Raw genomic sequence first — 57,671 nt, 5'->3', positions numbered from 1 at the left:
TTCTGTTGGCCTGTTCGAAGATCCGATCACCGGCAAACTGACCGTAGCTGACAAAGCTGATGGCCAAATTGCTCGTGGCTCCATCGTTAACGCCACCGCTAACGACAAACACCGCCTGGAAGTTGGCTACAACGCCAACAATCTGCTGGTTGCTTTCGGCTACCAACAGCAGAAAGGTGGCTTGGACATCCTGGGTACCACTTGGGCTAACCAAATCATCAACGGTGCAAGTTATTCCGGCGCTATTGATGTAAACGGTAAAGTAAAAACTCGCGAGTATGCTCTGACTGCCGCCTACACCATCGGTGCATTCACTCCGAAGTTCACCTACGCTCGCGGCGACAAAGTTGAAATCAGCAGCGTAAAACTGAACGACTCGCAGTACAGCCAGTACGTGCTGGGCGTTGACTACGCGATCTCCAAGCGCACCACCTTCGGCGCGCAATTCGGCCAGATCGATGTTAAAGGTGGCCTGGATAACGCCAACAAGGATCTGAAGGCCTTCGGCCTGAACATGATCCACGCATTCTAATTTGTCGGTTCGACGCAAGAACCCACGAACATGAATGAGAAAAAGGCCCGCGCAAGCGGGCCTTTTTCATTGCGGCAAGCTGCGACCAACATCAGGCTTTTCAATCCCACCCTACTCCTTAGATCTCCCGACAATAGCGCATCTAATGGCAGACCAGACCGTGGCTAGCGCGCCCCACCCTTCCCACTAGACATCGACGCCCCATTCACCCATCGTCATTAACACCTGCTCCGCCGCACGCGGCCATAAAAAAAGAGCAAGCCTCGCGCTTGCCCTTTGCCGATACCCTTAGAACCTGTTCAAAGTCTGCTGCGCTTCGGCGATACGGCGTTGAAACCAAGCTCAAAATGCTCATGTACCACTTGTACATTCCGCTTTTTCACTCGTTTTCGCCTTGTCTCGCCCTTGCTCGCGAGACTTTGAACAGGCTCTTACAGAGTCAATCAGGCTGGAACCGCCTCGAACGCCCAGGTGTCCTCCTGCCGGAACTCCGCCCAGCATTCACCATTTGGCCTGGCCTGCTGGCCAAAGGCGCGCAAGCGCAGCTCACCGTGCTGCAACAGGTATTCCCAGCGGTCGCCCAGATACATCGACGCGATCAAGCGCGCCGGCAGGCTGTTGCCGCCGGGCTCGTCCTGCACCCGTAGCCGCTCCAGCCGGATCACCGCCTGCGCCGTTTGTCCCACTTGCAGCGCCTGGCGCGCAGTGGCGCGCAACTGCCAGCCCTCGCCTTGCAAGGTGACGCTATCGCCATCCCGGGCAGCCACCTTGGCTTGCAGCGTATTATTGGCGCCCATGAATTGCGCGGTATAAAGGGAGGCCGGCGCCGAATACAGCTCGGTCGGGCTGCCGGCCTGCTCGATGCGGCCGTTCTTCAGCAGCAGTATCTGGTCCGACATCGCCATCGCCTCGCCCTGGTCGTGGGTGACGCACAGCGCCGACAAGTTCAACGACACGATCAGTTCGCGCAGCCAGGCACGCGCCTCTTCGCGCAGCTTGGCGTCCAGATTGGACAGCGGCTCATCCAGCAGAATCACCGGCGGGTTGTACACCAGCGCGCGGGCAATCGCCACGCGCTGCTGCTGGCCGCCCGACAGCTGATGCGGATAGCGCTCGGCCAGATGGCCGAGCCCGAGCTTGTCCAGGATCTGCCGCACCCGCGCCGCGATGTCTGCCGCAGGGGTTTTACGCAGTTTCAAGCCATAGCCGACATTCTGCGCCACGGTGCGATGCGGCCATAGCGCATAGGACTGGAACACCAGGCCCAAGGAGCGCTGCTCCACCGCCAGATTGCAGCCGGCCGCGCCGTCGTACAGCGGGCGGCCATCCAACAGGATGCGCCCCGCGGATGGCTGCTCCAGCCCGGCGATGGCGCGCAGCAAGGTGGTTTTGCCGCTGCCGGAAGCGCCGAGCAGGGATACCACCTGGCCGGCGGCCAGGTCGAAGGACACCCCTTGCAGGATGGGGTTGTGGTCGTAATTCAGATGCAGATCGCGCACGCTCAGCTTAGTCATGCAGTTTCACTCCCAGACGCAAGGCCAGCGCCAAGCCGGCGCCCACCATCAGAATATTGATCACAGACAGGGCCGCCACCTGGTCCACCGCGCCGGTGGCCCACAGGGATACCAACAAGGAACCGATCACCTCGGTGCCGGGCGACAGCAAATACACCGCGGTCGAATACTCCCGCTCGAAAATCATGAAGATCAGCAGCCAACTGGACAGCAGGCCGAAACGGATCAAGGGCAGGGTCACGTCCAGGCTGGCGCGGCGCTGCGATGCGCCGGCGCTGCGCGCCGCTTCCTCCAGCTCCGGTCCCACTTGCAGCAAGGCGCTCTGCACCAGCCGCATGCCATAGGCCAGCCAGACCACGGTGTAGGCCAGCCAGATCGACAGCATGCTGTTCTTGGCGCCCTGCAAGCCGGGCACGAACAGAAACACCCACAGGAAGGCCAGGCCGGCCAGGATGCCAGGCACCGCGCGCGGCAGCAGCACCAGGTAATCCAGCACGCGCCCCCCCCAGTCATTGCGACGATGGCCGGCGAAACCGACCAGGGTGTAAAAACCGACCGCCAGCGCGCCGCCGATGATGCCGACGCCCAGGGTGTTGACGATGGCGCGGACGATATTGTCCTCCTCGAACACCAGCGCGTAGTGATCCAGCGTCAGCGTCTCCAGCAAGGACACGCCCTCGCCCCAATGGCTGACCACCGAGCGCAGCGCGATGCCGGTAATCGGCACCACCACGGTGAGGAACAGCCACAGCAGCACGATGGCCAGCGCCACATAGCGCCACGGCCCCAGCGACAGCGGATGCTGACGTCCGGCCTTGCCCTTGAGGGCAACGAAACGCTGGGCGCTGCGCAACAGCCGGCGCTGCAGCAGGACCAGCGGGAAGGTGATGGCGATCAGGCAGACCGCCACCGCCGCCATCAGGTGATAGGACGGAATCCCCAGCTTATTGGTCAGCTTGTACAGATAGGTGGCCAGCACCAGATGCCCTTCCGGGTCGCCCAGCACCAGCGGCAGGCCGAACACCTCGAAACCGAGAAACACCACCAGCACGCCGGAGAACAGCATCGCCGGCATCACCATCGGCAGGCTGACGTCGCGCGCCACGCGGAAGGGGCTGGCGCCGGCCACGCGCGCAGCTTCCTCCACGTCCGAGCCCAGATTGCGCAGCGCCGCCGACGCATATAAATAGACATGCGGCACATGGGTCAGCCCCGCCACCACCGCGATACTGGCCAAGGAATAGATATTCCACGGTAGCTCTTCCACGCCGAACCACTGTTTGAACCACAGCGAATAAAAGCCCACTGGTCCCGCCGCCACCACATAGCCGAAGGCCAGCACCATAGGCGACACGAATACCGGCGTCAGCAGCAAGGGCTCCAGCCAGCGCCGCCCCGGCAGATCGGTGCGCGCCATCAAGAAGGCCAGCACTCCGCCCAGCGGAATCGCGATCAAGGCCATGCCGGCGGCGATCACCAGCGAATTGCCGAGCGCGGACCAAAAATCGGAGTCGGTGAACACGAAACGGTAGGCGGCCAATCCCATGCTCTTGTCCGCCATGAAGAATGGCTGATCCAGCAGGCTCTGATACACCACCAAAGACAGCGGCGCCAACACCAGCGTCGCCAATACGCCCATGACCAGCCAGCGGCTGATCGCGCTCCAGCGCGGCGCCCCGCCACGCGCGGCGGCGGGGCTCGCGGCGGTCGCCGTGAGCTTTACGGAAGAATCCATGCTTGCTCCCAGGCCTGACGCACAGGCCTTTGCGCCGTCCGCGCCGGGCGGACGGCTGATGAAGGAATAGGGAAGGCCGGCTCAGAACCTGTTTACGATCTGCTGCGCGTCGTGGACGCGTTACACGATGAGTACCGCTTCGAAATGCTCATGTAGCGCTTGTACATTCCGCTTTCTCAGCCACAACGCCTTGTCTCGCTCTTGCTCGCGAGACTTTGAACAGGCTCTCAGGAAACGGTTGACGCTCCGCCGCGCGCGGGAAAAAGTCCGCACAGGGATGCATCGTCAACCGCGTCAAACGGCCGGCTAGACCATGCGGCGGCGCGCTATTTCTTCAGCGCCTGCTGCCACTGACGCATGAAGTCCAGGCGCTTGGCCTGGTCCAGATAGACCAACAGGCCGGTGCCCACCTGGATAGGCTTGGCGCTGCCGCCCAATTGCTGATTCAAGGCGGTAATCGACGCCGCGCCGCTGACATCGCTGCGCAGGGAGAACAGCTCGGACTGGTTGGCCAGCACGGTCTGGCCGCGCTTGGACAATAGATAGTCCAACCACAGCCGCGCCGCGCTGGGATTGCGCGCTTTCTTGGACACGATGGCCAGACGGCTGACCACCTGGGTGTAGTCCTTGGGATAGACATAGCCGATGGCCGGATCCTTCTTGGCCTTGGCGTAGGCATAGGAGCCGAGGATGTTGTAGCCGATCAGGTTCTCGCCCGAGGAAATCCGTTCCATCATCGCGCCGGTGGAGGTTTGCAGCTTGACGCCGCTGGCGCCCAGCGCGCGCGCCAGTTCCCAGGTACCGGCGCTATTGTGGCGAGCGTCCTGGGTCAGAAAATTGAAACCGACACCGGATTTCTCGATATCGTAACTGGTGACCTTGCCCTTGAAGCGGGCCGGATTGGCCTTGAGGATGCGCACTAGGTCGGCGCGCGTCTGCGGAATCTCCGCCGGCTTCAACAAGCGCTTGTTGTAGACGATGGCCACCGGTTCGTAAGTGGTGCCATAGGCCTGCTGCTGATAATGCGCCCAGGACGGCAGATTCGGCGTCTCCGGCGAGGCGTAACTGGCGGCATAGCCGTCATTGACGAACTTCACCTGCAAATCCATCGCCGAGCTCCATACCACATCGGCGCTGGCGCTGTTGGCGGCGTTCTCGCTGATGAAGCGGTTATAGATCTCGGTGCTGTTCATATCGTGGTATTCCACCTTGACGCCGGGATACAAAGCCTGAAAATCCTTGATCAGCGGCCGCGCGGCGGCGCTGTCGGTGGCCGAATACACCACCACCTTGCCCTCCTTGGCCGCGGCGTCCACCAATTGCTGATAACTGGCCGGATACCCGGCGGGCACGGCCGCCCAGGCGGCGGCGGAACCCAGCGCGCAGCACAGCGCGGACAAGCTTCTGACTCTATTCATGGTGTTGCTCCTTGGTAGCTGAAGATGTTGAGCACATCTTTCGACGGCGACGCTCTATTGGCTTCGCTTGCCCAGCCATGATATTAGAGTGAAGCTTTCAATCCGCTTTCAATGAGCCAACCATGCGCCTGCTTTTGGTGGAAGACAATCCGGCCTTGTCGGAATCGCTGGCCCAGGCCCTGCGCCAGGCCGGCTTCGCCGTGGACTGCATGCTCAACGGCAGCGACGCCGACCATGTGCTGCGCACCCAGGATTACGCGCTGGCCATCCTGGACCTGGACCTGCCCAAGCTGGACGGCTGGGAGGTGCTGCGCCGGCTGCGCGGCCGCAAGCAGGCGCTGCCGGTGCTGATCCTGACCGCGCACGGCTCGGTGGAAGAAAGGGTTCGCGGCCTGGATCTGGGCGCCGACGATTACCTGGCCAAGCCTTTCGATCTCAATGAGCTGGAAGCGCGGGTGCGCGCGCTGATCCGCCGCAGCCATGGCCGCGAAAGCCCGTTGCTGCAACTGGGCCCGCTCAGCTACGACAGCATCGGCCGCCAGTTCCAATTGCATGGCGACACGCTGCGGCTGACGCCGCGCGAGCACGCGGTGCTGGAGGTGCTGATGCTGCAGGGCGGCAAGGCGATAGGCAAGACCCAGCTATCGGAAAAGATCTTCGGCCTGGATGAGTCCGGCAGCGCCGAGGCCATTGAAATCTACGTGCACCGCTTGCGCAAGAAACTGGCGGAGCAGCCGGTCTCCATCGTCACCTTGCGCGGGCTGGGCTATCTATTGACCACGCCGTAAATGCGCAAACTTCTTTCCCGCCTCAAGCCCGCCAGCCTGCGCAAGCAGCTATTGCTGGGGCTGTCGATACCGCTGCTGCTGATGCTGGCGCTGGACGGCTGGATGACTTATGACCGTGCCTTGCAGGCGGCCAATACCGCCTTCGACCGCATGCTGCTCAGCTCCGGCCGCGCCATTGCCGACGGCGTCGCCGCCCATGGCGGCGCCATCAGCGTGGACATCCCCTATTTCGCCTTGCAGATGTTCGAATCCAACGCCTCCGGCAAGGTGTTCTACCGGGTCAGCCGCGACGATGGCGCGGTGCTGACCGGCTATGAGGACCTGCCCCTGCCGCCGCCGCGCCGCCGCGCCGAAATCCGCTACCAGCCGGACTACTCGGACATCGGCTATCACGGCGACACGCTGCGGCTGCTGACCCTGCGCCAATCGGTGCGCGACATGGCCACGCTGCAAAGCCGCGACGTCTGGATCCAGGTGGCGGAAACGCCGGAATCGCGCCAGCAACTGGCGCGCACCCTGTTGCTGGGGGCATTGGCGCAGGAAGCGCTGCTCGGCGCCATCATGCTGGTCATCGTGCTGCTGGCGGTCGGCCACAGCCTGCGGCCGCTGCGCCGCTTGTCGCGCAAGGTGGGCGCGCGCAAGGACACCGACCTCAGCCCGCTGCCCAGCAGCGAACTGCCCACCGAACTGACTCCGCTGGTGGACGCGCTGAATCAGCAAGGCGTGCGCTGGCACAAGCTGCAGGCGGCACGGCGCCGTTTCATCGACGATGCCGCCCATCAATTGAAAACGCCGCTGGCGGTGATGCGGACCCAGGCGGAATTGGCCCAGCGTCAAGCATCCGAAGCCGCCTTGCGGCAGCAATTGGACAAACTGCTGGCCTCGCTGGACAGTGCCAGCCATGGCGTGCAGCAATTGCTGCAACTGGCGCGGGTGGAGCCCGACAACGGCCAGGCGATCGCCTTGACCGAAATGGATCTGGCCGCGTGGCTACGGGAATGGGCGCTGGAACAAGCCGCTTGGGCTCATGGCCAAGGCGCGGATCTGGGCTACGAAGGCGAGGAAACGGTGGAAATACGCGGACATGCCGGCTTGCTGCGGGAGGCGCTGGGCAATTTGCTGGACAATGCCATCCGCTACCACCCGGTCGCCGGCGCCGCCCGCATCACCCTGGCCGCCGGCGCGCTGCCGGCGCCGTGGCTGCGCATAGACGACAACGGCCCCGGCATTGCCGATGCGGAACGGGACAAGGTATGGCAGCGCTTTTATCGCATCGCCGGCGCCGCCAGCAACGGCAGCGGGCTTGGATTGGCCATCGTCAGGGAAATCGCCCACCGCCACGGAGCGACGGTGGAGTTGAGCCGCAACGCCGGTGGTGGCCTCAGCGTCAAGCTGCAATTTCCGCCAGCAGGCATGGGATAGACTTCGAGCCCGTGTTACGGGCTCGCGAGCGAAGACGAAAACCGCCGAGAAAGCGCGATGCCCATATGGCGCATCTGTGTTTCGAAGCGGTTTTTAACGCCGAACCACCGTCTTAGAACGGCAATTGGTATAAGGGATTGCGGCTGTCGGCGCCTTCGGCGCGGATGCGTTCCAGCTCGCTGCGCAAGGCGGTCTGCAGCCACTGCTCGCGCATCTTGTCGCCTTCGGGATGCTCGTTCAGCATCCGGTACAGCGCCATGCCATGGAAGGTGGTCATCATGGTCAGCAAGGTGGCGAAGAAGCCGGTGGAGATCGCGTAGCGCGGAAACAGCGATGCCATCAGGGCGACGAAGCGATCGCGGAAGTAGTTGCTGGAACTGGCCAGGAAGATTTCCCGCAGATCGGCGGTGGTGCGGGCCGCCATCAGCAGCTCCATCAACACAATGTGGCGCGGTGACAGCACCAGGGCCTTCATCAGCGCGACGATCCGTTCCTCTTCCGGCATCGTGCTGGGCATTTCCGCCGCCAGCTTGAGCCCGGCTTCGAAAATATCGTCGACCACCTTGCGCCCCACCGGCAGCATCAGTTCGTTCTTGGTGGCGAAATGGCGGAACAATGCCCCCTGGGAGACGCCGGCCCGGCTGCAGATCAGTTGCACGCTGGTGCCGTGATAACCAAACTCCAGCAGACACTCGATGGCCGCCTCCACCAGTTTTCCGATGGTGGACTCCCTACGACTTTGTTGTGTTCGTCTAGTTTGCATTATATTCTTATGTCATGTTTATCCCAACCAAGCTTTGATGATACGCGAAACTGTAGTCATAAGCGAGGGTGAGCACACGCTAAATAGGCCAGTGAGTAGTTTCAACTAGGGATAAGCCGGACAAGCTTGATCTTTTTAAGAATATTTCCTAATTACCCTTAAGAAGAGATCATTAATATTAAAATATCCATTATTAAATTGCGCATTTTCAGCGCTTTGGAACATTTTAGCTGGAGGGCTGTCATGCTCGCCGTGGCGCGCGGACGCCAGCCAAGCCGCGTGGCGTTCGCGCAACGCTGGCCCGGCAAGGCGGAGAGCCCGCCATAATCAAGCAGGGAAAGGATTGTCGCAACCCGGACCATGGCCGGATGACCGTGAAAAAGCCCGTTTCAAGTCAGGCCCGCACAGGCTGCGCCGCTGGCGCAAACGACAAGACATGCATGAACAAGATAACAAGCAACTACTAAAGTAATACCACCCTTAGCTAGCAGCTAGTCTCTAAACGAAAAAACAAATAAGCGAAAACAACATTTCAAGAAAAATAAGCTGGCGGCTTTGCGAAATCGTTAAAATAATCACGATTAAGTTCACATACGAACATTAACCCAAAACAAACGCGCCTAAGCTGACAAAAACTGACGGCCCGCCGCCATGACGGGCCCGCCGCTTATCAGTTCAAATGCGCGCGACCAAAATCCACCCGGCCAAACGGGCTGACCGCGTAACCGCTCAAACTCTTGCTCGCCAGCGCATAAGCGGTGGGATGCGCCAGCGGCAACCACAGCGCCTGCTCTTGAATCAGCTTCTGCGCCGCCAGATACAATTTGGCGCGTTGCGCGAAATCGCTGCTTTTCTTGCCGTCGCTGATCAGCTTGTCCAGCTTGGCATCGCAATAACGCGCGAAATTGGTACCGGACTGCACCGCGGAGCAGGAAAACTGCGGGGTCAGGAAATTGTCCGGATCGCCGTTGTCGCCGGCCCAGCCCATGAACAATAGCTCATGTTCGCCGGCCTTCGCGCGCTTGATCAGTTCGCCCCACTCAATCACCTTGATCTGCACCTTGACGCCGATCTTGGCCAGATCGGACTGCAACAATTCGGCGCCGGCCTTGGGATTGGGGTTCAGCGTGCTGCCGCTGGGGCGCACCCATACCGTGGTTTCGAAGCCATCGGGGTAGCCTGCCTGGGCCAGCAGCTTCTTGGCGCGCGCCGGGTCGTAGGCATAAGGCTTCTCGCCCTTGTTATAGCTCCAGGTATTGGGCGGATACGGCAAGTCCGCCGCGATGGCGGTGTTGTCGAACACCGTTTTCAGATAGCTGCTCTTGTCGAAGGCCAGATTGAACGCCTGGCGCACCAGCGGGCTGTTCAACGGTTTTTTCTGGCTATTGAAGGCGACGAAGGCGGTCATGAAGGCCGGGGTCTGCAATACCTGTAATTTGGAATCCGCCTTGGCCGCCAGCACGTCCTGCGGCTTGGGCGACAAGGCCAGCTGGCATTCGCCAGCTCTCAGCTTCTGCGCCCGCACCGCGGCGTCCGGCGTGATCGCGTAGATCAGCCCGCCAATCTTGGGCTTGGCGCCCCAATAGCCGGCATTCGGCGCATAGCGCACCACCGCGTCCTTCTGGAAGCTGCGGAACACGAAGGGGCCGGTGCCTATCGGCTTGCTGTTCAAATCCGCCTGGCGGCCGGCCGCCAGCAGCTGGCCGGCGTACTCCGCCGAATAGATGGACGCGAAGCCCATGGTCAGACTGGACAGAAAGGTGGCTTCCGGGTAGTTGAGCTCGAAGCGCACGGTACTGGCGTCAACCTTCTGCACCGCCTTGATCAATTTGGGAAACTGCATGGCCTGCGCGTGCGGGTAGCCATTCGGCGCGGTCTTGTACCAGGCATGGCCGGGATTCAGCATGCGCTCGAAGGTGAATACCACATCGTCGGCGTTCAGCTTGCGGCCGGGCTTGAAATAATCGGTGGCGTGAAATGCCACGTTCGGACGCAGTTTGAACGTGTAACTGAGGCCGTCGTCGCTGACTTGCCAGCTTGCGGCCAATCCCGGCACCACTTTACGGCCGATGGCATCGTATTCCACCAGCCGGTTCATCAACACGTCCGCCGAGGCGTTGGTGGTGACCAGGGAATTGTATTGCACCACGTCGAAGCCTTCCGGATTGGCGTCGGTGCATACCGTCAATGGGCGGGCGGCCAGCGCCAGGGTAGGCGCCAAGCACAGCGCCAGCAGCATCATTTGCTTGTTCATCACTATTTCCTTATCTAACAACCATTGCCTCTGCGGAATCTGCAAGGAAGGTTAAGCGAATAAGCGAAAAAAACAAACCATCGATTATGCATATTCATATTCACGGCGCGGCCAAGGAAGGAATTTGAGCCCGGCGCAAATTGCCGCTACAGTCAAAGCGGACAGCCAGAACACGAAGCGCACCGCCATGACACGTCGCCACTGCCTGCTAAACCTGTTTATCGCCTGCCTCGTCGCCATGCCATTGCGGGCGGCGCCTGGCCCTATGCTGGAAATCCTGACCGAGAACGACCCGCCGCTGACCTTCGAGCAGGACGGCAAGCCGGGCGGCCTGGTGGTCGAAGTGGTGCAAGGCATACAGCGCCGCGTCGGCAACCACGACCCCATCGCGGTGGTGCCATGGGCGCGCGGCTACCGCCAGGCGCAGCAGCAGCCGAATACCGTGCTGTTCAACACCAATCGCACACCGGAGCGAGAGCGCCTGTTCAAATGGGTGGGTCCGGTGACCGAAACCCTGGGTTGTCTGTTTGTGCGGCGCGACAGCAATATCAAGCTGCAAACGCTGGACGACGCCCGCAAGCTGCCGCAGATCATGGTGGTGCGCGACTGGTATCTGCAACAGCTGCTGGCCGCGCAGAATTTTGCCAATCTGAGCACCGTGGCCACGCCGGACCAATTGCTGACCATGCTGATGCGCAAGCGCGCTGATGTCATCGTCAGCGAGAACACCACCCTGCCCCACCAACTCAGACAACAGGGTTTCGATCCCGCCCAGGTGCGCAAGGCGCTGACCTTTTCCCATACTTACGGCTATATCGCTTTTTCGCGCCAGACGCCGGACGCGGTGGTCAAGACCTGGCAGCAGGCGCTGGACGAGATGAAGCGAGACGGCAGCTTCGCCGCGCTGTACCGGCGCTGGCTGCCGGGCGAGCCGGTGCCCGGCCTCAGTCCGGCAGCGCCCTGATCACTCGAAACGGCCGCGCCACCACGCCACCAGTTGCGCCGGCGGCAGCGACGGCGAGTACAGATAGCCTTGGCCGCTATGGCAGCCGCGCGCCAGCAGCAGTTCATGCTGGGATTCGGTCTCCACTCCCTCGGCCAGCACTTGCAGGCCCAGGCTTTCCGCCATCGACACGATGGCGGCCACCATGGCCAGATCGCGCTCGTCGCTATCCAGCCGCATGATGAAGCTGCGGTCTATCTTCAACTCATCGATGGGCAAGCGCTTCAGATAGGACAGCGAAGAGAAGCCGGTGCCAAAGTCGTCGACACTGACATGAAAGCCCATGCGCTTGAGCGCCGGCAGCGTCTTCATCGCGCTGTCCACATCCATCAGCGTGCCCTCGGTGATTTCCAGGCATAGCTGTTCCGGTCCCGCGCCGCACTCCGCGATGATGGCGCTAAGCCGCGCCACCGAGTCCGGCAGACAGAAAAAACGCGCCGACAGATTGACGCTGATGCGCCAGGGCGGCAAGCCGCTGTTGCGCCAGGCCACGACTTGGCGGCAGACGCTGCGGAATACGTATTCGTCGATATCGATGATCAGGCCGGTTTTCTCGGCAATGCCGATGAAATGGGCTGGCGACTGCTTGCGGCCCTCGAACTCCCAGCGCAGCAATGCCTCCACCCCCAGCATGTCCTGACCGCGCAAGGTCAGCTGCGGCTGGTACTCCAGCCGCAGTTCGCCACGCTGCAGCGCCTGCCGCAGCCCGGTTTCGGTCTGCAACCGCTGCCGCACTCCGTCCGCCATATCGGCTGCGAAGAAACAAAAGCCGTTCTTGCCGCCATACTTGGCCCGGTACATCGCCATATCGGCGTAGCGCATCAAGCCTTCCGGGGAGTCCGCGTCGGCCGGATAGCTGCTGATGCCGATGCTGGCGGACAGGAAGTAGCGATGGTCGCCTTCCTGATACGGCGCCGACAAGGCTTCCAGCACCCGCTCGGCCAGGCCGGCGGCGGTGGCGTCGTCGGCCTCTTCGGCCAGCACCACGAACTCGTCGCCACCGATGCGGAACAGCGGATCGCCGCCGCGCATGCAGGCGCGCAAGCGCTCGGCGACGATGCGCAGCAATTGGTCGCCGACCTCGTGCCCCAGGTTGTCGTTGATGAAACGGAAATCGTCCAGATCCACCAGCAACAGGTAGAGTCGGCGCTGCAAGCGCTGATGGCGCGCCAGGCTCAGATGCAGGCGCTCATTCAATTGCACCCGGTTCGGCAACTGGGTCAGGCTGTCGTGCTTGGCCAGAAACTCGATATTGAGCTGCGTGCGTTTGAGCGCGGAAATGTCACGGGCAAAACCCATCGCGCGCCGCGGGCTGCCGTCGGCGTCCCGCCACAGGCTGGCGCTGACCTGTACCCAGGCATGACCGCCGTCCGGCAAGGACACCCGAAACTGACATTCGTGATGGTTCTCGCCCTGGCGCGCCGGCAACACCAGCCAGCGCTGGCGCAACTCCTCCAGATCTTCGGGATGGATCTGCCGCAGCAAATTGTCCAGGCAGCCATGACGGTAGTCGTCCGCCTCCCCGAACATCCGCCCCACCGGCCCTTCCTCCTGCAGCGCGCCATCGTCCAGGTCCAGCTCCCAGGCGATCTGCTCCGCCGCGTACAACGCCTGCTTCAAGCGCAGCGCCGAACGGCGGCGCTCGCCAATCAACCGCCCCACCCGCGCCAGCAGTTCGCCCACCGAGAACGGCTTGTACAAGAACTCCTGCACGCTGCTTTGCAGCATCTGCAGCCGCAAGGCATCGTCAGCGCGCGCCGACAACATCACCACCGGAATATCCTCGGTCTGCCAGTTGCCGCGCAGCGCGGCCACCAGCGCTTCGCCGCCCATGCCCGGCATCATCAGATCGCTGATGATCAAGTCCGGCTGCTCGCTCAGCGCCAGTTGCATCCCCCTTCTTCCTTCCGGCGCGGTCAGCACCCGGTAATGCCGACCCAAGGCGCTGGCGATGAAGGCGCTCATATCGACATTGTCCTCCACCAGCAATACCAGCGGCTGCGCGCCGTTGTCCGGCAGCGGCAGCACCGCGCTTTGCGGCGTGCCGCTCAGGGGCAGCACGCCGCCGGCCAGCAGATCGTCCAGCTTCAGATCCTCCGGCGCCACCTCCACCCCCGCCGGCGCCGTCAAGGGCAGTTCCAGGCGGAACAAGGCGCCACCGCCCTCCGCGGCGTTCAAGCGCACTTCGCCGTGATGCAGCTCGACAAACTCCTTGACGATGGCGAGGCCAAGACCGGTGCCGCCATGGCGGCTGTAATCGCCGTCCTCCACTTGCACGAAACGCTCGAACACCTTGTCGCGCATCTCGGCCGGCACGCCGGGGCCGGTATCCTGCACCGTGATCCACGCTTGCTGCCGCCTCGGTTCTAGCGCAATGCGGATTCGGCCGCCGTCCGGCGTGAATTTGAACGCATTGGACAGCAGGTTCAGCAGCACGCGCTGCAGCTTGATCGCGTCCGCCTGCGCCGGCAGCACCGCCGGCGCCTCTACTTGGTAAACGATGTCGCGATCGCTGGCCAGGGAGTCGAAATAAGAAGCGACATGGCGCACCAGTTCGGCCAGGTTCAGTTGCACATAGCGCAGCCGCAGCTCCCCGGCATCCAGCTTGGCCACGTCGAGCAAGTCGTTGACCTGCTGCAGCAGCAAGCGCGCCTGACGCTGGATCAGCGATAGATTGGGAGTGTCGCCCGGTTCCGCCTGCCCGGACAGAAAGCGTTCGACCTGGCCCAGGATCAGCGTCAGCGGCGTGCGCAATTCGTGGCTGACATTGGCGAAAAAGCGGGTTTTCATCTGGTCCAGCTCACGCATCTGCTGATTCAGCCGGGCCAGCTCGCTGTTGGACTCCTTCAGATTGGTGTTGGCTCGGGCGATCAGCGCATGCTGATTCACCATTTCAGCCTCCAGCGCCGCAGCATTGTTCTGCAGCTCTTCTCCCGCCAGCTCCGCCTGCGCTTGCAGGCCGCGCAGCCGCACAAACTCGCTGACATCCTGCACGCTGTGCATGATGCAGGCCACGCTGCCGTCGGCACGCTTCACCGGCCAGTTCGTCGGGCTCCAATAACGCTCTTCAAAACTGCCGTCCTCCCTGGGAATATCGTATTTCTGCATTGCCATGCTGTCTTCCTGCCCGGTCGCCAACACGCGTTGCAGGGAAATGCGCAGATTGCGCGAGCCTTCGCCTTCCGGTTCGTCGGGGTTGACCGGGAAGATATCGAACAGATTGCGCCCAAGAATGGACTCGCGCCGGGTCAACGTCGTCTGCAGATAGACGTCGCTGGCGGCTAGCACGTTGAAATCGACGTCCAGCACCAAATACAGGCTGGGCGCCTGTTCGAACAGCATCTGAAAATCCGGGGCGGCAATCGCAGCCTGCGCATTCAACGCCAACGCAGCCTCCTTTTGATCGGTTTCGCGGAGCACGGGCAGCGACGCTGCCATCATATCGCTCCATTAAATATGATAGCCGTATATCCGCTCAACTCCAGCGCTGGCTCCATACCGCAACGCGCAAAAAAACCCCGGCCATGGCCGGGGTTGCGCGTAAGGGCTGTGCTGATCAGGCGTAGCTGTCAGTCGACGGGCAGCTGCACACCAGATTACGGTCGCCATAAACGTCATCGATGCGATTGACGCTGGGCCAGAACTTGTTTTCCAGCACATAGGGCAGCGGGAACAGGCCGGTTTCACGGCTATACGGACGCTCCCAGTCGCCGGCGATATCGGCCTTGCTGTGCGGCGCATTGCACAGCGGATTATTGTCCGCCGGCCACGCGCCATTCTGCACTTGCTCGATTTCCTGACGGATGGCCGCCATCGCCGCGATGAAGCGGTCCAGCTCCGCCTTGGGCTCGGACTCGGTCGGCTCTATCATCAGCGTGCCCGGTACCGGGAAGCTCATCGTCGGCGCGTGGAAGCCGTAGTCCATCAACCGCTTGGCCACGTCCACCTCGGTCACGCCGCTGGCGGCCTTGAGCGGGCGCAGATCGATGATGCATTCGTGAGCGACGCGGCCATTGGCGCCGGTGTACAGCACCGGGAAATGCTCGGACAGCCTGGTCGCCACGTAGTTGGCGGACAGCAAGGCATTCTCGGTGGCCTGCTTCATGCCTTCCGCGCCCATCATCGCGATGTACATATAGGAGATCGGCAGGATGGAAGCGGAGCCGAACGGCGCGGCCGATACCGCGGTCTGGCCCGGCTGGGCGGTGGGCACCGACGCCACCACGTGGTTGGCGATGAACGGAGCCAGGTGCGCTTTCAGACCGATGGGCCCCATGCCCGGACCGCCGCCGCCATGCGGGATGCAGAAGGTCTTGTGCAGGTTCATGTGCGACACGTCGGCGCCGATGTCGGCCGGACGGCACAGGCCCACCTGGGCGTTGAGGTTGGCGCCGTCCATATACACCTGGCCGCCGTGCTGATGGATGATCTCGCAGATTTCACGGATAGGCTGCTCGAACACGCCATGGGTGGACGGGTAGGTGATCATCAGCGCCGCCAGCTGTGCCGAATGCTGCTCGGCCTTGGCCTTCAGGTCGGCGACATCAACGTTGCCGGCCTCGTCGCAATCCACCACCACCACCTGCATATTCATCATCTGCGCGGTGGCCGGATTGGTGCCGTGGGCTGAGCGCGGAATCAGGCAGATATTGCGCTGGCTGTCGCCGCGCGACTCATGATAACGGCTGATCGCCAGCAGGCCGGCGTATTCGCCCTGGGCGCCGGAGTTGGGCTGCATCGAAATGATGTCGAAACCGGTGATCGCGCGCAGCTGCGTTTCCAGGCCGGCGATCATTTCCAGATAACCCACCGTCTGTTCGCGCGGCGCGAACGGATGCATATTGGCGAACTCCGGCCAGGTGATCGGGATCATCTCGCTGGTGGCGTTCAGCTTCATGGTGCAGCTGCCCAGCGAGATCATCGAGTGATTCATCGCCAGGTCGCGGCTTTCCAGCTTCTTCATATAGCGCAGCATCTCGTGCTCGCTATGGTGGGTGTTGAACACCGGGTGGCTCATGAAGGCGGATTCGCGCTTCAGCCCGGCCGGAATCGCATCGGCCGCGGCGGCGTCGAGCGCGGCGATATCGGCGCTCTTGCCGGTGAACAGCTCGATCAGGCGAACCAGGTCGGCCTCGCTGGCCGCCTCGTGGAAGGCGACGCCCAGCACATTGCCGCCGGCGCGGCGCAGATTGTAGCCGGCGGCCAGCGCCGCCTGATACACGGCATCGGCCTTGGGCAGTTCAACCTGCACCGTGTCGAAGAAGCGGTCGAACACCAGCTTGCCGCCGGCGGTCTTGACCGCGTGCGCGAAGATGGCTGCCAAGCGGTGGATGCGGGCGGAGATGCGCTTGACGCCCTCCGGACCGTGGTACACCGCGTACATGCCGGCGATATTGGCCAGCAGCACCTGGCTGGTGCAGATATTGGAGTTGGCCTTCTCGCGGCGGATATGCTGCTCTCGAGTCTGCAGCGCCATGCGCAGCGCGGTCTTGCCCTTGGCGTCCACCGACACGCCGATGATGCGGCCCGGCGCCGAGCGCTTCATCTCGTCCTTGAACGCGAAGTAGGCGGCGTGCGGGCCGCCGAAGCCCATGGGCACGCCAAAGCGCTGGGTATTGCCGATGGCCACGTCCGCCCCCATCTCGCCCGGCGATTTCAACGCCACCAGCGCCATGATGTCGGCTGCCACCACCGCCACCGCGCCCTTGGCCTTGACCGCGGCGATATGCGGGGTCAGATCGATAAGATCGCCGGCTTCGCCCGGATATTGGAACAGCGCGCCGAAGTATTCACCGTTGCCGGCCTCCTCCGGATGGCCAAGCACCAGCTCGAAACCGAAGTACTTGGCGCGAGTCCGCATCACATCCAGGGTTTGCGGCAGCACCCGGCTGTCGACGAAGAACTGGCCGGACTTGGCCTTGGACACGCGGCGCGCCATCGCCATCGCCTCGGCGGCGGCGGTGGCCTCGTCCAGCAAGGAGGCGTTGGCCAGCTCCAGGCCGGTCAGGTCTATCACCATTTGCTGGAAGTTCAGCAGCGCTTCCAGGCGCCCCTGGGCGATCTCGGCCTGGTACGGGGTGTAAGCGGTGTACCAGCCCGGGTTTTCCAGCAGATTGCGCAGGATCACCGTCGGGGTCAGCACCGGGTAATAGCCCTGGCCGATGAAGGATTTGTTGACCACGTTCTTGGCGGCGACAACCTTCAACGCGGCCAGCGCCTCGGCTTCCGGCATCGGATCCGGCAGCTCCAGCTTGCGGTTCAGACGAATGTCGGCCGGCAGCGTCTGCGCCACCAGTTCGTCGATGGACGCGACGCCGACCACGGCCATCATCTCGCTGCGTTCGGCGTCGGACGGACCGATGTGGCGGGCGATGAATTCCTTGCGATTGAAAAGTTCGGAGAGCGACATAAATCAAGCCTTTTGTCTTGGCCGCGCGCACCGCGCCTGAATGGCGCGGCGGCAACGGGACACAAGCGGTGAAACCATGAAAAAACCCCGCGTCGCGCGGCGACTGCGGGGCTTGCTGCGGCTATCAGGCGCCGATTTCCTTGGAGTAGGCCGCTGCATCCATCAGCGCGTCCAGATCCGCCGGATTGGCCGGCTTGATCTTGAAGAACCAGCCGGCGCCGTAGGGCTCGCTATTGGCCAGTTCCGGTTCGGCCTCCAGCTCTTCGTTGATGGCCAGCACCTCGCCGGCAACCGGACAGTAGATATCGGAAGCGGCCTTCACCGATTCCACCACGCCGGCCTGCTCTTCCTTGGCGAGCTTGGCGCCCACTTTCGGCAGTTCGACGAAAACGATGTCGCCCAGCAGTTCTTGCGCGTGCTCGGTAATGCCCACGGTCACGGAGCCGTCGGCTTCCAGACGCAGCCATTCGTGGCTTTCAACATATTTGAGTTCGGCGGGGATGTTGCTCATGAGTGTCTCCAATCAAATCCGTGTCAACGATATTCGTCGGCCGCTGCGCGGCCAGCCCGGCCTGTCGGCTCAGGCGAAAACTTTCTTGCCATTGCGCACGAACGGCATTTTGACGACGCGCACCTCGGTCAGCGTGCCGCGCAGGTCCACCAGCGCCTTGTCGCCGATGCCGGCCGGCACCCGCGCGATGGCGATCGAATGCTTGAGGGTGGGCGAGAAAGTGCCGCTGGTGATCACGCCTTCACCGACGCCTTCCACCACCACTTTCAGGCCTTCGCGCAACACGCCGCGCCCTTCCAGCACCAGGCCGACCTGCTTGCTCTGCACGCCGGCCGCCTTCTGCGCTTCCAGCGCCTTGCGGCCGATGAAGTCGCGCTCGGCCGGCTCCCAGGCGATGGTCCAAGCCATGCCGGCTTCCAGCGGGGAAACGGTTTCATCCATATCGTGGCCGTAGAGATTCATGCCGGCCTCCAGGCGCAGGGTGTCGCGCGCGCCCAGGCCTATCGGCGCCACGCCGGCGGCTTGCAGTTGCTGGAAGAAGGCCGCGGCTTCGTCACCTGGCAGCATCACTTCCAGGCCGTCTTCGCCGGTGTAGCCAGTGCGGGCATAGAACCAGTCGCCGACGGGCTGACCCTGGAACGGTTTCAAAGCTTGGATGACGGCGGCCAGCTCGGGCTTGACCGCGCAGACCTTGGCGATCGCCTGCGGGCCTTGCACCGCCAAGATGGCCAGGTCGCGACGCGGCTTGATCTCTACATTGAAGTCGCCCTTGTGGCGCGCCATCCAGGCCAGGTCCTTGTCGGTGGTGCCGGCGTTGATCACCATGCGGTAACCATAGGAGGTCAGGTAGACGATCAGGTCGTCGACCACGGTGCCTTCGGGTGTGAGCATGCCGGAATACAGAGCCTTGCCCTCGAAGCCGAGCTTGGCCACGTCGTTGGCGATCAAGCGCTGCAGCCAGGCCTTGGCGTCCGGGCCGCTGATGTCCAGCACCGTCATGTGGGACACGTCGAACATGCCGGCGTCGCTGCGCACGATCTCGTGCTCTTTGAGCTGGGAGCCGTAGTGAATGGGCATTTCCCAGCCGGCGAAGTCGACGATCTTGGCGCCAGCGGCGACATGGGCATCAAATAGGGGGGTGCGTTTCAGGGCCGTCATCGGTGCATCCTTAGCAAAAGCGTGTAGTGTTGCTCTATTCCCTACACCCCTCTGTCCCTGCACCTGAGATTTTCCGGCCTTGCGGCCGTTAGCCCCTTCGGTGGGCATCCGTTGGATGCCGCTCTCCAGATTCGGCAAGCTGGCTGCGGCCAGCTCGATGATGCAGTCCTTTTGCCTGAGCGATTGCGGGTGCGCTTGCGCCTTCGGCGGTGGCGCGGCGGCCACTCTCTCCTGCATGACGTGCCAGATTATGGTTGCTGTGCCAGGGCTTGGCAAGCCGTGTTTATCTTCAGCTTAAACAAGGACTTGAAATGTTCTTAATCGCAAAACACTGAACATCAATAGCTTCGTTTAATACCGATTTCGAACATAATATTTTCATTATTGATCACAAAATCGACAGCGCCACCATGAAACTCGCGCAGGACGTAAGATGACATCCATCTTATCGAACCAACACCGCTACCCGGAATGGAAAGGAAACCACGATGCGAAAACTGATCAACGACCCACGTCAGGTGGCGCGGGAAATGCTGGAAGGCCTGGCCGATACTCTGCCCGGCCTGGCGCTGCTGGAGGAAGAAAACGTGCTGCTGCGGGCGGACTTCCCGATCGGCGGCCTGCGCGACAAGGTGGCGCTCATTTCCGGCGGCGGCAGCGGCCATGAGCCGGCTCACGCCGGCTATATCGGCCACGGCATGCTGGACGCCGCCGCGGTGGGCGATGTGTTCACCTCGCCCAGCGTCGACACCGTGCTGGCGGCGATCCGCGCCGTCGCCGGCCCCAAGGGCGTGCTGCTGATCATCAAGAACTACACCGGCGATCGGCTCAACTTCGGCCTGGCGGCGGAGCTGGCCCGCGCCGAGGGCATAGCGGTGGACAGCGTGGTGGTGGCCGATGACGTGGCGCTGCGCGACACGGTGGAACCGGCGCGCCGACGCGGCATCGCCGGCACGGTGCTGGTGCACAAGATCGCCGGCGCGGCGGCCGCCTCCGGCGCCGATCTGGCCGAGGTCGCCGCCGCCGCGCGGCAGGCGGCGGAACAGGTGGCCACCATGGGCGTGGGCCTGGGCGCCTGCACCGTGCCGGCCACCGGCCGCCCCAGCTTTCAACTGGACAGCGGAGAGGCGGAACTGGGCCTGGGCATACACGGCGAGGCCGGCGTGCGCCGCGTGGCGACGCCATCGGCCGCCGATTTGTGCGCGACCTTGCTGGACGCCATCCTGCAAGACCGCGGCTGGCTCCCGGGACAGCGGGTGGCGCTGCTGGTCAACGGCCTGGGCGGCACGCCGCCGATGGAGCTCGCCATCGTCGCCCGCGCGGCGCTGGCTCATCTGCGTCTGCGCGGCCTCCTGGTGGAGCGCGCTTGGAGCGGCAACTTCATGACCGCGCTGGAAATGCCTGGCTGCTCGCTATCGCTGCTGGCGCTGGATGATCAGCGTTTGAGCTGGCTGGACCAAGCCACCCTGGCGCCGGCCTGGCCCGGCGCCGGCCGCATCCCTGCGCAACGCCAGCTGCGCGCGACGGCAGCCAGCGCCGCCGAAGCACCGCCGCAAGGGCCAGCCCTGCCCGGCTTGCGCCGCGCCGCCTTGGCCGCCGCCGCCGCGCTGGATGCCGCCGAACCCCTGCTCACCGAACTGGACGCGGCCTGCGGCGATGGCGACCTGGGCATCAGCATGCAACGCGGCGCCGCGGCGATCCGCGCCTTGCCCGACGCGGCCTGGAGCGCGCCCGACATCGCCTTGCGCGCGGTGGGCCAGGCCTTGCGCCAGGCGATAGCCGGTAGTTCCGGTCCGTTCTACTCCACCGCCTTGCTGCGCGCGGCGCGACGACTGGAAACGGTGCCGGCGCCCGGAGCACGCGACTGGGCCGCGGCCTTCAAGGACGGCGTTGCCGCCATCGCGGAACTGGGCGGCGCGCAAGTGGGCGACCGCACCATGCTGGACGCCTTGTCGCCAGCCGCCGATGCGTTCAGCACCGCTCTGGAGGCCGGCCATCCCCCCGCCGCGGCCTGGCGCGCGGCGCTGGAGGCGGCTGAGCATGGCTGCGCCGCCACCGCCGCGATGCGGCCGCGCCTGGGCCGCGCCAGTTACCTGGGCGAGCGGACGCTGGGCGTGCCCGATGCCGGCGCCAGCGCCGCGCTGGTCTGGCTGAAAGTCTTGGCCGGCTAAGATGCCGGTTCAAAGTCTCGCGAGCAAAAGCGAGACAAGGCGAAAACGAGCGACAAAGCGGAACGTACAAACGGTAATGAGTGTTTTCAACGCCGTATCGCCGACGCGCAGCAGATCCTAAGTCCGATGCGGGCCGCCGCGCTCTCCAGGGCACGGCGGCCGCGTCAATCAAGCGTGCTCGAGCAGCGCCGCCGCTTCCGCTTCCATCGACGGATAGATCCAGGCCCTGCCCATCGCCTGCGCCCACAAACAGTCGCCCAGATCGTAGTGCCACCATTCCTCGTGGTAATTGCTGAAGCCGGCCTGCTTCATCAAATTGAACAACACGCGGCGGTTGTGGCGCACCCTCAGCCAGCGCTCAGACGAGAAACCATGCGTCGGGTCCGGCTCCGCCTCGAAGAAATCGCTGCGCGACGCCGGCTCCGCCGCGTCGAAACCGGTGCCGAAATCGCACATCTCACCCGTGTCCAGCCGGCAGATGGCCAGATCAATCGCGCCTCCAGAGTTATGCGGCAGCACCGCGAAGCGGGCGGTGTCATCGGGGTGGGCGGCGAACATGCGCGCCTGACGCTCCACCGCCTCCGCGTCCCAGTCCGGATGCGCGGCGGCCACATCGGCCAGCACCATCTGGAACAGATCGGCCTGGGTTTCGCGGCTGCGATAAGCATCGAACAGCTGCAGTCCGTAGCCCGGCGCCAAGCGCGCCGCGGCCTCGCGCAAGCGGCGCGCGACGAACTCCCGCGCCAGCATCGGCTCGGCGCAACCCTTGCGGCCGGCGCGGTGATAACTGTTTTCCGGCAGCAGCCCATCTGCGCGCAACAGCGCGCAAGGCGCGCTTTGCTCGCGCATCCGCGCCAGGGTCGCGGCATCCGGCGCGGCATAGTTGAAGTCGATGGCGGTGAGCAGATCGGCGGCGGCGCTAATCTTCATGGTATGGATTCCTCCCGGAGCAAAGCGTCTTAGTAAGCCATTTGCGGTCGGCATAGGCAAGCATCCGGCCTCATGACGAAAAACCGACGGACATGAAAAACGCGGCGCCAGGCCGCGTGGTTCAAATCAACGCCCATGCGCTCAAGACGGATCGGCGTAGCGCTCCTTCACCTGCCAGACATAGACCGGCAGGCCCAGCAGCAGCAGAATCATGCCCCACATCACGATGTCGGCGCCGGAGCCGTACAAGGCCCACACCGAATAGGCGAAACCGACGCCGGCGAAGCACAGCGGCGCCAGGAAGTCCTTGCGCTGGAATTGCTGCGGTCGCATCAGCATGATGGCGAGCAAGGCCATCGAACAGAAGGCGTAAGGCAGCAAGGTGGTGGCGGTGGCCAGCAGGATGATGAATTCGAAAATCTTGACGCCACCGTCGCCGCCCGCGTACTTCATCGCCATCAGCACCGTCACCAGCCCGCTGGACAGCAGCAGGCCGAAGATGGGCACGCCCTCGCGATTCATCTTCGCGAAACGGCGCGGGAACAGTCCGTCGTGCGCGGCGGCGGCCGGCACATGGGCCTGCATCAGGCTCCAGCCATTGAGCGCGCCGAAGCAGGACACGATGGCGCCGAAGCCGACCAGGTAATAACCCCAATCGCCCCACATCAACCGCGCGGCGTCGGCGAACGGCGCTTGCGAGGCGGCCAGCAGCGCCGGCGGCATCAGGCCCATCAGCGATACCGTGGACAGGATGTACAACACGGTGGCGATCAGGGTGCCCAGCACCGTCGCGCGCGGGATGTTCTTCTCCGGCTCGATCACGTCACCGGCCGGCACCGACGCCGACTCCAGCCCCAGGAAGGCCCACAAGGTCAGCGCCATGGTGGCGGACACCGAGCTGAGCAAAGGCTTGCCGTGCGGATTGAACACGATGTTATCGGCTTGCAGATGGAAAAAGCCGATAAAGGTCACCGCCGCCAAAGGCAATAGCTTCAACAGCGTGGTCACCACCGCCACCAGGCCGGAACTGCGCGCGCCGCGGCTGTTGATCCAGGTAACGATCCAGATCAGGCTGATGGCGAAGGCGCCGGCCAGCAGATTGTCATGCCCCAAGGCCGGGATGAACACCTGCATATAGCTGGTGGCGGCCACCGCAAGCGCGGCATTGCCGGCCCATAGCGCTATCCAGTAGCCCCAGGCGATCCAGAAGCCGGCGAAGCCGCCGAAGGCTTCGTGTATATAAGCGTAAGGTCCGCCCTCCTTGGGCAGGATGGCCGCCAGCCGCGCGAACACCAAGGCCAGGCAGATCGCGCCGGCGGCGGTGAGCAACCAGCCTATCATCGACACGCCGCCGAACGGCGCCAAGGAGGCAGGCAATAAAAACACGCCGGAACCTATCATATTGCCCACGACCAGGGCGGTGCACATCCACACGCCCAACGCCCGCTTCTTGGTGTTGCTGTCTACATTGTCATTGCTCAAGGCTTGGTCTCCATCGGGCCTGCCGATTGCGGACGCCGCTCATCGCGGCCGCTCCGCGCTGTCATGGTGCATGGCATGCGCGCGCTGACTGAAATAGGCCTGACCGGCTCTGTTCCAGCACGGATTAAGTCCGTAGAAAAAGCGCCCATGATAGTGGCGCGGCGCGGCGAGCCGGGCATGCTTTCTACGGAGCGCTTGACCGGGGTCAACAGAAACGGCGGTTGGCACCAGCGCGCATGCGCGAAAAAAGGCGGCATTAGAACACAAATCCAACATAAAAACAGGTCGCATTTGTGTTTTTTTCGCGGCACGGCGCGGATGGACTGCCTCCGCCAAGCCTGAGGCGGCAGGACTCACGCCAATGCCAATATAGGAGAAAAACTCAAGCCCGCGGTATCAGGCGTCGATGGTGATCGGCCCCGCCGGCACGCGGTCCAGCGACCAACTGGCGCGCGCCCATGCCCACAACTCGGCCAGGCTGCCGCAGTCCGGCGGCGGCGTATGGCCCAGGCGGCTCAGCGCCTGTCGCAGTTCCGCGGCGGCGGCGGCGGCGGAAATCGCCGGCGCCAGCGTCTGCTTGGACAGTTTTTCCCCGGCGGCATTGACCAGCACCGGCAGATGGCAATAAGCGGGGGTGGGCACGCCCAGCGCTTGTTGCACCGCGATCTGGCGCGGCGTGGACACCAGCAGGTCGGCGCCGCGCACCACGTCGGAAACACCTTGCTCGGCGTCGTCCACCACCACCGCCAGCTGATACGCCCACAAGCCATCGGCGCGCAGCAACACGAAATCGCCGATGTCGCGCGCCAGGTTCTGGCTGTATACGCCCTGCAGACGGTCTTGCAGCGAGGTCTCCCCGTCGGCCAAGCGCAAGCGCCAGGCGCGCCCCCCTTGCTCCGGGGAGCGCTGCCGACACAAACCGGGATAGACGTAGCCGTCCAGGCCACGTCGCGCCAGCGCGGCGATGTCCTTGCGCGTGCAATTGCACGGATAAGCGTGGCCGGAGGCGATCAGCCTCTCCAGCGCATGCCGGTACAGCGCGTGGCGACGGCTCTGGTACGCCACCTCGCCATCCCATTCGAAGCCGAAAGCGTCCAGAGTCCGCAGGATATGATCCGCGGCGCCGGCCATTTCCCGCGGCGGGTCCAGGTCCTCCATCCGCAGCAGCCATTCGCCGCCGCGCGCGCGCGCCTCCAGATAGCTGCCTACGGCGGTACACAGGGAACCGGCATGCAACAGGCCGGTGGGGCTGGGGGCGAAACGCCCGCGATAAGTGGCAATGGTCATGACGGCGATGTGAATTTGCGGCGGACAGGGCTTGCGCAGGGAATTTCTGGCTAATAATGTTGACTGATACGCTCAAATCATCACCCGGCCGCCAAAGCTTGCGGCGGCCCGTTTCGACGACAAGGAGCCGGACATGGCCTACGTTGTAACCGATGCCTGCATCAAATGCAAATACACTGACTGCGTCGATGTCTGCCCGGTGGACTGCTTTCACGAAGGCCCCAATTTCCTGGCGATAGACCCGGAAGAATGCATAGATTGCACGCTATGCGTGGCGGAATGCCCGGTGAACGCGATTTACGCCGAGGACGACGTGCCGCCGGGCCAGGAAGGCTTCATCGCGCTGAACGCCGAACTATCCCGGATCTGGCCCACCATCACCGAGAAGAAGGACCCGCTGCCGGAGCATGAGGACTGGGCCGAGCTTGAGGGCAAGCTGCAACACCTGGAGCGCTGAGCATCCGCTCGCGCTCCGCTGCGCGTCGTGAGGCGGACACGGTGAGCACAGCTTCGAAATGCTCATGTACCGCCTTCCTCAGCGGCTCTCGCTCTTGCTCGCGAGATCGTGAACGGTTCAGAAAAGCGATTCAGATGAACAGCTCGATATCCCCCGACTTGCCCGCCACCTCCGGCTGCATCACCTGCTGCCGGTAGCGGTTTTCCTCGCTGATCAGGCTGCGGCTGCGCTTGAGCTTCTTGACCAGCACCTTGCCGCTGTCGGTGAAGAAGTACACTTTGCGCGCGCAGTCGCCCAGCAAGTCCTCGGCCAGGATGGGAATGTTTTCCGCGTCCAGGTAGCCGTGAATGAAACGGCGGTTGCGCTCGCCCACATTCATCACCGACATGCCGTCCAGCACATTGCCGCCGCCGAAGACCTTGGCCTCCATCCGGTGGCGCATCGCGCCCAGTTTCTGCATTTCGGTGATCATCAGCTCCATCGCGTGCACGCCGAAACGCGCGGCGGACGCGCCCTCGCCGACATCGATGCTGCCGTCCGGCAGCAGGAAATGGTTCATCCCGGCCACATTGGCCACCCGGTCCAGCATGCACACCGCCACGCAGGAGCCCAGCAAGGTGACCAGCAATTGCTGCTGGCCGGTCACGTAGAAACCGCCGGGGAACACTTTCACCGCCTGGCTTTGAAAATGTTTGTCAAAATAGGAATGGCTGCCGAAATGCACCGCGCCCTTGTTCATGACATCGCCTTTTCCGCCTTGCCATACAGGCAGGCCATGATTTTGGAGGGCAGCGCGTCCAGCGGCCACTCCTGTTGCACGCCGCCGGCCTTCATCGCCTCGCGCGGCATGCCGTACACCACGCAGCTGGCCTCGTTCTGACCAAAGGTGACCGCGCCGGCGTCGCGCATCTTGCGCATGCCGTCCGCGCCGTCCCGCCCCATGCCGGTCAGAATCACGCCGATGGCGCGCTTGCCCAGACAGGCGGCCGCGGAATCGAATAGCGGATCCACCGACGGACGATGCCGGTTCACCTTTTCATCCTGCGTCAATGCGATACGGAAGTTGCCCAGCACGCCCTGTACCCGCATATGCCAGTTGCCGGGCGCGATATAGGCGACACCGGGCTTGATCGGCTCCCCGTCCTCGGCCTCCTTCACCCGCATCGGGCAATAGCTGTTCAAGCGCGCGGCGAAGCCGGCGGTGAAATACTCCGGCATATGCTGCACCACCAGGATGGGCGGGCAATCGGCCGGCAGCCCGCTGAGCAAGGCGCGGATCGCCTCGGTGCCGCCGGTGGAGGCACCGATAAACAGCATCGCCTGCTGCGCGCCGGCGCCTAGAGGCGGCACCGGAGGCGGCACCGGAGGCGGCGGCGGATTGGCGGGACGGTGAAAGCGATGTGGCGCGCGCACCCTGGCCGCCGCCGCGGCCCGGATCTTGTCGCGGATTTCATCGGCGTAATCGCCCATCCGGCGCGCGATATCGTGCGCCGGCTTGGACAGGAAGTCGATAGCGCCCAGTTCCAGCGCGGTCAAGGTCGCTTCCGAGCCCTGCTGCGTCAAGGAGGAAATCATCAACACCGGCGTGGGCCGCAGCCGCATCAGCCGGCGCAGGAACTCCAGCCCGTCCATCCTCGGCATTTCCACGTCCAGCGTGATCACGTCCGGGTCCAGCGCGCGGATGCGCTCACGGGCGATCAGCGGGTCGGACGCGGTGGCCACCACTTCCAGATCCGGCGCCTCGTTGATGATGGAGGTCAGCAGATTGCGGATCAGGGCGGAGTCGTCCACCACCACTACCCGAATTTTCTTTTCAAGCGCCATCCACGCTCCCGGATCGATAAATAGGCCGCACGCGCCGGCTAGGCCAGCCGGTAGCTGGTTTTGCCGCAGGGCAGGAACGCGTCGCTCAGGTGCAGGATGTTCTCCGAATGCCCCAGCAACAACAATCCGTCCGGGGCCAGGTGCCGCGCCATATGATTGAGTATGGCCGCCTGCGTCGGCTTATCAAAATAGATCAGCACATTGCGGCAGAAGATGACATCGAACTCGCCCAGCTCCGGCCAGGACGGCGCCACCAGATTCATCTGGAAAAACGTCACCGCGTCTCGCAGCCTCTTCTTCACCCTCACCTTGCCCTCGTTGGCGCCCACCCCCTTGTCGAAGAAGCGGTGCAACTGCGCGTCCGGCAATTTGTTGGTGCGTTCGCTGCCATAAACTCCGCGCATCGCCTGCTGCAGCACATGGGTATCGATATCCGACGCCAGCAGTTCGAAAGGAAAGGGCCGCATGCGCTCGGCCAGTTCCGCCAGCGTCATCGCGATGGAATACGGCTCCTCGCCGGTGGAGGAGGCCGCGCTCCACACCCGGTACGAGCGTCCGCGCCGCGTCCAAGCTTCGGCATGCGCGCGCAACATGCCGAAATGATGCGGCTCGCGAAAAAAAAACGTCAGATTGGTGGTCAGCGCATTGACGAAGTTCTGCCACTCGTCCGCCACCTCGTCGCGCTCCAGCCGGTCCAGATATTCGGCAAAGCTCTTCAGGCCCAGCGAGCGCACCCGCTTGGCCAGCCGCGCATAGGCCATATGGGTCTTGCTGTCGTTCAGCGCGATGCCCACCCGCTGATACACCATGCCGCGGATGCGGAGGAAGTCATCGGGAGTGAATTTGATATCCAATTCCAGCCCCATCAAGCCTGTATTCCCCGGCCCGCCGCCCGGCTAGCCGGGGTCAAAACTCCTCCCACTCGCCATCGCTCAGATCCACCTGCGGCCGCAGGCGCTCCGGTACCTGTATCTTGCCGGCCGGCTTGGCCGGCGCGGGCTTGAAGCCAGGCAGCGGCGCAATCGGCTCCGCCAATGGTGCGACACGCGCCGGCACGGCGCGCGGCCTCAGCGCGGAATCGCTGAGCTTGAACACTTGTACCGCGTCGTCCAGATAGCGCGCCTGCTCTTCCAGCGACTCCGCCGCCGCCGCCGCCTGCTCCACCAGCGCGGCGTTCTTCTGAGTATTCTCGTCCATCTGCGTCACCGCCAGGTTCACCTGCTCGATGCCCGAGCTCTGCTCTATCGATGCGGCGGATATATCGCTCATGATGTCGGCGACGCGGCGGATGGAGATCACGATCTCGTCCATGGTGCTGCCGGCCTCGTCCACCAGCTTGGAGCCGGATTCGACCTTGGACACCGAGTTGCCGATCAGGCCCTTGATCTCCTTGGCGGCGGCGGCGGAGCGCTGCGCCAGATTGCGCACCTCGCTGGCCACCACGGCGAAGCCGCGGCCCTGCTCGCCGGCGCGCGCGGCTTCCACCGCGGCGTTGAGCGCCAGGATATTGGTCTGGAACGCGATGCCGTCTATCACGCTGATGATGTCGACGATCTTGCGCGCGCTGTCATTGATCTCGTTCATGGTGGCCACCACGTCGCCGACCACCTTGCCACCGCGCGCGGCGATGTCGGACGCGCCTATCGCCAGGCTATTGGCTTTCTTGGCGTTTTCGGCGTTCTGGCGCACCGTGCTGGTGATTTCCTCCATGCTGGAAGCGGTTTCCTCCAGGCTGGCCGCCTGTTGCTCGGTGCGACTGGACAGATTGGCGTTGCCGGACGCGATTTCGCGCGCGGCGGTGTTGATCGCGTCGGTGGATTCCTTGATATTGGCGACGATTTCCTTCAGGCGCTCCACCGTGGTGTTGGTGTCGTTCTGCAATTGGCGGAACAGGCCCTGATAGTCGCCCTTGATCGCATGGGTCAGATCGCCCTTGGCCAGCGCCGCCAGCACGGTGGCGATATCGCCCAGCCCTTGGCTGGTCACCGTCAGCAACTGATTCACGCTCTCGCCCAACTGCCGGAAGAAACCATCCTTGCCTTCCAGATTGATGCGCTGCTCGAAATCCCCGGCGGCGGCGGCGGCGATGATGCCGGCCACTTCCTTCTCGATTTCAATCTCCCCGGTACGGTCCTTCCATTCCACCACCGTGCCCAGCCGCGAACCATCGGTGCCGAACACCGGATTGGCGACCAGCCCGAAAATACGCGTGCCTATGCTGATCTGCGCGCGATAGGTCGAGCGCAGATTGGCCAGCAGGTCGCGCTGATGCGCGGGATTGCTATGGAACACATCCATATTGGTGCCCAGCAGCGTGCGCGCGTCGAAATTGGGCAGCGCCTTGCGCATATCGGCCTCGGCGCGACGCAGCATTTCCATGACGCTGTGATTGGTGTAGATGATGTTGCGTTCGTTGTCGGCGATCATCACATTGGTGGAAGCGTTGTCCAGCGCATTGCGTACCCGGATGTTCTCTATCGCCTTCTCCGCCAGCAGGCTCATCGACGCGAACAGGCTGTGCTTGTCGCCCGGCTTGACCTTGATTTCGGAACGCACCTGGCCTTCGGTCAGCTCGCGCATCACCTTGACCAGCTCCGCCGGCTCGCCGCCCAGTTGGCGCATCAGCGAACGGATGATGAAGACGCCGAAGCCTACGCCTATCGCCAGAGCCAGCAGGGTGAACACGAACATCAGCCTGTAGGCCTGCTGCGAATTGTCGCTGGCGTCCTGGCCGGCCTTGCGCATCAGGCCCTCTTCAAATGCGATGTAGCGGTCTATCGAATCCATGTATTTGAGCTGGGTGTCGCGCAGCGTGACGAACAGATAATCGCGCGCCTGCACTTCGCGCCCCTGCGCCTGCATGCGCCGAAACACCGCCAGTTCGGAGCGGAAGTTGGCTTCGTCGGCGCGCATGCCTTCGAACAGCGGGCGCCCGGCGCTGCTGACATTGGGCTCCAGTTGCGCCATCCGCTGCGTGAGCTTGGCCAGGTTATTGTCGATCTCCTGGTTGAACTCCTTGATCAGCTGCGGATCCTTGCTCAGCAGCAGATTGCGCACATCGCGCGACGTCAGGTTGACGTTGGCGGCGAGCTTGTGCGCGACGCTGACCTGCGGGATATGCACGCTGGAAATGCCGACCAAGTCCCCTGCCACCCCCTGCAATTGCCGGACCGCCAGCGTCATCGCCACCGCCAGCAACAGGATCAGCAGGCCGAACCCCAACGCCAGCCTATGCATCACTTTCATATTGTTCATTCTTCTACCCCTCAAACACGTCTGCGACGCCGGGGCTCGCCCGGTCCGCGGCATCGGTCAGCGCCATTTCCTCGCTGCCCATCAGGCGCTCGATATCGACCACGATGATCATGCGGTCGTCCAAGGTTCCCAGTCCTTCGATATAGGCGGTGTCCACCGCCGCGCCAAACTCCGGCGCGGCGCGCAACGCCTCCCGCTCCAACTGGATCACATCGGACACCCCGTCCACCACCGCGCCGATGACACGGCCGAACACATTCAGCACGATGACCACGGTGAATTCGTTGTACACCGGCTCGCCCAGGCCGAACTTCAGCCTCAGGTCCACAATCGGCACGATGTGGCCGCGCAGATTGACCACGCCCTTGATGAATTCCGGCGCGTTGGCGATGCGGGTCACCGCATCGTAGCCACGGATTTCCTGCACCTTCAGAATATCGATGCCGTACTCTTCCGCGCCCAGCGTGAACACCAGCAACTCATTGCCCGAGCGCCGCTGCGCCAGCCCCGGGTCTTCCCGTTCCGCCCCCATCTGTCCTCTTCCCTTGTCTATTCTCATGCATCCAGCGCCTGTGCCGCACGCTGGTTGTGCCGCGCGATCGCGGCGATGTCCAGGATCAGCGCCACTTGGCCATCGCCAAGAATGGTGGCGCCGGAAATGCCATCCACCTTGCGGTAATTGGTTTCCAGGTTTTTCACCACGAATTGCTGTTGGCCGATCAAATCGTCCACCAACAGCGCCAAGCGGCCATGGCCGGCCTCCACGATCACCAGGATCGCCTCGCTCGGCATTTCTCGCGCTTCCGGGATGGCGAAGAACCGGCCCAGCGACACAATGGGCAGATATTCGCCACGAATGCACACCACCTGGCCGCGCGCGGCCACGCTCTTGATATCGTGCGGCGCGGGCTGCAAGGATTCCAGCACCGCGCCCAGCGGCATCACATAAGTTTCCGCGCCGATGCGCACCGACATGCCGTCCATGATCGCCAGCGTCAGCGGCAGATGAATGCCTATGGTGGTGCCCACATCGGCCATGGAATCGACCTCGACACGGCCGCCCATGCTCTGAATATTGCGCTTGACCACGTCCATGCCCACGCCGCGGCCGGACACATCGGTCACCTCGTCGGCGGTGGAAAAGCCGGCTTCGAATATCAGCGCCCATACTTCGGCGTCGCTAAGCGAGTCCGGCGCCGCCAGCCCGCGCTGCCGCGCCGTGGACAGAATCCGTTCCCGGCTCAGGCCGGCGCCATCATCGCTGACTTCGATGACGATATTGCTGCCCTGATGGAAGGCGCGCAGCGTCAAACGCCCCACCGGATCCTTGCCCCTGGCCTGCCGCGCCTCCGGCGCCTCTATGCCATGGTCCAGACTATTGCGCACCAAATGGGTCAACGGGTCTGACAGCTTTTCGATGAAACCCTTGTCCAGCTCAGTGTTCTCTCCGCTCATCTGCAACTCAACCCGCTTGCCCAGCCGGCCGGCCAGATCGCGCACCACGCGCGGAAACCGGTTGAATACAAAGGCGATCGGCGTCATCCGGATCGACATCACCGCCTCCTGCAACTCACGCGCATTACGCTGCAGAGCGCCGATGCCGCTGAGCAGGCGCTCGTGAGCCACTGGGTCCAGCCTGGTGCCGGACTGCTCCAACATGGACTGAGTGATCACCAACTCGCCCACCAGGTTGAGCAGCAGATCCACCTTGTCGATATTGACTCGAATCGAGCTCTCGCCGCCCAGCCCGGCTCGCGCCGCCGGCTTGGCCGCGTCGATACCCGTCGCCGGACCGCTGCTTCCCCCATCTCCAGGCGGCGGCTCGAAGAGCCCGAAGCCGTCCCCCTCCAGCCAGACCCCGTTGTCGGGTTCCGGACTGGCCTCGAGAAACAGGCCGAAACTGCCCTCCTCCTCCACGCCGTGGTCCACATTGATGCGGAAACTGTCCTGCGGCACCGCGAAGGCCAGCGACTCCGCCACCTCCGCCGCATCCAGCGGCGAGGTGAATACCGCCACCCAAGGCAGGTTTTCCGCCATTTCGCCACGCTGCACCACGCTTAAATCGCCATGCTCGGCCAGCGACTCCAACACCGCGTCGATATCGACATCGGCCAATGGGTCCAGCTCCAAGTACAGCGTCCAATGGCGCGTCTCCTCCGGCGGCTTTCTTTCCGCCCTGGCCGCCGTCGGCTCGGCGGCCAGCGTCTCCAGCCGCGCCTTGATCGTGGCGGCCAGCGCCGCGTCGGAGACGCCCTTGCCCTTGTGCGCGGCCAGCATGCCGAGCAACGCGTCCTTGGCGCGCAGAATCACGTCCACCATGTCCGCGCTCAAATCGCGGGTGCCGCGCCTGACCTCGTCCAGCAAGCCTTCGAGCACATGAGTCAGGTCCGCCATGTCGGCAAAGCCGAAAGTGGCGGCGCCGCCCTTGATTGAATGCGCGGCGCGAAACACCGCGTGCAAATCCTCCTGCTGCGGACAGGACGGATCCATGCCTAGCAACAGGCTTTCCATGCTGGCCAGATGTTCATCCGCCTCATCAAAAAACACTTGATGAAACTGCGACATGTCGATTGCCACAAGCTTGCTCCTCGCCGTGCCCAAGATCAGCCGATTCAGCCGATCACGCGCTTGACCACGTCCAGCAGCTTCTGCGGATCAAATGGCTTGACCAGCCAGCCGGTGGCGCCCGCCGCGCGCCCCAATGCCTTCATCTGATCGCTGGACTCCGTGGTCAGCATCAGTATCGGCGTCGTGGCATAGGACGGCAGCTTGCGCAAAGAGCGGATCAAGGTCAGCCCATCCATGCCCGGCATGTTCTGATCGGTCAGGACCAGATTGAACTGCCCGCCCTGGGCCTTGCTCAGGCCGGCATTGCCATCGCCGGCCTCAACCACCTCGTAGCCGGCGCTCTTCAAGGTAAACGACACCATCTGGCGAATCGAAGCGGAATCGTCAACCGTCAATATTTTTTTATGCATAACATCCCCGTTCCAGGAAGCCGTTCGCCACCCGAGCGCCATGCGCGCCGGACGGAAGCGCCCCCAACACCTTGCACATGCTCAGCCGCCGTCGCCTTTCGGCCACTGCGCAATGGGCGCCGCGCCCAAAATGCTGAAGCTCGCACAGATATTCATCGTTGATCAACTAAAAGCGGGACACGCTGCCGCGCTCCATTCAGTATGCCGTCACTCCCCCTAACGATTCGGCAACGGCCGGGCCGGCGCAGCGGAAAACCGCTCCAGCGCGGTCGGCACCGCGAAGGCCAACGACGACATATCGTCATTGTAAGGACTGGCGAAGCCTAGCGGAATCGAAGGCAGGGGGCCATAGCCGAACGAGCCGGCGGCGGCGATGCCGGACAAGCTCAACAAGCGCGACAGCAGATAGGGCAGGTCAGACTCCTCCATGCCGTCGCTGTGCGCCAGGAAGTGCTGCCCCTCCGCCCACGGCAGCGTCAGCGGCACCCGCGGCTCGATATCGCCGCTCAGGCCCAAGGGGCTGCACATCGACGGAAAGCGCCGCTCCAGGCGTGAAGACAGAAACAGCAGAATATCGGGCATGCCGGCATTGAGCACACGCACCTGCCGGCCCGGCCAGTCGATTTCCAGCAGCGCGGCTCCGACATAGCGCCCATCGGCCACATGGCGGAACATATAGGCATTCAGCTCCGCCAGCGTCTCCGGCGACAAGGCTTGAGACAGCAGGCAGCGCGACGCGCCCAGCACCAGCAGCGCCGCGTCCAAAACCGAGCCCTGGCCATGGCCGGAGGCATCGGCCAGAATCAGCAAAGTCCGGTCCGGCAAATCCGCGCGCAACACCACGTCGCCGCCGCTGACGTCCACCGGCTTGACCGACACTTCCAGCGGAAACAGATGCGGCGGCGAGTCCGCCGAACGATACAAGGACATCGCGCCGTTGATGATGTCGAACGCCGCCTTCCCGAACAGGCAGGGGCACAAGGACTGCTGCTGCCAACACCAGGCCAGCAGCCGCTGGCGCAGCAGCTCCATGTCGAAACCGCCACGCAGGAAATGAATATTGGGAGAAGACAGCCAGGGCGCGGCGCGCCCCGACAGAAAAACCCACAGAGGCTTGCCGCTCTCCCATTGCTCGCATAGCGCGAGCGGAGCGTCGCTCAAATCCGTCAGCCAAAGATCCTGCCTGCCGCCCACCGCGAAGTCGGCGCCACCGCAAAACCACCAGTCCAGCGCCGACAACCAGGGGTCGCTGCGAACCCGTGCCTCGGCATCAGCGGACAACCAGGCCCGGATGCGCACAGACGCTCCAATGCAAAAGTGATTACTTGATGGTGAACATCTTGTTGAAGCAAGCGATTTCGAATACCTGCATCACCGCCTCGCGACAGTTGATCAGGACCATGGTCTTCTTCTGTCCCGCCGCGCGCTCTTTCAGCAGCAGCAGCATGCCCAAGGCGGAGCTGTCCAGGAACGGCACTTGATCAAAGTCGATCTCGATTTCCTGCACCTCCGGGTTGTCCAGCAACTCTTGGCTGGCCTGGCGGAATTCCCGGTGCAGATTGAAATCGAACTGCCCGATCAGCATCATTTTTCCAACTCTGCCCTCAACTTTGACAATGGGTCTCATGCGGCGTCCTCGGCTTTCTTGTGTAAACGGCACATCCATCACGATTGCATCATCGGAAGACTGAGCTCAAAGCACGCCCCGCCTTCCCCCCTATTGAAACAGCGGACTTGGCCGCCCAGTTCATCCACCACTTTCTTGACAATGGCCAGCCCCAGACCGGTGCCGCCCGGCCGCGTGGTGAAAAAGGGCTCGAACATCTTGTCCAGCTGTTCCGGGTCCAGCCCCGGCCCGGCATCCTCCACCCGAAACAGCAAGGCCGCGTCCTGGCTTTCCACCGACAAGCGCAACACATCGCCGGCCGCGGAAAAATGCCAAGCGTTTTCCAGCAAATTCACCAGCGCGCCTTGCAGCGCTTTACGGTCCACCAAAACCTTTATGGCAGATGACACTGCCACATTGCAATCAAAAAGCACACCTTTTTCATGACATTGTGGTTGCATGACAGCGCGCAGATCATCCAGCAATCCGTCCAGGTCCAGGGGCTCCAGCGTCGTCACTTGGCCACGGACATAACCCAGCATGTTCTGGATCAAGCTCTCCAGCGCCCGCATCCTGGCCAGGCTCTTATCGACAAAGCGGGCACGGTCCTCCGCCCGGGGGATATCCTGCTTCAGATTGGCCGTGTACAACATCGCGGTGGCCAGCGGCGTGCGCAGTTGGTGGGCGAGCGCCGCCGCCATGCTGCCCATGGACGCCAGCTTCTGTTGGCGGGCCAATTCCCCGGTCAATTGATGCAAACGCGATACATCGTGAATAAGCACAATCTGTCCGCCAAAAGAGGGCAACTCCTGACATTGCATCGTCAACACCAAACCCGGCTCGCCATGCAAATGGCAATAGGTGCCATCCAGTTCGGAACGCTCCAGCCCCGACAGCGCATCCCGCCATAAAGCGCCTACGGAACAACCATTTAGCATTCGACTGGCCGCGGGATTGATCGCGTTGACCACGCCTTCGGCCGATACTTGCACCACGCCGGCCGGCAGCGTCTCCAACAATAAACCCAGGCGCTCGGCCAGCATCGCGTTCTCGTCGCGCTGTTTGCGCAGCTGATTGTTGGCTTCGTCCAGCTGCGCGTTGAGAACGGCCACCTGGCTCTCAAGTTGTCTATATGCATCAATGAGTTGGCTTGAGACGGCATTGAATTGCTCGAATGCGGCCTCCAATTGCTGCTGATCTTTCAGGCTTGAAACCATATGCCGAATCGCTTGCGAGTTATTTGTAAAAACCACTTAAACAGTATGATAATGAATGGGTATCGCTGAGCCAACTTGTTATCTGGCATGCAGCTCAGCAAAAAAAACCGGGCAAAACCGATATCTGGCGTATAAAGGGTAGTAGTACGCCACTTCAAAAGAATACAGCGGAGGTTTCTGTGTCAGAGCTTCTCAAAAAAATCGACGCCAGGACGAAGCTGGCCGGCACCAACAAGCTGGAAATCCTGCTGTTCTCGTTGGGCCAGGATCAGCGCACAGGGCGCAAGGAAATCTTCGGCATCAACGTGTTCAAGGTGCGCGAGGTCATGCGCACCCCGGAAATCACTTCCGCACCTGAAATGCCGTCCTCGGTGGAAGGCATGGTCAGCCTGCGCGGCGCGCTGGTGCCGGTGATCGACCTGGCCAAATACACGGGCGTGGTCACCAGCAACAAGCCGGAAATCATGATCGTCACCGAATACAACGCCCACACCCAGGGTTTCCTGGTGGAGGCGGTGGACACCATTCTCCGGCTGGACTGGTCGGCGATGCGCGTGCCTCCTGAAATGATCACCAACCGCATGGCCGGCCTGGTCACCGCGGTGACCGAGCTGGACAACGGCACGCTGGTGATGATGATGGACGTGGAGAAGGTGCTGGCGGAAACCACCATCATCGACGACGGCCACACCTTCCTCGGCATCGAGCCGGTGAAGGAGCCGCGCCGGATTTTCTTCGCCGACGACTCCGCGGTGGCGCGCAAGCAGATCGAGCGCACGCTGGAGGCGATGAACATCCAGTACACCTCCGCCATCAACGGCATGCGCGGTTGGGAGGAATTGCAGAAGATGGCCAACCAGGCCGACCTGGCCGGCAAGAAACTGTCGGACTCGCTGCACCTGGTGCTCACCGACGTGGAAATGCCGGAAATGGACGGCTACATGCTGACCAAGATGATCAAGAGCGATCCGCGCTTCAACGGCATTCCGGTATTGATGCACTCGTCCCTTTCCGGTTCTTCGAATCAGAAACTGGGCGAATCGGTCGGCGTGGACTCCTACGTCGCCAAGTTCGAGCCGCAGAAACTGTCCATGAAGCTGCGCCAGATGCTGAATCTGGAACCCAAAGACTAAGATCGTAAGTAAGCAAAAGCATTAAGGGAGAGGGACAGATATGGCAGCCACAGACGCCTCCTTGCTTGCAACCGTTGACGCCAGGACCAAGCTGGCAGGTTCCAACAAAATGGAGATTCTGCTGTTTTCGCTCGGCACGCGGGAAACCTTCGGCATCAACGTGTTCAAGGTGCGCGAGGTATCGCAAACCCCCGCCATCACCAAAACACCGAACATGCCGTTTGGCGTGGAAGGCGTGCTGTCGCTGCGCGGCAATATCATCCCGGTCATCTCGCTGGGCAAATTCATCGGCGCCGATCAGAACCGCAGTTACGACACCATGATCGTCACCGAATTCAACAAGAGCACCCAGGCCTTCCTGGTTGACTCGGTTGACCGCATCATCCGCGTGGACTGGGACAAGGTGCGCGCGCCGGAAAACATGATGATGGCCTCCGCCGGCACCAATCAGAACCTGATCACCGCGATCACGGAACTGGAAAACGGCAAGCTGGTATCCATCCTGGACGTGGAGCAGATCCTGGCCAGCGTGGTCGGTGAACCGCGCCTGCCCGACGTGCCCACCGCCCAGCTGGAAAATGACCAATACCTCTTCTTCGTCGACGACTCGGTCGTCGCCCGCAAGGAAATCACCGGCGTGCTGGAGAAAATGGGCATCAAATTCCAGCAAGCCACCAACGGCCGCGAAGCCTGGGACAGGCTGCAAACCTTGGCCAGCCGCAATTTCGGCGAGGACGAATGCCTGCACGACCACCTGAAGATCATTCTGGTGGACGCCGAAATGCCGGAAATGGACGGCTACGTGCTGACCAAGCTGATCAAATCCGATCAGCGCTTCCGCGGCATTCCGGTCGTAATGCACTCGTCGCTGTCGTCCAACGCCAACCGGGCGATGGGTTCCAGCGTCGGGGTGGATGCCTATGTCGCCAAGTTCGACCCAGGCGTGTTGGCCGAAACTTTGATTCCATTCCTGCAGAGGTAGTCGCTACAATATGCGGCTCGATGGAATTCAGATAAATCAGGACACACCTCAATGGCAGACAAGAATATTCGCTTCCTAGTCGTAGACGACTTCTCCACCATGCGGAGAATCGTGCGCAATCTTTTGAAGGAACTGGGGTTCACCAACGTCGACGAAGCCGAGGACGGCATGGTGGCGTTGCACAAGCTGAAGACCCAGCACTTCGACTTCATCGTCTCGGACTGGAACATGCCCAATATGACCGGCATCGAGCTGCTCAAAGCGGTTCGCGCCGACGCCCAGCTCAAGCACCTGCCCTTCATGATGATCACCGCGGAAGCCAAGCGCGAAAACATCATCGAAGCGGCCATGGCCGGAGCCAGCGGTTATATCGTGAAGCCTTTCACTGCCGCCACCATGGAAGAAAAAATGAACAAGATCTTCCAAAACCTGAATAAACCAGCCTGAGTGCCGAAAAAAAACGGTCTGCGTCAGTATTGAGGAGGATTTATCGTGTCCAATCACATCCTGGAAAGCGGGGACAACCCGGAGCTTGAAGCGCTGTTCGACAGCATCGCGACACAGCAAAGCGAGGCCGAGCCGCCGCCCGCCGCTGCGCCCGAAGCCGTCGCCGCCGCTCAAGCAACCGGCGCTGCCGGCGGTCCTACCTCGATGTACGAACAAATTGGTCAGTTAACCCGCAAAATGCATGATGCGCTACGCGATTTAGGCTACGACAAATCCCTGGAAAAAATGGCCGATGCGATTCCGGACGCCAAGGACAGGCTGACCTATATCGCCACCCTGACGGAAAATTCGGCCGAACGCGTGCTCAACGCCACCGATCTGGCCAAGCCCTATCAGGACCAGTTGGAAAGCAAGGCGCTGGAGCTGTCCTCACGCTGGGAACGGCTGTACGCCAACCTGCTGACCGTGGAAGAGTTCCAACAACTTGCGGCCGACACGCGCGGCTACTTAAATGAAGTGCCGGCCCAGACCCAGGCGACCAGCACCCAGTTGCTGGAAATCGTCATGGCCCAGGACTTTCAGGATCTGACCGGCCAGGTCATCAAGAAGATGATGGGCATGGTCAAGCTGTTGGAAAGCGAGCTGGTCAACTTCCTGATCGAGTTTTCGCCCGAGGCGAAAAAAGAAGAACTGGGCATGGGCAGCAATCTGTTGAACGGCCCGGTCATCAATCCGGAAGGCCGCACCGACGTGGTCAACAGCCAGCAACAGGTCGACGACCTGCTGGAAAGCCTGGGCTTCTAACGAACAACACGCAGAACTAGGCACGCGAGCAAGGCGTGGCGGGGGTGGAAAATGAGCGAATTTGCCGGCATGGAAGAGCTGCTGCAAGACTTCCTGATGGAGTCTACGGACCTTCTCTCCGATGTAGACAATAAACTGGTGGAACTGGAAAAGCGTCCGGAAGACAAAGCGCTGCTGAACGATATTTTCCGGGGCTTCCACACCATCAAGGGCGGCGCGGGCTTTCTCAACGTCGGCCCGATGGTCAATTTGTGCCACCGCACCGAAAACCTGTTCGACAAGCTGCGTAACGGCGAGTTGCACATCACCGCCGGCATCATGGACGTGATTCTGGACGCCACCGGCATCGTGCGCGACATGTTCGGCACCATGGGCCAGGGCCTGATGCCCAGCGACGCCGATCCGCGCGTGCTGGCGGCGCTGGACGCCGCGCTGGCCGGCGAAGCCTTGCCCGGCGACGCGCCGGCGGAAGCCGCCGCCCCGGTCGCCCCCGCACCAGCCGCGCCGCCGCCGGCCCCGCCGGCAGCAGCGCCCGCCGCCGGCAACGGCCAAGGCCCGGACTGGAATCAGCTCTACCAAGCAGTAGCCCCCGGCGCCGCCGCGGGCACTCCCGCCGCAGCGCCGCAAGCCACAGCCCCGGCTCCCGCGCCGGCCCCAGCTGCTCCGGCCCCTGCGCCGGTTGCCGCTGCGCCCGCGCCAAAAGCGCCGCCCAAGCCGGCGCCGAGCAAACCGGCGACCAATGCGCCCAGCAGCAGCGGCCCGCAGGAAAACACCATCCGCATCGATACCGTGCGCCTGGACATGGTACTGAACCTGTCCGGCGAAATCGGCCTGACCAAGAACCGGCTGACCACGCTGCGCACCGAGATCCTGCAAGGCAACCGCGACACCAATACCCTGCGCTCGCTGGACGAGGCAATCAGCCAATTGGACTTGCTGGTCGGCGATCTGCAGAACGCGGTGATGAAAACCCGCATGCAGCCGATTGGCCGCCTGTTCCAGAAATACCCGCGCTTGGCGCGCGACCTCGCGCGTCAGCTAGGCAAGGAAGTCGAACTGGTGCTGTCCGGCGAAGAAACCGAGCTGGACAAGACCATGATCGAGGATTTGAACGATCCACTGGTCCACTTGGTGCGCAATGCCGTCGACCACGGCATCGAGCAGCCGGAAGAGCGCATCGCCGCCGGCAAGAAGCCGCAGGCGCTGGTGCAGCTGACCGCAGAACAGGTGGGCGATCATATCCTGATCGAGATCACCGACGACGGCAAGGGCATGAACGCCGACGCGCTGCGCCGCAAGGCGATCGAAAAAGGCCTGATCGACCAGGAGAGCGCCAACTCCCTGGATGAAAAACAGTGCCTGCAGCTGATCTTCCTGCCCGGCTTCTCCACCAAGGACCAGATTTCCAGCGTATCCGGCCGCGGCGTGGGCATGGACGTGGTGCGCACCAATATCCAGAAGCTGAACGGCCGCATCGACATCAACTCGGTGCCGGGCGAAGGCACCCGCATCAGCATCTCGCTGCCGCTGACGCTGGCCATCCTGCCGGTACTGGTGGTGCGGGCCTGCAACCAGCCGTTCGCCGTGCCGCTGGCGATGGTGCGCGAAATCATCACCATAGACCCGAACGCGATTCAGGAAGTCTCCGGCAAGCCCACCATCGTGGTGCGCGACGAAATCCTGCCGCTGAAGACCCTGGCCGGCCTGCTGGGTTGGGAACCGACGCAAAAGCCTTATTTCGGCGTACTGATGCAGTCGGCGGAAAAATCCTTCATCCTGGCGATCGACTCCTTCGTCGGCCGCGACGACGTGGTGATCAAACCGCTGCAGAACATCCGCCCGAAAGGCGTGGCTGGCGCCACCTTGTCCGGCGATGGCTCCGTCGTGCTGGTACTGGACATGGAAGACCTGCTCTCCTCCAGCGAAACCAGCAACAGCGTCACTCGTTCCGCGGACTTGATCGCCACCTGAACAGAGGCATACCGGGACAATGACCTCGACTAGCGCCTTTATAGGCAGGCAGGCCGTTCTCAACCGCAACCAGCAGCTCATAGGCTATGAGCTGCTTTTTCGTCCCAGCGGCGAGGCCTCCGGCGTCGGCAAGCATACTGAATTGCAAGCCGACACCCAGGTGCTGGTCAACACGCTCAACAATATGGGCACCAGTTGGCTGATCGGCAGCAAGCTGGCCTTCATCAATATCGGCGAAGCCATGCTTAGCAGCGAGTTCCTTGAACTGCTGCCGCCGCGCCGCGTCATTCTCGACATCTCGCCGCGCATCGTGCCCTCCAATGAGCTGCTGTCGCGCGCGCGCCATCTGCGCTCGCTGGGCTTCGGCATTTCGCTGGACGACTTCAGCTTCGAGTCGCCGGCCGCAGCCTTCCTGGAACTGGCCAACTACGTCAAGCTGGACATCCAGCACCACGACACCAACCGCTTCCAGATGCTGGCGTCGCGGCTGCGCAGCTACCCGGTGATACGCATCGCCGAGCGCGTGGAAACCCACGCTCAGTTTCATCTATGCAAGGAATTGGGCATGGACGGCTTCCAGGGCTTCTATTTCGCCCAGCCGGAAACCCTGTCCGCCAAGGTCATCCACCCCTCCTTCCGCAACACGCTGGAACTGCTCAATCTCTTGCGCATGGACGCCGACATCCGCGATGTCGAACAAGTGCTCAAGCGCGATCTGGCGCTGTCCTACAAGCTGCTGCGCTACGTCAATTCGGCCGCGGCAGGTCTGAATACCAGCATCAGTTCCTTCTCCCACGCCGTCACCGTGCTGGGCTACCAGAAGCTGTACCGCTGGCTGACCCTGCTGCTGGTCACCGCCTCGGACGAAGGCCATGCGCCGCCGGCGCTGCAAAAAACCGCCGTCACCCGCGGTCGCTTCATGGAACTGCTGGGCAAGGCCCACGGCGAACGCCACGACACCTGCGACAATCTGTTCATCATCGGCATGTTCAGCCTGCTGGACGTGCTGTTCGACATGCCGATGGACAATATCCTCGAACACCTGCAACTGCCGGACCCCATCACCGAGGCGCTGCTGCACGAAAAAGGCACGATGAGCAGCTTCCTCAAGCTGGTCAAGGCCTGCGAGCACGGGCAGCTCAGCGGCGTGCCCGAATTGTGCGCCCAGCTCAAGCTCAACAGCGAGCAATTCAATCAAGCCCATGTCTCCGCGCTCGCCTGGGTGGAAGAACTCGGCTTATAATTCGCAGTCTTGCAGCCCGCAGCCTTAAAGCTTGAGACCGAATTCCCCGATGAAATTGCTTGCCATTGATTGTTCCACCTCGTATCTATCCCTGGCCGTAGACAACGGCGAGCGCACCTTCTCCTTTCACGAGAAAGTCGAGCAGAAACACGCCGAGCGCGCGCTGCCGGAACTGGCGCGCCTGCTGCAGCAAGCCGAGATCAGCCTGGAGCAACTGGACGCCATCGCCTTCGGCCAAGGCCCGGGCTCCTTCACCGGTCTGCGCATCGCCTGCGGTCTAGCGCAAGGACTGGCCTTCTCCGCCGGCCTCCCGGTGATCTGCATTCCAACGCTGGACAATATCGCCCAGCAAGCCGGCGCCGGCACGGTGCTGGTCTGCCTGGACGCCAGGATGCAGCAGGTCTACAGCGCTTGTTACCGCGTCACGGACGCTGGAGCGCCCGAACGGCTGGGTCCGATCAGTGTCGCCGCGCCTGAAGCGCTGAGCTGGCCGCAGGATGTTTCGATCGCGGCCGGCGACGGCTTCGAACGCTATCCCGCGCTACTGGAAAATGCCGGCGCAGCCATCGTCCGCGCCGAATTGCTGCCCAATGCCCTCGCCTATTTCCCGCTGGCGCGTAGCGGTCGCTATCCGCTGCTGCCCGCGCGCGAGGCCGAATTGCTCTATGTGCGCAATAAAGTCGCGCTGACCTCGCAAGAACAGCAACTGGCTCGGCAGAAATGAGCGAAGGCTATCGCATTTTCATCCCAACCGACGCCATCCAGCTGGCAGAACTGGAAAGCCGCGCCCACGCCCATGGCTGGTCCGCGGCGCAATACCAGGACTCGCTGCGCTGCGGCCACCAATTCCACGGCTTGTTCGCCGCGGAACAGCTGCAGGGCTTCGCCGTCACCCAGAGCGTGCTGGACGAGGCGGAACTACTCAATATCGTGATCGACCCGCAATGGCAGGGCCAGGGGCTGGGCGGCCGACTGCTGCGAGAACTGAGCGCCAGCCTGGCCGCCGCTGGCGCGCGACGTCTGTTTCTCGAAGTACGAGCCGGCAATGCCGTCGCGCGACATCTGTATCAGCGCCAGGGTTTTGTCGAGAGTGGCCTGCGCAAGAACTACTATCCCTGCGCCCACGGCCGCGAGGACGCCATCCTGATGGAGACCGGATTATGAATCGCTCGGCGCAGATCCAACGCCTGATCGGCCTGGGCCCCGGCTGGGAAGGCCGCCCGGGCTGGTTCGAACAACACCCGGCCGCGCTGCAGCGCAGCCTGTGTCAAGCAGAGTCAGCGGAAACCACAAACGCCGAGCCGGCCCCAGCCGTCATCGCCCCCATCCTGGCCACTCCCGCTCCAGCAAGCACTCCGCCACAGCCCGCGCCCAGCCCTGCCGAAGCGGCAACGCCTGCGCCTACACCCGTCGCCGCTCCGGCTGCCGTGCCGGCCATGGTTGCGGACACCGCGGCACCCTTGCTGGAATGGGATGCCTTGGAGCGCGCCGTGCGCGACTGCCGCGACTGCCGGCTGTGCCAGACCCGCACCCAAACCGTGTTCGGCCGCGGCAACAAGCAGGCGCGCTGGCTGCTGATAGGCGAAGCGCCAGGCGAGCAAGAGGATAAACAAGGCCTACCCTTTGTCGGCCGCGCCGGGCAGCTGCTGGACAATATGCTGAGCGCCACTGGCCTGGACCGTGACCAGGACGTGTACATCGCCAATGTGCTCAAATGCCGCCCGCCGGGCAACCGCAACCCCAGCGGCGATGAAATCGCCTCCTGCCAGAACTACCTGATCCAGCAGATCCGCCACATCCAGCCCACGCTGATCCTCGCGCTGGGCCGTTTCGCCGCCCAAACCCTGCTTCAGACGGAAAAAAGCATAGGCCAGTTGCGCGGCAAGCTGCACAGCTATCAGGATATCCCGCTAATCGTCAGCTACCATCCCGCCTATCTGCTGCGCAACCAACCCGACAAGCTCAAAGCCTGGCAGGATCTGGTGTTCGCCCGCAATACCTTCGCCCGCCTCCGGGATCAGTCTTGAGCATCGCTAGCGCAAGAACACAAACACAGCCCAAGCTCAGCTTTAGACCCGCCAACAAAACCCCTGACCCCGCGTTGCGCCTCCTTGTCGCACCACCTGTACTACCTGCGTCGGCGCGCCTTGGCTCAGGTTCTCTGCGAGGTGTTATTAGCGGCTCTCAACCGCGCAAAAAACCCCGCCAGGCACATACCTGACGGGGTTTTTTGATACCTGGCTAGAAACCGGCCCATAAAAAAACCCTTCTCCGTGCACCAGAGAAGGGCTCTTCTTTGCGTTCCCGCGGAAACCGGCTTATTTCAGCTTGGTTTCTTTGTACAGAACGTGCTTGCGAGCAACGGGATCAAATTTCTTGATCTCCATTTTTTCCGGCATCGTACGCTTGTTTTTCGTCGTGGTGTAGAAGTGGCCGGTGCCAGCAGTGGACTCTAGCTTGATTTTATCGCGCATGTTATTACCTCAGTAGCTTTCTCTGGTTGACCGCAATCAGATCTCGCCGCGAGCGCGCAGATCAGCCAGCACTACATCGATGCCAACTTTGTCGATGGTACGCAGTGCCGCGTTGGATACGCGCAGACGCACCCAGCGGTTTTCGCTCTCAACCCAGAACTTGCGATATTGCAGGTTGGGCAGGAAACGACGTTTAGTCTTATTGTTGGCGTGGGAAACATTGTTCCCGGTCATCGGACGCTTGCCGGTGACTTTGCAAACACGCGCCATGTTAAACACTCCCAAAACCGGTAAAAGCTGGCTTTATATCATAGACAAAGCCAGACACTCAAGCAGAAAACGCACCCGCCTACTGCTTAGGGTGCGATCGTGGATGAAACAGTCGGCGGCAATTGTACCGCATTTGCGACAGGGATGCGAGCATTTCTTGCGACCAAGGATAAGGCCGTCCGCGCCGCTCCTGTCGCCACCTAGGCGCGACATGCAACAACATGGTTCGAAGCGATTCAAATCGCAACGATTTCAGGGTAGAATCCCGGATTCCCATAGAGCCGTAATCTCATGACCAAGTACATCTTCGTAACCGGCGGTGTGGTGTCCTCCCTGGGTAAGGGCATTGCCGCTGCGTCCATCGCCGCCATCCTTGAATCTCGCGGGCTGAAAGTCACCATGCTGAAGCTCGACCCCTATATCAACGTCGACCCGGGCACCATGAGCCCGTTCCAGCACGGCGAGGTGTTCGTCACCGAAGACGGCGCGGAAACCGACCTCGACCTGGGTCACTACGAGCGCTTCATCCACGCGAAGATGAAGAAAAGCAACAACTTCACCACCGGTCAGGTTTACGAATCGGTCATCACCAAGGAACGTCGCGGCGACTACCTCGGCGGCACCGTGCAGGTGATCCCGCACATCACCGACGAAATCAAGCTGAAGATGCACGAAGGCGCGGCCGATGCCGATGTCGCCATCGTTGAAATCGGCGGCACCGTCGGCGATATCGAATCGCTGCCCTTCCTGGAAGCCATCCGCCAGATGCGCTCCAACCTGGGCCGCAAGAACACCCTGTATGTGCACCTGTCCTACGTGCCCTACATCGCCACCGCCGGCGAGATCAAGACCAAGCCCACCCAGCACTCGGTGAAAGAGCTGCGCGAGATCGGCATTCAGCCGGATGTGCTGCTGTGCCGGATGGACCGCGAACTGCCGGAAGACGAAAAACGCAAGATCGCGCTGTTCTGCAACGTTGAGGAAAACGCGGTCATCGGCTGTTACGATTCGGACTCCATCTACAAAGTGCCGGCCATGCTTCACGGCCAAGGCATTGACGACATCATCGCCGAGCAGCTGCAGCTGGATCTGCCCAAGGCGGATCTGTCGGTATGGGGCCGCATCATCGACGCGATCGAGCACCCGGACCACAGCATCAATATCGCGATGGTGGGCAAGTACGTCGACCTGACCGAATCCTACAAGTCGCTGACCGAGGCGCTGAAGCACGCTGGCATCCACACCCGCACCAACGTCAACATCATCTATGTCGACTCCGAGGAAATCGAGCGCGACGGCGCCGATTCGCTGAAGGACATGGACGCCATCCTGGTGCCGGGCGGCTTCGGCAAGCGCGGCGTGGAAGGCAAGATCAAGGCGGTGAAGTTCGCCCGTGAGAACAACATCCCCTATATGGGCATCTGCCTGGGCATGCAGATCGCGCTGATCGAGTACGCGCGCGACGTGGCCGGCATGGCCGGCGCCAACTCCACCGAATTCGACCTCGACACCGATTTCCCGGTGGTGGCCCTGATCGACGAATGGGTCAACCACGACGGCAAGGTGGAAAAGCGCGACGAGAACTCCAATCTGGGCGGCACCATGCGCCTGGGCGGCCAGCAATGCGATCTCGTTCCGGAGTCCCTGGCGGCCAAGATCTACGGTAACCATGAAATCGTGGAACGCCATCGTCACCGCTACGAAGTCAACAACTACTACATCCAGCGTCTGGAACAGGCTGGCCTGACCATCAGCGGCCGCTCCGCCGGCCACGAGAAACTGGTGGAAACCATTGAGCTGGCCAATCACCGCTGGTTCTTCGCCTGCCAGTTCCACCCGGAATTCACCTCGACTCCGCGCGACGGCCACCCGCTGTTCATCTCCTACGTGAAAGCGGCGCTGCAATATCAAGCGGACAAGCAAGGATCTAAAGCATGAAACTGTGCGGATTCGAAGTCGGCCTCAATCATCCGCTGTTCCTGATCGCAGGTCCCTGCGTGATCGAAAGCGAGCAGATGGCGCTGGACACCGCCGGCCAGCTCAAGGAAATCACCGCCGAGCTGGGCATCAACTTCATCTACAAATCGAGCTACGACAAGGCCAACCGCTCGTCCGGCGGCTCCTTCCGCGGCTTCGGCATCGATGAAGGCCTGCGCATCCTCTCGGAAGTGAAGCGCCAGATCGGCGTGCCGGTGCTGACCGATGTGCACAATGAGAACGAGATCGTGCAAGTCGCCAGCGTGGTCGACGTGTTGCAGACCCCGGCCTTCCTGTGTCGTCAGACCGACTTCATCCGCGCCGTCGCTCAATGCGGCAAGCCGGTCAACATCAAGAAGGGGCAGTTCCTGGCCCCGGGCGACATGAAGAACGTCATCGACAAGGCCCGCGCCGCCGCGCGCGAAGCCAATCTCGAGGAAGACAGCTTCATGTCCTGCGAACGCGGCGTGTCCTTCGGCTACAACAACCTGGTATCCGACATGCGCTCGCTGATGATCATGCGCGACACCCAGTGCCCGGTGGTCTACGACGCCACTCACTCGGTGCAGCTGCCCGGCGGCCAGGGCACTTCGTCCGGCGGCCAGCGCGAGTTCGTGCCGGTGCTGGCGCGCGCCGCGGTGGCGGCCGGCATCGCCGGCATCTTCATGGAAACCCACCCCGATCCCGCCTGCGCGATGTCCGATGGCCCCAACGCCTGGCCGCTGCCGCGCATGAAGGAATTGCTGACCACGCTCAAGTCGCTGGACGCGCTGGTCAAGCAGAATCCCTGGCCGGAACACTCCCTGTAAACGGCAGGCGCAGATCGCAACCGGCCAAGGCCGGTTGCGCGCCCTCCGCCCGAACACAACCAGCCTTTGAAGGAAATGTAAATGAGTTCGATCATCGATGTGGTAGCTCGTGAGATTCTGGATTCGCGCGGCAATCCGACCGTGGAAGCGGACGTATTGCTGGAATCCGGCGTGATGGGCCGCGCGGCGGTGCCCAGCGGCGCCTCCACCGGCGAAAAGGAAGCGCTGGAACTGCGCGACGGCGACAAGAGCCGTTACCTGGGCAAGGGCGTGTTGAAGGCGGTGGAAAACATCAACACCGAAATCTGCGAAGCCATCATCGGCCTCGACGCCAGTGACCAGGCCTTCATCGACAAGACCCTGATCGAACTGGACGGCACCGAAACCAAATCCCGCCTCGGCGCCAACGCGCTGTTGGCCGTGTCCATGGCCGTGGCCCGCGCCGCAGCCGAAGACGCCGGCCTGCCGCTGTACCGTTACCTGGGCGGCGCTGGCCCGATGGCCCTGCCGGTACCGATGATGAATGTGATCAACGGCGGCGCTCACGCCAACAACACCCTGGACATCCAGGAGTTCATGATCATGCCGGTGGGCGCGCAAACCTTCCGCGAAGCACTGCGCTGCGGTGCGGAAATCTTCCACAGCCTGAAGAAGATCTGCGACCAGAAAGGCTATGCCACCACCGTCGGCGATGAAGGCGGCTTCGCGCCCAATCTGAGCAGCCATGAAGACGCGATCAAGCTGATCCTGGAAGCCGTTGACGCCGCCGGCTACGTGGCCGGCCAGGACGTGATGCTGGCGCTGGACTGCGCCTCCTCCGAGTTCTACAAGGACGGCAAGTACCACCTGACCGCAGAAGGCCTGCAGCTGAGCTCCGAACAGTTCACCGACTACCTGGAAACCCTGGTCAACAACTACCCCATCCTCTCGATCGAGGACGGCATGAGCGAGCACGACTGGGACGGCTGGAAACTGCTGACCGAACGCCTGGGCTCCCGCGTGCAGATCGTCGGCGACGACCTGTTCGTGACCAACCCCAAGATCCTGGCCAAGGGCATCGAAGGCGGCCTGGCCAACTCGCTGCTGGTCAAGGTCAACCAGATCGGCACCTTGTCGGAAACGCTGAAAGCGGTTGATCTCGCCAAGCGTTCCCGCTATACCAGCGTTATGAGCCATCGCTCCGGCGAAACAGAAGACAGCACCATCGCGGATCTGGCCGTTGCCACCAACTGCATGCAGATCAAGACCGGCTCGCTATCCCGTTCCGACCGCATGGCGAAATACAATCAGCTGCTGCGCATCGAGGAAGAGCTGGGCGACGCCGCCTACTACCCGGGCAAAGCCGCCTTTTACCACCTGAAGTAAACTATGCGCTGGCTGACCCTGACTCTGGTGACAGTAATACTGGCCCTTCAATGGCCGTTGTGGTTTGGCAAAGGAAGCTGGCTCAGAGTCTGGCAGCTGGACAAGCAACTACAGGAACAGCGGGCGACCACGCAAAAGCTGGTGGCCCGCAACGCCGCGCTGGACGCGGAAGTGCGCGACTTAAAACAGGGGACCGATGCCATCGAGGAGAGGGCCCGCAATGAACTTGGCATGATTCGGAATGGTGAAGTATTTTTCCAATTGCTGGATCCGGTGAAGCCAACGCCACGCTAAACATCAGCCCGGACCCGCACGAGTAGAGCTGAACAGACAACAAGAATGACGTCCGGTCTAAAAAAGTCCAAGGTTTGGGCAATGACAACACAAAACCCCATCGAAGTCGCACGTGAAACGCTCAAACAGCTGACAGTGCGCAAGCTGTTGCCTACGCCGGAAAACTTCGAGCGGGTCTATCATGAGCTGACCCAAACACCAGTCGACCGCGACAACAAGCTCGCCGTGCTGCTGTTGCGCGCGCTGGAAACCCTGCCTCAGGACAGCGTGCAGGCCAAGGTCACGCTGACCCGTCTCAAACAGGTATTCGATGAAAACCGCTGGGAACAAGCGCCGCAGCTGATCATCGACTTCCTGCGCTCCACCCTCAACACCAACCAGCAGCAGCACAGCTGGGGCACCCTGATCCAGAACCTGATCCGCAACTGGGATTTGCGGCTGCCCAATATGCCGCAGCACCACAAGCAATCCACGCTGGAGCGGGTGCTGATCAACTACGGCAATCAGCCCGACGAATTGAACCAGAAGCTGGCCACGCTGATCCAGAACTGGACCCAGTCCGCCCCGCCCGGTGCCCCCGCCAACACCGCGGCCGAAGCCGCCGCGCCGACCGCAAGCGGAGACAATGAGGAAAACCTGGGCGACAGCTGGCTGGCCTGGCAGCGCACGCTGGCCTTCGCCCTCAAGCACGGCCTGGAGCCGCGACTGACCAGCTACCCAGAGCTGGTGGACGCGCTGGAAACGCTGCTGAATGAACTGAACCAGGTTGCCGACGACGCCACGCTCAACGCTTACATGCCCAAGCTGCGCGCCTTCATGATCAAGCTGGAACTGCAGTCGCAACAGGACAACCGCCTGGTATCGGCGATGACCAATCTGCTGCGCCTGCTACTGGAAAACATCGCCGAACTCAATCAATCGGACACTTATCTGGTAGGACAGGTGAACACTCTGCAGGACATCCTCAGCCATGAGCCCTTGTCCATGCAGCAGGTCTACCAGATGGAGTCCAGCCTCAAGGACGTGATCCGCAAGCAAGGCCAGCTGAAAACCTCGCTGGACGAGGCCGCCAGTTCCTTGCGCTCGCTGCTGGACCGCTTCATCTCGCGGCTGGCGATGATGACCGACAGCACCGACGACTTCCAGAACAAGATCAAGGATCACAGCGACCGCATCAAGCAATCGCAGAATGTGGAAGAACTGGGCAGCATCATCGGCCTGCTGATGGAAGACACCTCGCTGATGCAGCTGGACCTGACCCGCTCCCGCGACGAACTGCTGTCCGCCAAGGAACAGGTGGAAGCCGCCGAGCAGAGGATCGCCGAACTGGAGGGCGCGCTGGAAGCCGCCAGCGCCAAAGTGCGCGAAGACCAGTTGACCGGCGCTTTCAACCGCCGCGGTCTGGCCGAGCACTTCCAGCGCGAAATCAGCCGCGCCGAACGCACCGGCGCGCCGCTGAGCCTAGCGCTGCTGGATGTCGACAACTTCAAGCAGCTGAACGACAAATACGGCCACCTGGCCGGCGACGACGCCTTGAAATACCTGGTGGACACCATCAAGCACAGCCTGCGTCCAGCCGACATCGTCGCTCGTTTCGGCGGCGAGGAATTCGTGATCCTGATGCCGGACACCCCGGAAGACGAGGCCGTCTCCACCGTGCAGCGGCTGCAGCGTGAACTGACCAAGACCTTTTTCCTGGCCAACAACGATCGCTTGCTGATCACCTTCAGCGCCGGTGTCGCCAAATGGCATCTGGGCGAGCAAGAAGCCGATGTGCTGGAACGCGCCGACCAAGCGATGTACCAGGCCAAGCTCAACGGCAAGAACCGGGTGCACTCCGCGGAGGAACAACCGCCGTCGCTGATGGCGCCGCAGTTATAAGCCCTGAGCGACGCTTCGACTTCCTCTCGGCGGCGGCTAGTTACCGCCGCCTTTTTTCATCCTCTTGCCGGCCTCGGCGCGCTGGCGCCGCACCGTCTTGGGGTCGGCGATCAAGGGCCGGTAGATTTCCACCCTATCATGCTCGCGCAGCGCCGCATCATCCTTGACCGCCTTGCCGAAGATGCCCAGCTTCAGGCTATCCGGCTCCAATTGCGGGCAGCGCGCCAGCAAGCCGGACAGCTCCACCGCCTGACGCGCGGTCGTCCCCGCCGCCACCTGCAAGACCACCAGTTCCTGACGCTCGGGCAAGGCCAGCGCCACCTCCACCTGCACCTGCACCGTCTCAGTCATCGCCATAAACCTTGTCGGCCTCCTTGATGAAGGCATCCACCAGGGTGCCGGAAATATGACCGAACACCGGCCCGATGACCATTTCCAGTATCTTGCTGGAAAACTGATAGCTGAGGCGAAACTCCACCTTGCAGCCGATCTCGCCCAGGGGCTTGAAGTGCCAGCGCCCTTCCAGCTGCTCGAACGGACCGTCCACCAGTTCCATCAGAATGGACTCACCCGGCTGATTGGTGTTGCGGGTGGTGAAATGCTGCTTCACCTTCAGGTAATCGATGTGCAGGCTGGCCACCACCTGGTCGCCCTCCCGTGACAGCACTTCGGTCTTGCCGCACCAGGGCAGGAACCGGCTGTAATGTTCAATATCGTCAACCAGCGCAAACATCTGCGCCGGCGTGTGCGCCACCAGCACGCTTTTCTCAACCACCTGCATCCATCGCTCGCTTATCGTCTGCGCCCATCCCGCGCCGCGGCGGGGGAAATCGTCGGCACCGGTAAAATCGCAAGTTTAGCAAAATCCGGCGCGGCCCACCCGCCCGCGTCCGCCCGCACGCGCCAAAGCGCTGTATTTTCATGGCTTTGGCAAGCGGCCGGCTTCTGGTACAATGGAGGATTCACCCCAAAGATACTCCGATAGCCGACATGAGCATCATCCAGAACCGCAAAGCCTTCCACGACTACTTCATCGAGGAAAAGCTCGAAGCCGGGCTCGTGCTGGAAGGTTGGGAAGTCAAGGCCATACGCGCCGGCCGCGTCCAGCTGAAGGAAAGCTACGTGGACTGGAAAAACGGCGCGTTCTGGCTGATCGGCTGCCATATCACGCCGCTGCAATCCGCCTCCACCCACGTCAAGGCCGACCCGGTGCGCCCGCGCAAGCTGCTGCTGTCGCAAGAGCAGATCAATCGCTTCATCGGCAAGGTTGAACGCGCCGGCTACACCATGATGGCGCTGGACCTGCACTACACCCGCGGCAACGTCAAGGCGGAAGTGGGGCTGGCCAAGGGCAAGAAGCTGCACGACAAGCGCGACACCGAGAAGGACCGCGAATGGCAGCGCGAGAAGCAGCGCTTCATGAAGAACCAGCGCGGAGCCGCCTGATGAACCGCAGCGCCGCCCTGCCCATCGTGCTGATCTGCCTGGGATCGGTCTGGTTCCTGAAGAGCACCTCGCTGCTGCCCAATACCTCCACCCTGCTCGCGCTGCTGCTGGCCGCCGCCGGCGTTCTGCTGTTCATCGTCGACGGCTTCAACAAGTCCACCTTGATCACCAGCCCGCTGCTGATCTACGCCGGCGCCGCCATCTATCTGTACGACAATTCCGGCCTGCGTCCAAGCCATCTGCTGTCGTTCGGCATGATCATCGCCGGCCTGCTGATGCTGCTGGCGCGCAGCGAGCAGATTCCGGAGCGCAGCCGCCGCCACAGCCGGCTGCCGCCGCGGGACATCGAACAATGAATTCGGGCGCGCACCGCCGCACGGCTCGCCGCCCGTCACAACATCTCAATCGTCATGGCCACACGGCTGACAACATCTCCTGAAGGATAGGCATGGACAAAATCCTCATTCTCGATTTCGGCTCTCAGGTCACCCAGCTGATTGCCCGCCGCGTACGCGAAGCTCACGTCTACTGTGAGCTTCATTCTTTTGACATGTCGCTGGACGAGATCCGCGCGTTCGCGCCCAAGGCCATCATTCTTTCCGGCGGCCCCAACTCGGTATACGAATCCGACTACCAGGCCGATCCGGCGCTGTTCGAGCTCGGCGTTCCGGTGCTGGGCATCTGCTACGGCATGCAGTTCATGGCCCAGACCTTCGGCGGCAAAGTGGAAGCCGGCGACAAGCGCGAGTTCGGCTACGCCCAGATCAAGGCGCGTCACCACTCCAAACTGCTGGAAGGCCTGCAGGATCAGGTGGACGACGCCGGCAACGGCTTCCTCGACGTCTGGATGAGCCACGGCGACAAAGTCACCGGCCTGCCGCCGGGTTTCAACGTGATCGCCGAGACCCCGTCCTGCCCGATCGCGGCGATGGCCGACGAGAGCCGCGGCCTCTACGGCGTGCAGTTCCACCCGGAAGTGACCCACACCAAGCGCGGCACCGAAATGATCCACCGCTTCGTGCTGCACGTGGCCGGCTGCAAGCCCAGTTGGACCATGCCCAACTACATCGACGAAGCGGTAAAGAAAATCCGCGAGCAAGTGGGCGACGAAGAAGTCATCCTCGGCCTGTCCGGCGGCGTGGACTCCTCGGTGGCCGCAGCGCTGATCCACCGCGCCATCGGCCCGCAACTGACCTGCGTCTTCGTAGATCACGGCCTGCTGCGCCTGAACGAAGGCAAGATGGTGATGGAAATGTTCGCGCAGAACCTGGGCGTGAAAGTGGTGCACGTGCAGGCGGAAGCCGACTTCATGAGCAAGCTGGCCGGCGAGAGCGATCCGGAGAAGAAGCGCAAGATCATCGGCGCGGAATTCATCGAGGTGTTCGACCGCGAATCCGGCAAGCTCAGCAACGCCAAATGGCTGGCCCAGGGCACCATCTACCCGGACGTGATCGAATCCGCCGGCGCCAAGACCAAGAAGGCCCACACCATCAAGAGCCACCACAATGTGGGCGGCCTGCCGGAAGACATGAACCTCAAGCTGCTGGAACCGCTGCGCGAGCTGTTCAAGGACGAAGTGCGCCAGCTGGGCGTCGCGCTCGGCCTGCCGCACGACATGGTGTACCGCCACCCCTTCCCGGGCCCGGGCCTGGGCGTGCGCATCCTCGGCGAAGTGAAGAAAGAATACGCCGATCTGCTGCGCCAGGCCGACGCCATCTTCATCGAAGAACTGCGCAACACCGTGGATGAGAAAACCGGCAAGAACTGGTACGAACTGACCAGCCAGGCCTTCGCCGTGTTCCTGCCGGTGAAATCGGTCGGCGTGATGGGCGATGGCCGCACTTACGACTACGTCGTCGCGCTGCGCGCCGTGGTCACCAGCGACTTCATGACCGCGCACTGGGCGGAGTTGCCGTACAGCCTGCTGGGCCGCGCATCCAACCGCATCATCAACGAGGTCAAGGGCATCAACCGCGTAGTGTACGACGTGTCCGGCAAACCGCCTGCCACGATCGAGTGGGAATAATATTGCATTAGTCGCTGACATTCAGCAGCTATCGTAAAAATCAGCAGCCCCGGGTATTAGCTCGGGGCTTTCTCTTTTCTGCTTTCGACAACTATCGATTGAAGACGGAATTTTTTACCGGTATTCTTGACGGTATTCCCTATCCGTTTCATCGACTCAAAACACCATACCGTCACAGCGCAAAGCGCATTCTGACGGTATAAATCAGGCTGATATTCAGCACTGGCGCGGCTTTTAGCGGTTTTACCGCCAGCCCTGGCGATGACGGTAAAAACCTGCCCCCGGAGACGGTAACCGTGCTGACAGATACCAAGCTGAAGAATCTCAAGCCACAGGACAAGCTTTACAAGGTCGCCGACCGCGACGGCCTCTATGTAGCCGTGTCCCCTGCCGGCACCATCACATTCCGTTACGACTACCGTCTGAACAACCGTCGCGAAACCCTGACCATTGGCCGATATGGGCCGGCCGGCATCACCCTGGCCGCCGCGCGCGAGGCCCTGATCGAGGCCAAGAAGGACATCGCCGCCGGAAAGTCGCCGGCCAAGGAAAAGCAGCGCGGCAAAAAGCAAGAACGGGCCGCCAAGACCTTCGGCGAGTTTACCGTCGCTTGGCTGGAAGATTACGCCATGGCCGAGAGCACCAAGGCCATGCGCGAGAGCATCCTGAACCGCGATATCTTGCCCACCTTCAAGAATCGTAAGCTCAGCGAGATCAGCGACGAAGACCTGCGCGACCTGTGCGACAAGATAAAGGAGCGCGGCGCGCCGGCGACGGCCGTACACGCGCGCGAGATCGTCCAGCAGATTTACCGCTGGGCCATCGGGAAGGGGCAGAAAGTTGTGAACCCGGCCGATACCGTCAGCGCGTCGTCGATCGCAACCTTCAAGCCAAAGGATCGCGCACTATCTCCGGACGAGATCCAGATCTTCTTCGCACAGTTGGAGAACGTCAGCACGCTGCCGACTATCCGCCTGGCGCTCAAGCTGGTACTGCTCACGATGGTGCGCAAGAGCGAGCTGCTCAATGCGACTTGGGACGAGGTGAATTTTACAGATGCGGTGTGGACCATCCCGGCGGGCAGGATGAAGGCGCGCCGGCCGCATAACGTCTACCTGGCCCAGCAGGCCTTCGACATCATGGTGGCGCTCAAGACGTGCGCCGGCGGCTCGAAGTTCATTCTGCCGTCGCGCTATGAAGGGGATAAGGGAATGTCGAATTCGACCCTGAACCGGGTCATTGATGTGACGGTGGAGCGGGCGCAGGCGCAGGGCCAGGCGCTCGAGCCATTTTCTGTCCACGACCTGCGGCGGACTGGCTCGTCGCTCCTCCATGAGGCGGGATTCAATAGCGATTGGATCGAGAAGTGTCTGGCGCACGAACAGAAAGGCGTGCGCGCGGTGTACAACAAGGCGGAATACTCTGTGCAGCGGCAGCATATGCTGCAGGAGTGGGCAAGCATGGTGGACGGCTGGATCGCAGGAAAACCATACAAGCCTTCGCTCCTGCCGCCCACGATGTAGGCTCATGCGGCCTTCTTTGTGGGCCGTGTCTTGCGCTGGTGGACATCCGGCCCGAGAACCTTTTCTGCGTCGTTGACGGCCTCTTTGCGCGCCTGAATCCAGTCCGCCACCTCGTCATAATCCCAGACCACGCAGCGGGCGGTAAGCGGGAAGCGCTTCGGGAACTCTCCGCGGCGCTCCATCTCGTAGATAGTCGAGTCAGCCAGCGGGACCATTTTGCGCAGCTCGTCGCGGCGGATGGTGCGTTTCAGGTTGGTATTCATTGCAATTCCTTATCTAAAAAAATGGTGAAGGGCCGCCCTCGGGCAGCCC

52 protein-coding genes and 2 riboswitches (1 of these 54 running past the window's edge) are annotated in these 57,671 nt (G+C 62.4%); of the genes, 25 read left to right on the top strand and 27 right to left on the bottom strand.

Annotated elements, in window-relative coordinates:
* A protein-coding gene (locus VI26_RS14960) for a porin (RefSeq protein WP_053074442.1) crosses the window boundary here: on the top strand, positions 1-532 show its end. The gene continues 608 nt to the left of window position 1, outside the view; the window shows 532 of its 1,140 coding nt (coding positions 609-1,140); the start codon falls outside the window, past its left edge; it ends in the stop codon at positions 530-532.
* Positions 533-975: 443 nt separating this feature from the next.
* On the opposite strand, the gene VI26_RS14955 is transcribed toward VI26_RS14960, so the two are convergent.
* The 3 genes from VI26_RS14955 to VI26_RS14945 form a co-directional block, all read right to left on the bottom strand.
* A complete protein-coding gene (locus VI26_RS14955; RefSeq protein ID WP_048410548.1) occupies positions 976-2,046 on the bottom strand; it encodes an ABC transporter ATP-binding protein in 1,071 nt (356 codons plus the stop codon).
* Positions 2,039-3,781 (bottom strand): iron ABC transporter permease, encoded by a 1,743-nt coding sequence (locus VI26_RS14950; protein WP_048410547.1) that lies wholly within the window; start codon positions 3,779-3,781, stop codon positions 2,039-2,041. The genes VI26_RS14955 and VI26_RS14950 overlap by 8 nt, the downstream gene beginning before the upstream one ends.
* A 326-nt stretch (positions 3,782-4,107) precedes the next feature.
* On the bottom strand, positions 4,108-5,199 hold the full coding sequence (locus tag VI26_RS14945; RefSeq protein WP_048410546.1) for an ABC transporter substrate-binding protein: 1,092 nt from the start codon (positions 5,197-5,199) through the stop codon (positions 4,108-4,110).
* A 122-nt stretch (positions 5,200-5,321) separates the two neighbouring features.
* Here VI26_RS14945 and VI26_RS14940 point away from each other — a divergent pair, with 122 nt between their 5' ends.
* Positions 5,322-5,987, top strand: coding sequence for a response regulator (locus tag VI26_RS14940; protein WP_048410545.1), 666 nt, complete (start codon positions 5,322-5,324; stop codon positions 5,985-5,987).
* Positions 5,988-7,409 carry a sensor histidine kinase gene (locus VI26_RS14935; RefSeq protein WP_048410544.1) on the top strand — a complete coding sequence of 474 codons (1,422 nt, stop codon included), beginning with the start codon at positions 5,988-5,990 and terminating at the stop codon, positions 7,407-7,409.
* A 112-nt stretch (positions 7,410-7,521) separates the two neighbouring features.
* Here VI26_RS14935 and VI26_RS23310 read toward each other — a convergent pair whose 3' ends face one another.
* Positions 7,522-8,172, bottom strand: coding sequence for a TetR/AcrR family transcriptional regulator (locus tag VI26_RS23310; RefSeq protein ID WP_082151092.1), 651 nt, complete (start codon positions 8,170-8,172; stop codon positions 7,522-7,524).
* A gap of 670 nt (positions 8,173-8,842) precedes the next feature.
* Positions 8,843-10,426: an ABC transporter substrate-binding protein gene (locus VI26_RS14920; protein WP_048410542.1), complete on the bottom strand. Its 1,584-nt coding sequence runs from the start codon at positions 10,424-10,426 to the stop codon at positions 8,843-8,845.
* Positions 10,427-10,613: 187 nt separating this feature from the next.
* On the opposite strand from VI26_RS14920, the gene VI26_RS14915 reads away from it, so the two are divergent.
* Complete coding sequence (locus VI26_RS14915; RefSeq protein WP_048410604.1) at positions 10,614-11,390, top strand: ABC transporter substrate-binding protein; 777 nt, start codon at positions 10,614-10,616, stop codon at positions 11,388-11,390.
* On the opposite strand, the gene VI26_RS23305 is transcribed toward VI26_RS14915, so the two are convergent.
* The 4 genes from VI26_RS23305 to gcvT all read right to left on the bottom strand — a co-directional run bounded on the left by VI26_RS23305 (position 11,391) and on the right by gcvT (position 19,507).
* Positions 11,391-14,816 carry an EAL domain-containing protein gene (locus tag VI26_RS23305; protein WP_197081487.1) on the bottom strand — a complete coding sequence of 1,142 codons (3,426 nt, stop codon included), beginning with the start codon at positions 14,814-14,816 and terminating at the stop codon, positions 11,391-11,393.
* A 169-nt stretch (positions 14,817-14,985) separates the two neighbouring features.
* The gene (gene gcvP / locus VI26_RS14905; protein ID WP_048410541.1) at positions 14,986-17,838 is read right to left on the bottom strand and encodes an aminomethyl-transferring glycine dehydrogenase; all 2,853 of its coding nucleotides are present in this window, start codon (positions 17,836-17,838) and stop codon (positions 14,986-14,988) included.
* Between the two features lie 124 nt (positions 17,839-17,962).
* The gene (gene gcvH, locus VI26_RS14900) at positions 17,963-18,349 is read right to left on the bottom strand and encodes a glycine cleavage system protein GcvH (RefSeq protein ID WP_048410540.1); all 387 of its coding nucleotides are present in this window, start codon (positions 18,347-18,349) and stop codon (positions 17,963-17,965) included.
* A 69-nt stretch (positions 18,350-18,418) separates the two neighbouring features.
* Positions 18,419-19,507: a glycine cleavage system aminomethyltransferase GcvT gene (gene gcvT, locus VI26_RS14895; RefSeq protein WP_048410539.1), complete on the bottom strand. Its 1,089-nt coding sequence runs from the start codon at positions 19,505-19,507 to the stop codon at positions 18,419-18,421.
* Positions 19,508-19,548: 41 nt separating this feature from the next.
* A riboswitch (glycine riboswitch) is annotated at positions 19,549-19,646 on the bottom strand.
* A 14-nt stretch (positions 19,647-19,660) separates the two neighbouring features.
* Positions 19,661-19,751, bottom strand: a riboswitch (glycine riboswitch).
* 244 nt (positions 19,752-19,995) lie between these two features.
* On the opposite strand from gcvT, the gene VI26_RS14890 reads away from it, so the two are divergent.
* Positions 19,996-21,678, top strand: a complete 1,683-nt coding sequence (locus VI26_RS14890) for a dihydroxyacetone kinase family protein (protein ID WP_048410538.1) — start codon at positions 19,996-19,998, stop codon at positions 21,676-21,678.
* A gap of 168 nt (positions 21,679-21,846) precedes the next feature.
* Here the strand turns inward: VI26_RS14890 and VI26_RS14885 are convergent, their stop codons facing one another.
* Positions 21,847-22,608, bottom strand: a complete 762-nt coding sequence (locus VI26_RS14885; RefSeq protein WP_053074438.1) for a M15 family metallopeptidase — start codon at positions 22,606-22,608, stop codon at positions 21,847-21,849.
* 141 nt (positions 22,609-22,749) lie between these two features.
* A complete protein-coding gene (locus VI26_RS14880; protein ID WP_231462735.1) occupies positions 22,750-24,090 on the bottom strand; it encodes an amino acid permease in 1,341 nt (446 codons plus the stop codon).
* Between the two features lie 75 nt (positions 24,091-24,165).
* On the opposite strand from VI26_RS14880, the gene VI26_RS24610 reads away from it, so the two are divergent.
* A complete protein-coding gene (locus tag VI26_RS24610) occupies positions 24,166-24,432 on the top strand; it encodes a hypothetical protein (RefSeq protein ID WP_156183899.1) in 267 nt (88 codons plus the stop codon).
* Between the two features lie 54 nt (positions 24,433-24,486).
* Here the strand turns inward: VI26_RS24610 and gluQRS are convergent, their stop codons facing one another.
* Positions 24,487-25,377, bottom strand: a complete 891-nt coding sequence (gluQRS, locus tag VI26_RS14875) for a tRNA glutamyl-Q(34) synthetase GluQRS (RefSeq protein WP_048410537.1) — start codon at positions 25,375-25,377, stop codon at positions 24,487-24,489.
* A gap of 133 nt (positions 25,378-25,510) precedes the next feature.
* On the opposite strand from gluQRS, the gene fdxA reads away from it, so the two are divergent.
* The gene (gene fdxA, locus VI26_RS14870; protein ID WP_048410536.1) at positions 25,511-25,834 is read left to right on the top strand and encodes a ferredoxin FdxA; all 324 of its coding nucleotides are present in this window, start codon (positions 25,511-25,513) and stop codon (positions 25,832-25,834) included.
* A gap of 130 nt (positions 25,835-25,964) precedes the next feature.
* On the opposite strand, the gene cheD is transcribed toward fdxA, so the two are convergent.
* The 10 genes from cheD to VI26_RS14820 all read right to left on the bottom strand — a co-directional run bounded on the left by cheD (position 25,965) and on the right by VI26_RS14820 (position 36,714).
* Entirely contained in the window at positions 25,965-26,573 is a 609-nt protein-coding gene (cheD, locus tag VI26_RS14865) for a chemoreceptor glutamine deamidase CheD (protein ID WP_048410535.1), read from the bottom strand.
* Complete coding sequence (locus tag VI26_RS14860) at positions 26,570-27,658, bottom strand: chemotaxis response regulator protein-glutamate methylesterase (protein ID WP_048410534.1); 1,089 nt, start codon at positions 27,656-27,658, stop codon at positions 26,570-26,572. Before VI26_RS14860 ends, cheD begins: the two co-directional genes overlap by 4 nt.
* Positions 27,659-27,696: 38 nt before the next feature.
* Entirely contained in the window at positions 27,697-28,524 is an 828-nt protein-coding gene (locus VI26_RS14855) for a CheR family methyltransferase (protein ID WP_048410533.1), read from the bottom strand.
* 40 nt (positions 28,525-28,564) lie between these two features.
* Entirely contained in the window at positions 28,565-30,913 is a 2,349-nt protein-coding gene (locus tag VI26_RS25335) for a methyl-accepting chemotaxis protein (protein ID WP_197081486.1), read from the bottom strand.
* Between the two features lie 4 nt (positions 30,914-30,917).
* A complete protein-coding gene (locus tag VI26_RS14845) occupies positions 30,918-31,472 on the bottom strand; it encodes a chemotaxis protein CheW (RefSeq protein WP_231462729.1) in 555 nt (184 codons plus the stop codon).
* Positions 31,469-33,478 (bottom strand): chemotaxis protein CheW, encoded by a 2,010-nt coding sequence (locus VI26_RS14840; protein WP_082151089.1) that lies wholly within the window; start codon positions 33,476-33,478, stop codon positions 31,469-31,471. Before VI26_RS14840 ends, VI26_RS14845 begins: the two co-directional genes overlap by 4 nt.
* Positions 33,479-33,525: 47 nt before the next feature.
* Positions 33,526-33,891 (bottom strand): response regulator, encoded by a 366-nt coding sequence (locus VI26_RS14835; protein ID WP_048410530.1) that lies wholly within the window; start codon positions 33,889-33,891, stop codon positions 33,526-33,528.
* A 216-nt stretch (positions 33,892-34,107) separates the two neighbouring features.
* Positions 34,108-35,190 carry a PP2C family protein-serine/threonine phosphatase gene (locus VI26_RS14830; RefSeq protein WP_156183898.1) on the bottom strand — a complete coding sequence of 361 codons (1,083 nt, stop codon included), beginning with the start codon at positions 35,188-35,190 and terminating at the stop codon, positions 34,108-34,110.
* Between the two features lie 22 nt (positions 35,191-35,212).
* Positions 35,213-35,518: an STAS domain-containing protein gene (locus tag VI26_RS14825; protein ID WP_048410528.1), complete on the bottom strand. Its 306-nt coding sequence runs from the start codon at positions 35,516-35,518 to the stop codon at positions 35,213-35,215.
* A 38-nt stretch (positions 35,519-35,556) separates the two neighbouring features.
* Positions 35,557-36,714: a PAS domain-containing sensor histidine kinase gene (locus VI26_RS14820; RefSeq protein WP_048410527.1), complete on the bottom strand. Its 1,158-nt coding sequence runs from the start codon at positions 36,712-36,714 to the stop codon at positions 35,557-35,559.
* Positions 36,715-36,893: 179 nt separating this feature from the next.
* Between VI26_RS14820 and VI26_RS14815 the strand changes: the two genes are divergently transcribed.
* From VI26_RS14815 to VI26_RS14775, 9 genes are read left to right on the top strand one after another with little or no spacing between them, the layout of a single operon-like run.
* Positions 36,894-37,847, top strand: a complete 954-nt coding sequence (locus VI26_RS14815) for a chemotaxis protein (protein WP_019103159.1) — start codon at positions 36,894-36,896, stop codon at positions 37,845-37,847.
* A gap of 40 nt (positions 37,848-37,887) precedes the next feature.
* Positions 37,888-38,829: a chemotaxis protein gene (locus tag VI26_RS14810; protein WP_048410526.1), complete on the top strand. Its 942-nt coding sequence runs from the start codon at positions 37,888-37,890 to the stop codon at positions 38,827-38,829.
* 51 nt (positions 38,830-38,880) lie between these two features.
* Complete coding sequence (gene cheY / locus VI26_RS14805; RefSeq protein ID WP_048410525.1) at positions 38,881-39,276, top strand: chemotaxis response regulator CheY; 396 nt, start codon at positions 38,881-38,883, stop codon at positions 39,274-39,276.
* Between the two features lie 45 nt (positions 39,277-39,321).
* Positions 39,322-40,080, top strand: coding sequence for a protein phosphatase CheZ (cheZ, locus tag VI26_RS14800; protein WP_048410524.1), 759 nt, complete (start codon positions 39,322-39,324; stop codon positions 40,078-40,080).
* Positions 40,081-40,131: 51 nt separating this feature from the next.
* The gene (locus VI26_RS14795) at positions 40,132-42,051 is read left to right on the top strand and encodes a chemotaxis protein CheA (protein ID WP_048410523.1); all 1,920 of its coding nucleotides are present in this window, start codon (positions 40,132-40,134) and stop codon (positions 42,049-42,051) included.
* Positions 42,052-42,070: 19 nt separating this feature from the next.
* A complete protein-coding gene (locus VI26_RS14790; protein ID WP_048410522.1) occupies positions 42,071-43,294 on the top strand; it encodes an EAL and HDOD domain-containing protein in 1,224 nt (407 codons plus the stop codon).
* A gap of 49 nt (positions 43,295-43,343) precedes the next feature.
* The gene (gene tsaB / locus VI26_RS14785; protein WP_048410521.1) at positions 43,344-44,018 is read left to right on the top strand and encodes a tRNA (adenosine(37)-N6)-threonylcarbamoyltransferase complex dimerization subunit type 1 TsaB; all 675 of its coding nucleotides are present in this window, start codon (positions 43,344-43,346) and stop codon (positions 44,016-44,018) included.
* Positions 44,015-44,458, top strand: coding sequence for a ribosomal protein S18-alanine N-acetyltransferase (gene rimI / locus VI26_RS14780; protein ID WP_048410520.1), 444 nt, complete (start codon positions 44,015-44,017; stop codon positions 44,456-44,458). Before tsaB ends, rimI begins: the two co-directional genes overlap by 4 nt.
* Entirely contained in the window at positions 44,455-45,321 is an 867-nt protein-coding gene (locus VI26_RS14775; protein ID WP_048410519.1) for a uracil-DNA glycosylase, read from the top strand. Before rimI ends, VI26_RS14775 begins: the two co-directional genes overlap by 4 nt.
* Before the next feature lie 291 nt (positions 45,322-45,612).
* On the opposite strand, the gene rpmG is transcribed toward VI26_RS14775, so the two are convergent.
* Entirely contained in the window at positions 45,613-45,768 is a 156-nt protein-coding gene (gene rpmG / locus VI26_RS14770; protein ID WP_017506994.1) for a 50S ribosomal protein L33, read from the bottom strand.
* Positions 45,769-45,804: 36 nt separating this feature from the next.
* Positions 45,805-46,038, bottom strand: coding sequence for a 50S ribosomal protein L28 (gene rpmB, locus VI26_RS14765; RefSeq protein ID WP_011137003.1), 234 nt, complete (start codon positions 46,036-46,038; stop codon positions 45,805-45,807).
* 291 nt (positions 46,039-46,329) lie between these two features.
* Here rpmB and VI26_RS14760 point away from each other — a divergent pair, with 291 nt between their 5' ends.
* The 5 genes from VI26_RS14760 (at position 46,330) to VI26_RS14740 (ending at position 52,364) form a co-directional block, all read left to right on the top strand.
* Positions 46,330-47,976 carry a CTP synthase gene (locus VI26_RS14760; protein WP_048410518.1) on the top strand — a complete coding sequence of 549 codons (1,647 nt, stop codon included), beginning with the start codon at positions 46,330-46,332 and terminating at the stop codon, positions 47,974-47,976.
* A complete protein-coding gene (kdsA, locus tag VI26_RS14755) occupies positions 47,973-48,824 on the top strand; it encodes a 3-deoxy-8-phosphooctulonate synthase (RefSeq protein WP_048410517.1) in 852 nt (283 codons plus the stop codon). Before VI26_RS14760 ends, kdsA begins: the two co-directional genes overlap by 4 nt.
* 81 nt (positions 48,825-48,905) lie before the next feature.
* The gene (gene eno, locus VI26_RS14750; RefSeq protein WP_048410516.1) at positions 48,906-50,189 is read left to right on the top strand and encodes a phosphopyruvate hydratase; all 1,284 of its coding nucleotides are present in this window, start codon (positions 48,906-48,908) and stop codon (positions 50,187-50,189) included.
* Between the two features lie 3 nt (positions 50,190-50,192).
* On the top strand, positions 50,193-50,483 hold the full coding sequence (gene ftsB, locus VI26_RS14745) for a cell division protein FtsB (RefSeq protein ID WP_019103546.1): 291 nt from the start codon (positions 50,193-50,195) through the stop codon (positions 50,481-50,483).
* 81 nt (positions 50,484-50,564) lie between these two features.
* Entirely contained in the window at positions 50,565-52,364 is a 1,800-nt protein-coding gene (locus VI26_RS14740; RefSeq protein ID WP_048410515.1) for a GGDEF domain-containing protein, read from the top strand.
* A 36-nt stretch (positions 52,365-52,400) separates the two neighbouring features.
* Here VI26_RS14740 and VI26_RS14735 read toward each other — a convergent pair whose 3' ends face one another.
* Together VI26_RS14735 and VI26_RS14730 are read right to left on the bottom strand one after the other, a co-directional pair.
* Entirely contained in the window at positions 52,401-52,715 is a 315-nt protein-coding gene (locus VI26_RS14735) for an RnfH family protein (protein ID WP_048410599.1), read from the bottom strand.
* A complete protein-coding gene (locus VI26_RS14730) occupies positions 52,708-53,145 on the bottom strand; it encodes a type II toxin-antitoxin system RatA family toxin (protein WP_048410514.1) in 438 nt (145 codons plus the stop codon). Before VI26_RS14730 ends, VI26_RS14735 begins: the two co-directional genes overlap by 8 nt.
* A 209-nt stretch (positions 53,146-53,354) precedes the next feature.
* On the opposite strand from VI26_RS14730, the gene smpB reads away from it, so the two are divergent.
* From smpB to VI26_RS14710, 4 genes are all read left to right on the top strand, one after another.
* Positions 53,355-53,810 (top strand): SsrA-binding protein SmpB, encoded by a 456-nt coding sequence (smpB, locus tag VI26_RS14725; protein ID WP_048410513.1) that lies wholly within the window; start codon positions 53,355-53,357, stop codon positions 53,808-53,810.
* A complete protein-coding gene (locus VI26_RS14720; RefSeq protein ID WP_048410512.1) occupies positions 53,810-54,166 on the top strand; it encodes a hypothetical protein in 357 nt (118 codons plus the stop codon). Before smpB ends, VI26_RS14720 begins: the two co-directional genes overlap by 1 nt.
* A gap of 86 nt (positions 54,167-54,252) precedes the next feature.
* On the top strand, positions 54,253-55,836 hold the full coding sequence (gene guaA, locus VI26_RS14715; RefSeq protein ID WP_156183897.1) for a glutamine-hydrolyzing GMP synthase: 1,584 nt from the start codon (positions 54,253-54,255) through the stop codon (positions 55,834-55,836).
* Between the two features lie 296 nt (positions 55,837-56,132).
* Positions 56,133-57,359 (top strand): site-specific integrase, encoded by a 1,227-nt coding sequence (locus VI26_RS14710; protein WP_048410510.1) that lies wholly within the window; start codon positions 56,133-56,135, stop codon positions 57,357-57,359.
* A gap of 2 nt (positions 57,360-57,361) precedes the next feature.
* Here the strand turns inward: VI26_RS14710 and VI26_RS14705 are convergent, their stop codons facing one another.
* Entirely contained in the window at positions 57,362-57,622 is a 261-nt protein-coding gene (locus VI26_RS14705; RefSeq protein WP_048410509.1) for an AlpA family transcriptional regulator, read from the bottom strand.
* Between the last annotated feature and the right edge of the window lie 49 nt (positions 57,623-57,671).

Source organism: Chromobacterium sp. LK1 (assembly GCF_001043555.1).
Classification (GTDB): domain Bacteria; phylum Pseudomonadota; class Gammaproteobacteria; order Burkholderiales; family Chromobacteriaceae; genus Chromobacterium; species Chromobacterium aquaticum.
This window is presented reverse-complemented; position numbering and strand designations above follow the sequence as displayed.

Coding starts and splice junctions, on each gene's coding strand:
- kdsA (WP_048410517.1), top strand. CDS start 47,973: ATGAAACTGTGCGGATTCGAAGTCGGCCTCAATCATCCGCTGTTCCTG.
- VI26_RS14740 (WP_048410515.1), top strand. CDS start 50,565: ATGACAACACAAAACCCCATCGAAGTCGCACGTGAAACGCTCAAACAG.
- VI26_RS14720 (WP_048410512.1), top strand. CDS start 53,810: ATGAACCGCAGCGCCGCCCTGCCCATCGTGCTGATCTGCCTGGGATCG.
- VI26_RS14885 (WP_053074438.1), bottom strand. CDS start 22,608: ATGAAGATTAGCGCCGCCGCCGATCTGCTCACCGCCATCGACTTCAAC.
- VI26_RS14825 (WP_048410528.1), bottom strand. CDS start 35,518: ATGAGACCCATTGTCAAAGTTGAGGGCAGAGTTGGAAAAATGATGCTG.
- VI26_RS14890 (WP_048410538.1), top strand. CDS start 19,996: ATGCGAAAACTGATCAACGACCCACGTCAGGTGGCGCGGGAAATGCTG.
- gcvH (WP_048410540.1), bottom strand. CDS start 18,349: ATGAGCAACATCCCCGCCGAACTCAAATATGTTGAAAGCCACGAATGG.
- VI26_RS14810 (WP_048410526.1), top strand. CDS start 37,888: ATGGCAGCCACAGACGCCTCCTTGCTTGCAACCGTTGACGCCAGGACC.
- VI26_RS14855 (WP_048410533.1), bottom strand. CDS start 28,524: ATGGGGCTGGAATTGGATATCAAATTCACTCCCGATGACTTCCTCCGC.
- VI26_RS14795 (WP_048410523.1), top strand. CDS start 40,132: ATGAGCGAATTTGCCGGCATGGAAGAGCTGCTGCAAGACTTCCTGATG.
- VI26_RS14730 (WP_048410514.1), bottom strand. CDS start 53,145: ATGCAGGTGGTTGAGAAAAGCGTGCTGGTGGCGCACACGCCGGCGCAG.
- VI26_RS14775 (WP_048410519.1), top strand. CDS start 44,455: ATGAATCGCTCGGCGCAGATCCAACGCCTGATCGGCCTGGGCCCCGGC.
- VI26_RS14860 (WP_048410534.1), bottom strand. CDS start 27,658: ATGGCGCTTGAAAAGAAAATTCGGGTAGTGGTGGTGGACGACTCCGCC.
- VI26_RS23310 (WP_082151092.1), bottom strand. CDS start 8,172: ATGCAAACTAGACGAACACAACAAAGTCGTAGGGAGTCCACCATCGGA.
- eno (WP_048410516.1), top strand. CDS start 48,906: ATGAGTTCGATCATCGATGTGGTAGCTCGTGAGATTCTGGATTCGCGC.
- gcvT (WP_048410539.1), bottom strand. CDS start 19,507: ATGACGGCCCTGAAACGCACCCCCCTATTTGATGCCCATGTCGCCGCT.
- VI26_RS14940 (WP_048410545.1), top strand. CDS start 5,322: ATGCGCCTGCTTTTGGTGGAAGACAATCCGGCCTTGTCGGAATCGCTG.
- smpB (WP_048410513.1), top strand. CDS start 53,355: ATGAGCATCATCCAGAACCGCAAAGCCTTCCACGACTACTTCATCGAG.
- rimI (WP_048410520.1), top strand. CDS start 44,015: ATGAGCGAAGGCTATCGCATTTTCATCCCAACCGACGCCATCCAGCTG.
- gcvP (WP_048410541.1), bottom strand. CDS start 17,838: ATGTCGCTCTCCGAACTTTTCAATCGCAAGGAATTCATCGCCCGCCAC.
- VI26_RS14790 (WP_048410522.1), top strand. CDS start 42,071: ATGACCTCGACTAGCGCCTTTATAGGCAGGCAGGCCGTTCTCAACCGC.
- VI26_RS24610 (WP_156183899.1), top strand. CDS start 24,166: ATGCGCGCGCTGACTGAAATAGGCCTGACCGGCTCTGTTCCAGCACGG.
- VI26_RS14950 (WP_048410547.1), bottom strand. CDS start 3,781: ATGGATTCTTCCGTAAAGCTCACGGCGACCGCCGCGAGCCCCGCCGCC.
- cheD (WP_048410535.1), bottom strand. CDS start 26,573: ATGAACAAGGGCGCGGTGCATTTCGGCAGCCATTCCTATTTTGACAAA.
- VI26_RS14920 (WP_048410542.1), bottom strand. CDS start 10,426: ATGAACAAGCAAATGATGCTGCTGGCGCTGTGCTTGGCGCCTACCCTG.
- VI26_RS14835 (WP_048410530.1), bottom strand. CDS start 33,891: ATGCATAAAAAAATATTGACGGTTGACGATTCCGCTTCGATTCGCCAG.
- gluQRS (WP_048410537.1), bottom strand. CDS start 25,377: ATGACCATTGCCACTTATCGCGGGCGTTTCGCCCCCAGCCCCACCGGC.
- VI26_RS14935 (WP_048410544.1), top strand. CDS start 5,988: ATGCGCAAACTTCTTTCCCGCCTCAAGCCCGCCAGCCTGCGCAAGCAG.
- VI26_RS14845 (WP_231462729.1), bottom strand. CDS start 31,472: ATGAGAATAGACAAGGGAAGAGGACAGATGGGGGCGGAACGGGAAGAC.
- VI26_RS14840 (WP_082151089.1), bottom strand. CDS start 33,478: ATGTCGCAGTTTCATCAAGTGTTTTTTGATGAGGCGGATGAACATCTG.
- VI26_RS14760 (WP_048410518.1), top strand. CDS start 46,330: ATGACCAAGTACATCTTCGTAACCGGCGGTGTGGTGTCCTCCCTGGGT.
- VI26_RS14735 (WP_048410599.1), bottom strand. CDS start 52,715: ATGACTGAGACGGTGCAGGTGCAGGTGGAGGTGGCGCTGGCCTTGCCC.
- VI26_RS14820 (WP_048410527.1), bottom strand. CDS start 36,714: ATGGTTTCAAGCCTGAAAGATCAGCAGCAATTGGAGGCCGCATTCGAG.
- rpmB (WP_011137003.1), bottom strand. CDS start 46,038: ATGGCGCGTGTTTGCAAAGTCACCGGCAAGCGTCCGATGACCGGGAAC.
- tsaB (WP_048410521.1), top strand. CDS start 43,344: ATGAAATTGCTTGCCATTGATTGTTCCACCTCGTATCTATCCCTGGCC.
- VI26_RS14705 (WP_048410509.1), bottom strand. CDS start 57,622: ATGAATACCAACCTGAAACGCACCATCCGCCGCGACGAGCTGCGCAAA.
- VI26_RS14945 (WP_048410546.1), bottom strand. CDS start 5,199: ATGAATAGAGTCAGAAGCTTGTCCGCGCTGTGCTGCGCGCTGGGTTCC.
- VI26_RS14955 (WP_048410548.1), bottom strand. CDS start 2,046: ATGACTAAGCTGAGCGTGCGCGATCTGCATCTGAATTACGACCACAAC.
- fdxA (WP_048410536.1), top strand. CDS start 25,511: ATGGCCTACGTTGTAACCGATGCCTGCATCAAATGCAAATACACTGAC.
- VI26_RS14915 (WP_048410604.1), top strand. CDS start 10,614: ATGACACGTCGCCACTGCCTGCTAAACCTGTTTATCGCCTGCCTCGTC.
- rpmG (WP_017506994.1), bottom strand. CDS start 45,768: ATGCGCGATAAAATCAAGCTAGAGTCCACTGCTGGCACCGGCCACTTC.
- cheY (WP_048410525.1), top strand. CDS start 38,881: ATGGCAGACAAGAATATTCGCTTCCTAGTCGTAGACGACTTCTCCACC.
- ftsB (WP_019103546.1), top strand. CDS start 50,193: ATGCGCTGGCTGACCCTGACTCTGGTGACAGTAATACTGGCCCTTCAA.
- VI26_RS25335 (WP_197081486.1), bottom strand. CDS start 30,913: ATGAACAATATGAAAGTGATGCATAGGCTGGCGTTGGGGTTCGGCCTG.